The organism is Streptomyces sp. NPDC002577, assembly GCF_053594815.1.
In genome coordinates this window covers 1-57,671 of sequence record NZ_JBSFWK010000050.1, presented here as the reverse complement: position 1 = coordinate 57,671, position 57,671 = coordinate 1, and the positions used below count along the sequence as shown (strand labels likewise).

The following is a 57,671-nucleotide window of genomic DNA, read 5'->3' as shown; positions in this document are numbered from 1 at the left end:
CGTACGGCAGGTCGTCACGCCCGTACGGATGGCGGCGGGGATCGCCGAGCGGCTGTCCGCGGGGCGTCTGCAGGAGCGTATGAAGGTCACCGGAGAGGACGACATCGCGCGCCTCGGTGAGGCCTTCAACAAGATGGCGCAGAACCTCCAGCTCAAGATCCAGCAGCTGGAGGACCTTTCCCGGATGCAGCGGCGCTTCGTGTCGGACGTCTCGCACGAACTGCGCACGCCGCTGACGACCGTCCGGATGGCCGCCGACGTCATCCATGAGGCGCGCGAGGACTTCGATCCGGTGACGGCGCGCTCCGCGGAGCTGCTCGCCGACCAGCTGGACCGCTTCGAGTCGCTCCTCGCGGATCTGCTGGAGATCAGCCGCTTCGACGCGGGCGCGGCGGCGCTGGAGGCGGAGCCGATAGACCTGCGCGAGGTCGTACGCCGCGTGGTCGGCGGGGCCGAGCCGCTCGCGGAGCGCAAGGGCACCCACATCCGGATCGTGGGCGACGATCAGCCGGTGGTGGCGGAGGCCGATGCCCGGCGCCTGGAGCGTGTGCTGCGCAATCTGGTGGTCAACGCCGTAGAGCACGGCGAGGGCAGGGACGTCGTGGTGCGGCTCGCCGTGGCGGGCGGCGCGGTCGCCGTGGCCGTCCGGGACTACGGCGTGGGCCTGAAGCCCGGCGAGGCGACCCGGGTCTTCAGCCGCTTCTGGCGCGCGGACCCGGCACGCGCGCGTACCACCGGCGGAACGGGACTCGGACTGTCCATCGCCCTCGAGGATGCGCGGCTGCACGGCGGCTGGCTGCAGGCGTGGGGCGAGCCGGGCGGTGGCTCGCAGTTCCGGCTGACGCTGCCGCGTACCGCGGACGAGCCGTTGCGGGGCTCCCCGATTCCGCTGGAGCCCGACGACTCGCGACGCAACCGCGGTCTGCACGGCGCCGGGCTGCCCCTCGGGAGCAGCAGCAAGCTGGCGACGGTGCCGGCCCAGCATTCACCCCTGGACCGGGACGGGGGCTGGAGGAGCGCGCCTTCTCCCATGGCTACGCGCGCGCCGATCCCGCCGGGGCTGGCCGGCGGGCCCTCGTCCGCTCCGGCCGCGGATCCGACAGCGCTTCCCGGGAGTGGCGCGCGGGTCGTGCCGCGGCCCTCGGGGGACGTCGGCGGTGCGGCGGCTGCGCGGCGGGAACCGCCTGGTCGGGACGGAGAGGGCGAACCGTCCGAAGAGGCCGGGAGCGGGGAAGTGGTGCCGGGTGCATGAGAGCCGGATCGATTCCGCCGCCGACGCGGCGGGCGTGGTGGGCGAAGGGGAGGCCTTCGGTGGGCGCTGAGCGCGTCATGCGTGGCCGTCGGCGGCGTCCGCTGAGTGCCGGGCTGGTCCTGGCCTGCAGTGGTGTCCTGCTGGCGGGTTGCGCGTCCATGCCGGACAGCGGCGATGTGCGGGCGGTCCAGGCCACGCAGGGACCGGACTCGCAGGTCCGGGTGTTCCCCATGCCGCCGCGGGACAACGCCAACCCCGGGGAGATCGTTCAGGGCTTCCTTGAGGCGCTGACCAGCGACGACCCGCAGTTCGAGGTGGCCCGCAAGTATCTGACGGCGAAGGCGTCCAAGGAGTGGCGCCCGAACAGTTCGACCGTGGTGCTCGCCGACGGCCCGAACACGGACGCGGACCACGGCGGCAACGACGCCGCGGGCGGTCTCACGTACACGCTGACCGGCCAGAAGGTCGCGACAGTGGACTCCCAGCACGCTTACAAGCCCGATGACGGCTCGTACCGCCGGCCGCTGCACCTCACCCAGGTGGACGGTTCCGAGGGCCGGGAGTGGCGCATCGACATGCCGCCGGAGGGTGTCGTCCTCGGCGACTCCGACTTTCAGCGGATCTACCAGCCGGTCGACAAGTACTACTTCGCGTCGGACTCGTCGTCCGACAGCGACGCACAGCGGCAGCTCGTCGCGGATCCGGTCTACGTACGCGGGCAGATCGACCCGCTGACGCAGACCGTGAAGGCGCTCCTCGCAGGGCCCACGCGCTGGCTGGCACCGGTGGTTCGGTCGCGCTTCCCCAGCCATACGCAGCTGAGGAAGGGCACCAAATCGCTGTCGCCCGACGACCAGAACAGGCTGAAGGTCCCGTTGAACCACACGGCCGACCACGTCGGGCAGGTGCAGTGCACGGAGATGGCCGCGCAGCTTCTGTTCACCATCGACGATCTGACCGCGTCAGGCGTCGACGAGGTCGAGCTGCAGCGTTCGGACGGGTCACAGCTGTGCGTGCTGGACGAGGACCAGGCGGAGAGCATCGCGCCGCAGCCCACCGCCGGCCACCCCGACTACCACCAGTACTTCCTCGATGAGAAGCACCGACTGGTACGGATGCTCGGCAGTGGCAGCGGCAAGGGAGCGGGATCCAAGCCGGAGCCAGTGCCGGGCCCGCTGGGCAACGGCGATCAGACGCTGCGATCAGTGGCCGTGTCGCGGGACGAGGAGCGGGCGGCCGGTGTGTCACTGGACGGGCGTTCGCTGTTCGTCGGATCGCTTGCCTCGGGCGCCTCGCTCGGGGATCCGGTGGTGACGAGCAGGGCCAAGTCGGAGAACGACCGGCTGACGACGCCGAGCTGGGACGGCCGGGGCGACCTGTGGGTGGCCGACCGCAATCCGAAGGACCCGAGACTGCTTCTGCTGGAGAAGGGCGCAGGGGACCCGATCGAGGTGCGCACACGAGGGCTCGACGGCGGGCGGATCGAGGCGGTGCGGGTGGCAGCCGACGGCGTACGGGTCGCGCTGCTCGTGAAGGAGGACGGCAGGACGTCCCTGCGGATCGGGCGGGTCGAGCGCCGCGCCGGGTCCGGTGGGCGACCCGAGGTGTCGGTCGTGGGAATGCGCCCGGCAGCACCGCAGATGGAGGTCACGGCCATGTCGTGGGCGGGCGGCAGCCGCCTCGTCGTGGTCGGGCGTGAGTCCGGCGGCGTGCAGCAGATCCGGTACGTCAAGTGCGATGGTCTGACGCCTTCGGGTGGAGTGCTTCCCGGCCTGAACGGCGTGAAGGAGATCGCCGCCTCGGAGGACGACCGGCTGCCGCTGGTGGCGCACTCGGACGACGGGATCGTCCGGCTGCCGGCGGGGGCGGCCTGGCAGACCGTGGTCGAGGACGGGACGGCGCCGGTTTATCCGGGGTAGCCCGGAGCGTTGTCCGGTTCGGCCGGGCGCGGGCGACACGCCCGGCCGCGAAGAGCTGGTGCCAGGCGGAGAGGCCGATCGGGGCGTCCCTGGCGCTGGCGGCGCCCCGGTTGCCCACAGGGGTTACCCGGGGTTTTCCACAGGGGTGGCAGCCCCGTCTCCGCAGGGGCACAGTGGACTGCATGCGGGGGTGGTGGCAGGACCTCGGCGACCTGGTGCTGCCGGCCGAGTGCGGAGGCTGTGGGCGGCCGCGTACGGCGCTCTGCACGCAGTGCCATGGGGCGTTGTGCGGTCGTGCTCCGTGCCGGGTGCGGCCGGTGCCGGAGCCGGAGGGCCTGCCCATGGTGCACGCGGCGGCTCCGTACGGGGACGCGGTGCGGGCTGTGCTGCTCGCGCACAAGGAGCGGGGCGCGCTGGGCCTCGCACGGCCGCTGGGCGAGGCGCTGGCGGGCGCGGTGAACGCCGGAGTAAGGGAAGCGCAGAGGGCTGCGGGATGCGTGCACGGAGGGGGCGAAGAAAATGTGACGTGTGGGTGGGCCGGGCGTGAGCGGGCCGGTGCGGAGGTCGCCGGGTGGGCCGGTGGCAGGGAGTGCGGGCCGTTGCTACTGGTGCCCGTGCCGTCGGCGCGGCGGGCTGTGCGAGCGCGGGGGCACGATCCCGCGCGGCGGATCGCGCTCGCCGCGGCCGGCGAGCTGCGCCGCGCGGGGATTCCCGCCAGGGTGCTGGCCGTACTGCGCCAACGGCGCCCGGTGGCTGATCAGTCGGGGCTGAACTCCCGGCAGCGGCTCGCCAATCTCACGGGAGCCCTGGAAGTGGCTGCCGGGGGCGGACGGCTGCTGCGGGCAGGCGGCCGGATCGTCCTGGTGGACGACCTCATGACGACCGGCGCATCGCTGACGGAGGCTGCGCGGGCCGTCCGCGCCGCCTGGGTGGATGGCCTGGGCAGGGCAGGGGTGACGCGTGGACCGGACCGGGCGGCGAGAGACGGCGGTAGCGGAAGAAACGGAGGAGTATCGACGGGAGTGGCCGGGGTAATGCTCCGGAGGAGCGCACCGGTGAACGTGATCAGCGCCGCCGTTGTCGCTGCCACCCCCGATTCCTTCGAATAATCCGGAACCGACCGACAACATGCGTCGTTGCAGGAAGTAACCGGGTTAATTCACCTGAATGGAGGTACGTCGCGGTAGAGGGTGACGACATCCGTCCGGGCGAGATATGTTCGGGTGTGAGGAATGGCAGGCGCCGTCCCTCGCATATCCATATGCCGTGCCTTGGGGTTTTTCTGTAATCACCCGGCCGGCGGGGTGGAGATCTTGCCCATGGGGGAGGAGGAGGTGGAAGTCACCGAGTCCGAGGCTCCCGGGGCATCCCGGAGCCTGGTGCAAAAGGGAGATGCTCCGCGCCGACGCGGAGCGATCCGGGAACGGAGTTCTGCGTGGACATCGTCGTCAAGGGCCGCAAGACAGAGGTGCCCGAGCGGTTCCGGAAGCACGTGGCCGAAAAGCTGAAGCTGGAGAAGATCCAGAAGCTCGACGGCAAGGTGATCAGCCTCGACGTCGAGGTGTCCAAGGAGCCCAACCCCCGACAGGCCGACCGCAGCGACAGGGTGGAGATCACTCTCCGTACCCGCGGTCCGGTGATCCGAGCGGAGGCCGCGGCCAGTGACCCGTACGCAGCACTGGACATGGCGGCCGACAAGCTGGAGGCGCGGCTGCGCAAGCAGCACGACAAGCGGCACACGCGGCGCGGTACCGGCAGGCTCTCGGCAGCCGAGGTGGCGGACCGCGTCCCCGGTGCGGCGACGCTCAACGGGGACGGCACGCTCGTCAGGGAAGAAGAAGAGTCGGACGGCGTGCCGACGACGAAGATGGGCTCCCTTGAGGTCAAGGGTGAAGGCCCGCTCGTCGTCCGCGAGAAGACCCACGTTGCGGCCCCGATGACGCTCGACCAGGCTCTCTACGAGATGGAGCTGGTCGGGCACGACTTCTATCTGTTCGTCGACTCCGAGACGAAAGAACCGAGCGTCGTCTACCGCAGGCACGCCTACGACTACGGCGTCATCCACCTCTCGACGGATCCCATGGTGGCCCAGCCGCCGTCGGCCGAAGCGGGCGGTGCGCTCGGCGGCTGATGCTCCCCGGTGACCGCAGGACCGGTGCCCCTGGTGTGCGCGTGCGCCCCCAGGGGCATCCGTGTGCGCCCCCTCGGTACAGCGCTGTCGCCCCGTTGTCGTCCGGGCATGAAATCATGGCGGTCACGCCAACCGGTGGGCCATTGCCATGGGTTGGCAAAGGACCCACCTGGCAGCACAGACCGGGCACCTCAGGAACACAGGCCACGGCCTTCAGGGGGAGGAACGATGGCGGACAGCTTCGGACCGATGCATGACGAGGACGCCGACGACGGCGCTGTCGCCATGGGACCGGACGGGGGCTCCCCCCGCAAGGAGCCCATCAGGGTCCTTGTGGTGGACGATCACGCCCTCTTCCGCCGTGGCCTCGAGATCGTGCTCGCCGCCGAGGAGGACATCCAGGTCGTGGGAGAGGCCGGCGACGGTGCGGAGGCCGTCGACAAGGCCGCCGACCTGCTGCCCGACATCGTGCTCATGGACGTCCGGATGCCCAAGCGCGGCGGCATCGAGGCGTGCACCTCCATCAAGGAGGTGGCCCCCAGCGCCAAGATCATCATGTTGACGATCAGCGACGAGGAGGCCGACCTCTACGACGCGATCAAGGCGGGCGCCACGGGTTACCTCCTCAAGGAGATCTCCACCGACGAGGTCGCCACCGCGATCCGTGCCGTGGCCGACGGGCAGTCGCAGATCAGCCCGTCGATGGCCTCGAAGCTGCTCACCGAGTTCAAGTCGATGATCCAGCGCACCGACGAGCGGCGGCTCGTGCCCGCCCCGCGGCTCACCGACCGTGAGCTCGAGGTACTGAAGCTCGTGGCGACCGGGATGAACAACCGCGACATCGCCAAGGAGCTGTTCATCAGCGAGAACACCGTCAAGAACCATGTGCGCAACATCCTGGAGAAACTGCAGCTGCACTCCAGGATGGAAGCGGTGGTGTATGCGATGCGGGAGAAGATCCTCGAGATCCGCTGACCGAGGTCGGGTCAGGCGAGCCCGCGCGCGAGTTCGGCCGACAGCGGCTCACGGAGCTCCTCCGGATCCAGCCGCTCCACGCGCACATCCGTGCAGCCCACCCAGCTCGCGGCCTCGAGCAGTGCCTCCGCCACCGCACGGACGGCCTTGCGGCCCTCGAGCGACACCTGCCTGGCGATCAGCGTCCGGCCCTGGCGCGCCGGGTCCACCCGGCCGACCAGCCGCCCCCCGGCCAGGACCGGCATCGCGAAGTAGCCGTGGACCCGCTTCGGCTTCGGCACATACGCCTCCAGGCGGTGCGTGAAACCGAAAATCCGCTCGGTGCGCGCCCGCTCCCAGATCAGCGAGTCGAACGGGGACAGCAGCGTCGTACGATGCCGGCCGCGCGGCGCCGTCTCCAATGCCGCAGGGTCGGCCCAGGCGGGCTTGGACCAGCCCTCCACGGCCACCGGCACCAGGCCCGAGTCCGCGATCACCGCGTCGACCTGCTCGCCCTTGAGGCGGTGGTAGTCCGCGATGTCCGCGCGCGTGCCGACGCCGAGCGACTCGCCGGCCAGGCGCACCAGGCGGCGCAGGCACTCGGTGTCGTCCAGCTCGTCATGGAGCAGGTCGTCGGGGATCGCGCGCTCCGCGAGGTCGTACACCCGCTTCCAGCCGCGACGCTCCGTGCACACCACCTCGCCGTACATCAGCGCGCGCTCCACGGCGACCTTGGAACCGGACCAGTCCCACCACTCACCGCCGTTCTTCGCGCCGCCGAGCTCCGTGGCGGTCAACGGCCCCTCGGCGCGCAACTGCTTGACGACCTGGTCGTACGCACCGTCCGGCAGGTCGTGGTACCAGTGCGGGCGGGCGCGGTAGGCGCGGCGGCGGAACGCGAAGTGCGGCCACTCCTCGACGGGGAGGATGCACGCCGCGTGCGACCAGTACTCGAATGCGTGCGGGGCGCCGCCGGCGCCCGGTGTCCAGTAGGCGTCCTCCACCGTCTGACGGCCCACGGCGCCCAGGCGGGCGTACGGAATGAGCTCGTGCGAGCGGGCCAGGACCGAGATCGTGTCGAGCTGGACCGCGCCGAGGTGCCGCAGCACACCTCGCACACCCGCCCTGCGGTCGGGAGCGCCCAGGAACCCCTGTGCGCGCAGCGCTATACGGCGGGCCTCGTCGGCGGAGAGTTCGGCGATGGGACGCGGCGGAGTCGTCATGCCCGCACGATAGGGCGTGCCACTGACAACCGGCCCCGGACCGCCGGGTTCATGCTTCCCGGGCCGGTAGGTACGGCTCCCGGGCCGGTAGATACGGCGCCGTCGACGGCAGGCCCAGGTCCGAGGGCAGCAGCGAGCCCACCCAGCAGTCGCGGCGCACACCCTTGTTGTTGATCCCTGAGCGCAGCGTGCCCTCCATCGTGAAGCCGGCCCGCCGGGCCACCGCACGGGAGGGCTCGTTGCCGACCTCCGCCCGCCACTCCACGCGGTCCATCCCCATGCTCGTGAACGCCCACCGGGACACGGCGAGCACCGCCTCGGTCACATAGCCTCTGCCACGGTGCTCCTCGGCCGCCCAGAAGCCGATCTCACCGGTGCCCAGGGAGCGCATCGTGATGCCCACCATCGCGACCAGATCCCCGCCCTGCTGAGCGCCGTCCCGCGGAGTGTCGTCCCGCAGGAAGACGCCCAGCGTGAACATCGAGCCGTCCCGCCAGCCGTCGGGCACCAGCTGTCCCACGAAACCGTCCGCGTGCTCCCGCAGATACGGCGACGGGATGGTGGTCCACCGCTGGATGCCGGGGTCCTGGCAGGCCGCATACACGGCATCGGCGTCGCCGGGGCCGACGGTGCGCAGGAGGAGGCGGTCGGTGGTGAGCGTGACGGGTTCCATCGGCCGATTCTGCTCGGGCGTCCTTCAGGACGCCACCACATTCCCCAGGGCGGCCGTGTGCGGACAGTCGATATCCGGAAGCGCCGAGTGAGGCATACCGGAGGCCGGGTGATGCGGCCGTCACAATTCGCAGTGGGATCGCGGCACCTTCGACGAGCCCCGCCCGTTGTCCTAGTGGCTGTCGTCACGGCAGACCTCCCGGCGCGGCGGGGTCCTCGCATACGATGGCCGTTGCTCAAGCAGTCAAATGGAACCCGACCATGCCAGGCCCGACCGGCAAGGAGACCAACCCCCGTGTCCGTCCTCTCGAAGATCATGCGTGCAGGCGAAGGCAAGATCCTGCGCAAGCTGCACCGCATCGCGGACCAGGTCAACTCCATCGAAGAGGACTTCGTGAGCCTCTCCGACGCCGAGCTGCGCGCACTCACCGAGGAGTACAAGGAGCGCTACCAGGAGTGGGTGGACAGCGACGGCAAGAGCGGGGACAGCCTCGACGACCTGCTCCCCGAAGCCTTCGCCACGGTCCGTGAGGCCGCCAAGCGCGTCCTCGGCCAGCGCCACTACGACGTGCAGATGATGGGCGGCGCCGCGCTCCACCTCGGCTATGTCGCCGAGATGAAGACCGGTGAGGGCAAGACCCTGGTCGGCACGCTGCCCGCGTATCTCAACGCGCTGTCCGGCAAGGGCGTGCACCTGATCACGGTCAACGACTACCTGGCCGAGCGCGACTCCGAGATGATGGGCCGCGTCCACAAGTTCCTGGGCCTCACGGTCGGCTGCATCCTGGCGAACATGACTCCGGCGCAGCGCCGCGAGCAGTACGCGTGCGACATCACGTACGGCACGAACAACGAGTTCGGCTTCGACTACCTCCGCGACAACATGGCGTGGTCGAAGGACGAACTGGTCCAGCGCGGGCACAACTTCGCGATCGTCGACGAGGTCGACTCCATCCTCGTCGACGAGGCCCGTACGCCGCTGATCATCTCCGGCCCCGCCGACCAGGCCACCAAGTGGTACGGCGACTTCGCCAAGCTGGTCACCCGCCTGAAGAAGGGCGAGCCGGGCAACCAGCTCAAGGGCATCGAGGAGACCGGGGACTACGAGGTCGACGAGAAGAAGCGCACCGTCGCCATCCACGAGTCCGGCGTCACCAAGGTCGAGGACTGGCTGGGCATCGACAACCTCTACGAGTCGGTGAACACCCCGCTCGTGGGCTACCTGAACAACGCCATCAAGGCCAAGGAGCTCTTCAAGAAGGACAAGGACTACGTCGTCATCGACGGCGAAGTCATGATCGTCGACGAGCACACCGGCCGTATCCTCGCCGGCCGCCGCTACAACGAGGGCATGCACCAGGCGATCGAGGCGAAGGAAGGGGTGGACATCAAGGACGAGAACCAGACCCTCGCCACGATCACCCTGCAGAACTTCTTCCGCCTCTACGGCAAGCTCTCCGGCATGACCGGTACGGCGATGACCGAGGCCGCCGAGTTCCACCAGATCTACAAGCTGGGCGTCGTGCCGATCCCGACGAACAAGCCCATGGTCCGCATGGACCAGTCGGACCTGATCTACCGCACTGAGGTCGCCAAGTTCGAGGCGGTCGTCGACGACATCGTGGAGAAGCACGAGAAGGGCCAGCCGATCCTCGTCGGCACCACCTCGGTCGAGAAGTCCGAGTACCTCTCGCAGCAGCTGTCCAAGCGCGGTGTCCAGCACGAGGTGCTCAACGCCAAGCACCACGAGCGCGAAGCCGCGATCGTCGCGCAGGCCGGCCGCAAGGGCGCGGTCACGGTCGCCACGAACATGGCCGGCCGTGGTACGGACATCAAGCTCGGCGGCAACCCCGAGGACCTCGCCGAGGCGGAGCTGCGCCAGCGCGGCCTCGACCCCGACGAGCACATCGAGGAGTGGGCCGGGGCCCTCCCCGCCGCCCTGGAGAAGGCCGAGCAGGCCGTCAAGGCGGAGTTCGAGGAGGTCAAGGACCTTGGCGGGCTGTATGTGCTGGGCACCGAGCGCCACGAGTCGCGGCGCATCGACAACCAGCTGCGCGGCCGTTCCGGCCGTCAGGGCGACCCGGGCGAGTCCCGTTTCTACCTGTCGCTGGGCGACGACCTGATGCGTCTGTTCAAGGCCCAGATGGTCGAGCGCGTGATGGCCATGGCGAACGTTCCGGACGACGTGCCGATCGAGAACAAGATGGTCACGCGTGCGATCGCCTCCGCGCAGGGGCAGGTCGAGCAGCAGAACTTCGAGACCCGGAAGAACGTCCTCAAGTACGACGAGGTCCTCAACCGGCAGCGTGAGGTCATCTACGGCGAGCGGCGCCGCGTCCTGGAGGGCGAGGACCTGCAGGAGCAGATCCAGCACTTCATGGACGACACCATCGACGCGTACATCGAGGCGGAGACCGCCGAGGGGTTCGCGGAGGAGTGGGACCTCGACCGGCTGTGGGGTGCCTTCAAGCAGCTCTACCCGGCCCGGGTCACGATCGAGGAGCTGGAGGAGGCGGCGGGCGACCGCGCGGGCCTCACCGCGGAGTTCATCTCCGAGTCCGTCAAGGACGACATCCGCGAGCAGTACGAGGCGCGGGAGGAGCAGCTCGGCTCCGAGATCATGCGTGAGCTGGAGCGTCGCGTGGTGCTGTCGGTCCTGGACCGCAAGTGGCGCGAGCACCTCTACGAGATGGACTACCTCCAGGAGGGCATCGGCCTGCGCGCCATGGCGCAGAAGGACCCGCTGGTCGAGTACCAGCGCGAGGGCTTCGACATGTTCACCGCCATGATGGACGGCATCAAGGAGGAGTCCGTCGGCTACCTGTTCAACCTGGAGGTCCAGGTCGAGCAGCAGGTCGAGGAGGTCCCGGTGGAGGACGCGGCGACGTCTCCGTCCCTGGAGAAGAGCGGCGTGCAGGACGCCGTGCCTGCGGGCGCGGCCTCCTCGGGCGGCGGCGCCCGGCCCGAGATCCGGGCCAAGGGGCTCGACACGCCGCAGCGGCCGGACCGGCTGCACTTCTCCGCGCCCACGGTGGACGGGGAGGGCGGCATCGTCGAGGGCGACTTCACGAACGGGGATGCGCCGGCGCGGTCTGAGACGGATGGGCTTACGCGGGCGGAGCGGCGTAAGCAGCAGAAGGGTGGGCGGCGTCGCAAGAAGTGACGGTGTCTGCGACGCGTTAGCTGTTGAGGGGTCGGGCGCTTGGGCGCCCGGCCCCTCTTTGTTGTGCGGGCTGTTGCCCGCGCCCTGCGGCCCGCTCCTGGCGTCTGGGTGCGGGTGAGGCGTCATGGCACCCGCCGTCGTGGGGCTGCGCCCACCCGTTCCGCCCTGCGGAACGCCTGCCCACAGGGGGGAGAGTACGGCTGGGGTGCCCGCGCCCGTGCAGGGTGCCCCAGAGGGCCGTGGCGGGCTATCTGTGGTGCCCCAGAGGGCCGTGGCGGGCTATCTGTCGTCGGGGCGGGGCATGCCCGGGATGCCCAGGTCGATTGCTGTGCAGCGCCAGCGTTGGTCGGGGCCGCGTTCCAGGCGGAAGGCCATGGCGCGTAGCTGTTCGCCGGTGCCGATGCGGGCGAAGGCCTCGATGGCTCCCGGGCGCGGCTCCTCGTAGCCGATGTCGCGGACGACGGGCCGGTAACTGCCCGTGCGCAGCGGGGAGTGCTCGGCCAGCCAGACCAGTTCGTCGTAGGCCCTGCCTGCGGTGTGTCCAAGCATCGAGTGGACCGGGCGCTGCCCGCTGAGCACGGCCAGGAGGAGGTCGGCGAAGAGATCGTGGGGCCGGGGTGGCCGTCCCGGCGGGGTCACCCTCGGCGGGGCTCCGGCCGGACGCCGTGTATCGCGACGGCCGGGCGGGCGTGTGGCGGCGCCGGGCCTGTGGCGTGTCGACCTCGTCATCACCTTGTTCACGGTGGATCGCCCCCGTCCGTTCCGGCCCGGTGGATACCGGGCAGTAGCTTCCTGTGGGGATCTTGTACGAGGCGGTGGGAGCGGCCCGCAAGGAGCGGGAGGGGGCCGCGGAGGGGGCGCGGAAGTTCACCTATCTGGGTGACGGGTGAGGTGGTGCGGCCGGAAACCGCCTGGTCGGAGGCGGGTTTGCGGGGTGTGCCGGAACCTGTCGCGTCGGCCCACGGCCGGTTCTTCCCCTCACCACGAAGGGGGACTCCAGGCACGTATCCTGAAGGTCTTCCCGCGGCCCCGGCGGCATGAATTCCGACTACGAAAGCGGCTCGTATGCGCGTCTACGTCCCCCTGACCCTTCACGGTCTCGCCGAGGCGCACAAGACGGGCGAGCTGGGCCCGGGACCGCTGACGGCCTATGCCGTGACGCCCGCGCTGCGTGAGTGGTACCTCTCGGACGACATCGAGGAGCTCGAGTACGCGGCGCTGAACCGCGCGGCACTCGCCTCGCTGCGGCTGATCGCCACCGACCCGGGGGCCCCGCGGCGCCGGGTCGTCGTCGCGGCCGACGTACCGGACGGTGCCGCGGTCGCGGATCCCGACCGCGGGCTCGACCCCGCCGCACTCGGCGAGGTCCGGATCGCGGCCGCGGTGCCGCTGGCGAAGGCCGCGGCGGTGCACGTGGACGCGGACGACGCCGAGGCGGACGTGACCGCGGCGGCGGACGCCCTGGGCGCGGCGGACCAGGGGGACGACGACGCGCAGTTCGTCGTGGACGGCGCGGAGGACCACGAGCTGCTGTGGTACGCGACGCAGGAGATTCCGAACCTCATCGGCTGAACCGCCGCCGGCTGTCCCTGGACCGGGTGCGAAGGGTTGTCAGTGGGGGCGGGTACGTTCATGAGCATGGGGAAGCACGCAGCGCACATCGTGTGGGACTGGAACGGCACGCTGTTCCACGACAACGACGCGGTCATCGGCGCGACGAACGCCGCCTTCGCGGAGATCGGCCTGGAGCCGATCACGCTGGAGCGCTATCGCGAGCTGTACTGCGTGCCGATCCCCAGGTTCTACGAACGGCTGATGGGCCGGCTGCCGACGAACGCGGAGTGGGAGGCCATGGACGAGGTCTTCCACCGGCACTACACCGAGTGCCGCCCGGCGTGCAGGCTCGCCGACGGTGCGGAGGTGCTGCTCGCCGACTGGCGGTCGGCCGGCCACAGCCAGTCGATCCTCAGCATGTACGGGCATGACGACCTGGTGCCGCTGGTCAGGGGGTTCGGCATCGAGCCGCACTTCATACGGGTCGACGGGCGGACCGGGCCCTCCGGGGGCAGCAAGGCGGAACACATGGTGCGGCATGTGGCCGCGCTCGCCGGAGTGGAGCCGGGGCGCACGGTGGTCATCGGGGACGCGGCCGACGATGCGACAGCCGCCCTGCGGGTGGGGGCGCGGGCCGTTCTGTACACCGGCGGTTCCCACAGCCGGGCCAGCCTGGAGGCGGTGGGGGTGCCCGTGGTGGACAGTCTCGCGGAGGCGGTGGCGGAGGCCGAGCGGCTGGCCGCCGGTGGGTCCCCGGCGGCCTGAGGCCTCATGCCACCGGCGCCTTCGCCCTCAGTACCGTCAGGAACTCCCGCATCCAGCCCGAGTGGTCCGGCCAGGCGCGTGAGGAGACCAGGGTGCCGTCGACGACGGCCTCGGCGTCCTTGAAGGTGGCGCCTGCCGCCTGCATGTCGGGTTCCAGGGCCGGGTACGCCGTGACGCGGCGGCCGCGCAGGCCGTCCACGGCCGCCGTGAGCAGCGGGCCGTGGCAGATCTGGGCCACCGGCTTGTCGGAGTCGAAGAACGACTTCAGGATCTTGCGGAGTTCGGGGTCGTTGCGGAGGTACTCCGGGGCCCGGCCGCCCGGGATGACCACGGCCACGTACTGACCGGGGTCGACCTCCGAGAAGGCCAGGTCGGCGGGCCATGTGTAGCCCGGCTTCTCCGTGTACGTGTCGAAGCCCGGCTCGAAGTCATGGACCACGAACTGCAGCTTCTTGCGGGTCGGGGCCGCGATGTGGACCTCGTACCCCTCCTCGCGCAGGCGCTGGTAGGGGTAGAGGACCTCCAGTGACTCCGCTGCGTCGCCGGTCACGATAAGGATCTTGGCTGCCATTGCGCTGCGCTCCCCTCGCTCGACCTTCTCTGCTGAGCTGGACCTACCGCTCGGGCGTTCCGCTCACGCGTATCGCTCTCGTCGACAGCACATGTCGCTCACGCCTATCGCCCGCATGTATCGCTCGGGCGTTTCGCTCAAAATGCCTGCGGTGCCAGTCTTTGCCAAGAGGCCGTGCGTCGTTTCGGGTACCTCCATCGTGCGCTGTGCGCACCCCGTCCGCACGACCGGTACCCATATCCCGTACGGCTCTGTCCCTGTGCAGAACGTCAAACTTCCCCCGCTGGTTTTGTACACATACGGCTCATGACGGGGCACCCGTACAGAGCGATAGCCTTGGTGCCGTGATCAGCGCGATATCCCGCGGGGGCGTCGTCGCCCCTGCCCTGCGCCCGGAACACACGGAGGACATCCGTGCCCGGGCGGTCGCTGGTCCGCACGGAGGGGGTGGGCCGGCGAGGCCGGCGAAACCATCGGGCCCCCTGGCACACCCGGGGTCGCCGAGGTCGCCGGGATGCTCAAGATTGGCTCATAACGCCCCTCTCATCTCTCATCGCGGCATAACGTCGACATCGACCGGAGACCCCGCGTCGTGGCGTTGCGTCGCATCACTTCCTTCTACGTCACGCAACGGCGCGCGACAGGAGCCAGAGGACAATGCAGACCAAGCTGGACGAAGCCAAGGCCGAGCTGCTCGCACGGGCCGCCCGGGTAGCTGAGAACAGTCCGGTCGGGGGGTACCTACCGACTGGGGAAACGGACAACGGCACACCTGACCAGGAGACAGTGCTCGCGTTCCTCCAGCGCTACTACCTGCACACCGCACCGGAGGACCTTGCCGGCCGGGACCCGGTCGATGTCTTCGGAGCCGCTTTCTCCCACTACCGACTGGCCGAGAACCGCCCGCAGGGCACGGCGAACGTACGGGTCCACACGCCGACCGTCGAGGAGAACGGCTGGACCTGCAGCCACTCCGTCGTCGAGGTCGTCACGGACGACATGCCGTTCCTCGTCGACTCGGTCACCAACGAGCTGTCGCGCCAGGGCCGCGGCATCCACGTCGTCATCCATCCCCAGGTGGTCGTCCGCCGCGACATCACCGGCAAGCTCCTCGAGCTCCTGCCCGCGGGAACCCCCGGGCACCCCGGCCTCGCCGTACTCGCAGCGGCGTCCGAAGCCGCCCGCGAGGCCGACCTCGACGTCCCGTCGAAGGCCCCCGCGGGCGCGGGTCCGCTGCCGCACGACGCCGTCACCGAGTCCTGGATCCACGTCGAGTTCGACCGCGAGACCGACCGTGCCGATCTGAAGCAGATCACCTCCGACCTGCTGCGCGTCCTCTCCGACGCCCGGGAGGCCGTCGAGGACTGGGAGAAGATGCGCGACGCCGCGCTGCGCATCGCCGACGAGCTGCCCGCCGAACCCACCGCAGGCGACCTGCGCGACCAGGAGGTCGAGGAGGCCCGGGAGCTGCTGCGCTGGCTCTCGGACGACCACTTCACCTTCCTCGGCTTCCGCGAGTACGAGCTCCGCGGCGACGACTCGCTCACGGCCGTCCCCGGCACCGGTCTCGGCATACTGCGATCGGACCCGCACCACGCGGTCGAGGACCACCACCCGGTGAGTCCGTCCTTCAGCCGTCTGCCTGCCGACGTCCGGGCCAAGGCGCGCGAACACAGGCTGCTGGTGCTGACCAAGGCGAACAGCCGGGCCACCGTGCACCGGCCGTCGTACCTCGACTACGTCGGCGTGAAGAAGTTCGACGAGCACGGCAATGTCGTCGGCGAGCGCCGCTTCCTCGGGCTGTTCTCCTCGGCCGCGTACACCGAGTCCGTACGGCGCGTGCCGGTCGTCCGGCGCAAGGTCGAGGAGGTGCTGCGCGGCGCGGGCTTCTCGCCCAACAGCCACGACGGCCGCGACCTGCTCCAGATCATGGAGACCTACCCGCGCGACGAGCTCTTCCAGACCCCGGTCGACGAGCTGCGCTCGATCGTGACGAGCGTCCTCTACCTTCAGGAACGCCGCCGGCTGCGGCTGTACCTGCGCAAGGACGAGTACGGGCGCTACTACTCCGCCCTCGTCTACCTGCCCCGTGACCGCTACACCACGGGCGTCCGGCTGCGGATCATCGACATCCTCAAGGAGGAGCTCAACGGCACCAGCGTCGACTTCACGGCCTGGAACACCGAGTCGATCCTCTCGCGCCTCCACTTCGTCGTCCGTGTGGCGCCCGGCACCGAGCTGCCGAAGCTGAGCGACGCCGACAGGGAGCGCATCGAGGCCCGGCTCGTCGAGGCCGCCCGGTCCTGGGCCGACGGTTTCGCGGAGGCGCTGAACGCCGAGGTCGGCGAGGAGCGCGCCGCCGCGCTGCTGCGCCGGTACGGCAGCGCCTTCGCCGAGGGCTACAAGGCCGACCACTCCCCGCGCGCCGCCGTCGCGGACATCCTCCACCTCGAGGGACTCGCCCAGGAGGACAAGGACTTCGGGCTCTCCCTGTACGAGCCGGTGGGCGCCGCCCCCGGCGAGCGGCGCTTCAAGATCTACCGCCTGGGCGGCCAGATCTCCCTGTCCGCCGTGCTCCCCGTACTGAACCGCCTCGGCGTCGAGGTCACCGACGAGCGCCCGTACGAACTGCGCTGCTCGGACCGTACGACCGCGTGGATCTACGACTTCGGGCTCCGCATGCCCAAGGCGGCGGGCGCCACCAACGGCGACTACCTCGGCGAGGACGGCCGCGAGCAGTTCCAGCAGGCCTTCGCCGCCGTCTGGACCGGGCAGGCCGAGAACGACGGCTTCAACTCGCTCGTGCTGCGCGCCGGAATCACCTGGCGGCAGGCGATGGTGCTGCGCGCCTACGCCAAGTACCTGCGCCAGGCCGGGTCGAAGTTCAGCCAGGACTACATGGAGGACACCCTCTGCACCAACGTCCACACCACCCGGCTGCTGGTCTCCCTGTTCGAGGCCCGGATGTCGCCGGACCGCCAGCGCATGGGCACCGAGCTGACGGACGCCCTCCTCGAGGAGCTGGACGGCGCACTCGACCAGGTCGCCTCGCTGGACGAGGACCGGATCCTGCGCTCCTTCCTCACCGTCATCAAGGCGACGCTGCGCACGAACTTCTTCCAGGAGGCCGGGGCGGGCAAGCCGCACGGGTACGTCTCCATGAAGTTCGACCCGCAGGCCATCCCGGATCTTCCGGCGCCGCGTCCGGCGTACGAGATCTGGGTGTACTCGCCGCGCGTCGAAGGCGTGCACCTGCGGTTCGGCAAGGTCGCGCGAGGCGGCCTGCGCTGGTCCGACCGGCGTGAGGACTTCCGTACGGAGATCCTCGGCCTGGTGAAGGCGCAGATGGTGAAGAACACCGTCATCGTGCCGGTCGGCGCCAAGGGCGGATTCGTCGCCAAGCAGCTGCCGGACCCGTCCGTGGACCGCGACGCGTGGCTGGCCGAGGGCATCGCCAGCTACAAGACGTTCATCTCGGCGCTGCTCGACATCACCGACAACCTGGTGGCGGGCGAGGTCGTGCCGCCGCACGACGTGGTGCGTCACGACGGGGACGACACCTACCTGGTCGTCGCCGCCGACAAGGGCACCGCGACCTTCTCCGACATTGCCAACGGGGTCGCCGAGAACTACAACTTCTGGCTCGGCGACGCCTTCGCCTCCGGCGGCTCGGCGGGCTACGACCACAAGGCCATGGGCATCACGGCCCGCGGCGCCTGGGAATCCGTCAAGCGGCACTTCCGGGAGCTGGGCGTGGACACCCAGGCCGAGGACTTCACCGTCGTCGGCATCGGCGACATGTCCGGTGACGTGTTCGGCAACGGAATGCTGCTCAGCGAGCACATCCGCCTGGTCGCCGCCTTCGACCATCGGCACATCTTCATCGACCCGACCCCGGACGCGGCCGTCTCGTACGCAGAGCGGCGCCGCCTGTTCGACCTGCCGCGCAGCTCCTGGGCCGACTACAACACGGAGCTGCTGTCGGCGGGCGGCGGGGTCTTCCCCCGCTCGGCGAAGTCCGTGCAGCTCAACTCGCACATCCGCCAGGCGCTGGGCATCGAGGGCCGGGTCGCCCGGATGACGCCGGCAGAGCTGATGCAGCGGATCCTCAAGGCGCCGGTCGACCTGCTGTGGAACGGCGGCATCGGCACGTACGTCAAGTCGTCCGCCGAGTCGCACGCCGACGTCGGCGACAAGGGGAACGACGCGATCCGTGTCGACGGCGCCGACCTGCGGGTGAAGGTCGTCGGCGAGGGCGGCAACCTGGGCCTGACCCAGCTCGGCCGTATCGAGTTCGCCCGCCAGGGCGGCAGGATCAACACCGACGCGATCGACAACAGCGCGGGCGTGGACACCTCCGACCACGAGGTGAACATCAAGATCCTGCTGAACGCGGTCGTCGCCGACGGCGACATGACCGTCAAGCAGCGCAACGCGCTGCTTGCCGAGATGACCGACGAGGTCGGCAGCCTCGTGCTGCGCAACAACTACGCGCAGAACGTGGCCCTGGCGAACGCCGTCGCCCAGGCGCCGGACCTGCTCCACGTCCACCAGCGGTTCATGCGCCGGCTGAGCCGGGAGGGCCGCCTGGACCGGGCCATCGAGTTCCTGCCGACCGACCGGCAGATCCGTGAGCTGCTCAACACCGGGCGCGGACTGACCCAGCCGGAGCTGGCCGTCCTCCTCGCCTACAACAAGATCACCGCGGCCGATGAGCTCATCGGTACGCCGCTGCCGGACGACGCCTATCTGCGGCGGCTGCTGTTCGCGTACTTCCCGCAGGCGCTGCGCGACAAGTTCCCCGGTCAGATCGAGGCGCACGCCCTGCACCGGGAGATCGTCACGACCCTGCTGGTCAACGACACGGTCAACACGGGCGGTACGACCTTCCTGCACCGGCTGCGGGAGGAGACGGGCGCGTCCACGGAGGAGATCGTGCGGGCACACATGTCCGCGCGTGAGATCTTCGGCCTGGCCGAGGTGTGGGACGGGGTCGAGGGCCTCGACAACATCGTCGCCGCGGACGTGCAGACCCGTATCCGGCTGCACTCGCGCCGCCTGGTCGAGCGGGGCACGCGCTGGCTGCTCAACAACCGGCCGCAGCCGCTGCAGCTCGCCGAGACCGTCGGCTTCTTCAGCGAGGGCGTGGCCCAGGTCTGGTCCGAGCTGCCGAAGCTGCTGCGCGGTGCGGACGCCGAGTGGTACCAGCGCATCTTCGACGAGCTGACCGGCGCGGACGTCCCGGAGGAGCTCGCCCAGCGGGTCGCCGGATTCTCTTCCGTCTTCCCGGCGCTCGACATCGTCGCGGTGGCCGACCGCACGGGCAAGGACCCGATGTCCGTCGCCGAGGTCTACTACGACCTCGCCGACCGGCTCGGCATCACCGAGCTCATGGACCGCATCATCGAGCTGCCGCGGGCCGACCGGTGGCAGTCCATGGCGCGCGTGTCGATCCGCGAGGACCTGTACGCGGCGCATGCGTCGCTCACCGCGGACGTCCTCGCCGTGGGCAACGGGTCCTCCACGCCGGAGCAGCGGTTCAAGGCGTGGGAGGAGAGGAACGCGGCGCTGCTGGGGCGGGCGCGGGCGACGCTGGAGGAGATCCGGAGCTCGGAGAGCTTCGATCTGGCGGTGTTGTCGGTGGCTATGCGGACTATGCGGACGATGTTGCGTACGCATAACTGAGTTCTGACGGGGGGTGCCCTGGGCCTGGCGGCCCGGGCACCCGCCCGCAACCACGCGACCACGCGGCGATGACGCCTGCGCACAACCACGCGGCGCTATCGTCTGGTTCGTGGTGATCCGTAGAGGCGTGCAGGGTGTCGTCCTGCTCGTGATCGTGCTCATGCTTGCCGTGGTCGTCCGGCTTCCCTGGGTCGGGGACCTCGGGATTCATGCGGCCACCATGGAGCGGCTGCGGCACAGTCTGCTCGATCCGGGCAATCCCCTCGTCGCCGCGGACACCCCGAGCCCGTACTACTCGCCGTGGACCCTGCTGCTCGGCTGTCTCGCCAAGGTCACCGGGCTCTCGACCTTCGTCGTCCTGCGGATCGGCGCGCTGATCAGTCTGGTGCTGCTGGTGACGGGAGTGCGGCACTTCGTCCGGACGTTCAGCAGGCGCCGGGCCGCCGTGCCGCTCGCCATCCTCTGCCTGCTGTTCCTGTGGGGCACGCAGCTGTTCGAGTGGAGCGGCTTCCTCGGGCTCAACTCACTCGCCCTGACGGTCTCCTATCCCAGTACGTTCGCGCTGGCCCTGGCCTTCCACTTCTGGGCACTGCTGCGGAAGGCACTGCCGGGACCGGCGACCTGGTGGACCTTCGCCGGGCTGGGGCTGATGTGGGCGGTCATTCTGCTCAGCCACCAGTTCTCGGGCGTGGTGGCTTCGTTCGGGGCGCTCGCCATGGTGCTGGGAGCGCGGCCCTGGCCCGGCCGGGGCGCCTGGGTGCGGCTCGGTGCGGGGCTCGCGCTGGGGGTCGTGGTCCTCGCGCTCTGGCCGTACTACGACTTCTTCGCGCTCTTCGGCACCCAGAACCTCGACGCCATCCACAGGTCCCTCTACCGCGACGTACTGCCCCGCTTCTGGCTCGTACTGGTCGGCGTCGCCGCCCTGGCACTGCGGTGGCGCCGTGATCGCCGCGATCCGCTGGTGATCTTCTTTCTGCTGGGTGCGCTGGTGTTCGCCGCGGGCTGGCTGACCGGCCACTACTCGTGGGGGCGCGTCCTGCCTGCCGCGCTGATCCCGGCGCAGCTGGCCGCCGCGCTGGAGGTCGCGGAGTGGGGCGGCCGACGTGCGGGGGCTCCTGCCACGCGGCCGGCGACGCTCCTTGCGGCCGTCCTTGCCGCCGCACTCCTCGCCGGCGCCTGGACCCAGGCCGGGACGCTCGGCTACGCGATCCGCCCCGGCCTGCTGCCCACGCCCGTGGCGGAGAAGTACCGCAAGCCCTGGAACGGCTACCACTGGATCACCCCGTGGGTGTCGTACGGGGACGTGGTCATGGCCAAGACCTTCCCGGCCCGGCAGATCCCCGCGTACGGCCCCTACACCGTGGCGCCGGGCTACCCGGACTTCTTCCTCCCGGACCAGCAGCAGCGCCTGACCGCGGTCGAGCGCTACTTCGCCGCGGGCACGCCGCGCGCCGAGCGCCTCGGCATACTGCACCGCTACGCCGTCCGCTGGGTCGTGCAGCGCCCGCACGACGGCGGCCTGCCCGCCGGCGACCCGGACCTGCGGCGGGTGGCGTCGGGGCCGGGCGGACAGATCCTTTACCAAGTCGTCGGCTGAGCCGGTTCAGCTGAGCAAGGGTGTGCGGCGCCCCCTCAGCCCAGCGCGCTCACGACGGCCCGCGCCGTCCGGCCCACCCGCGTCCTCGCGGCCCGCCGTGCCAGCGGACGTGCGACGTACGCGGTGACGCCGAGGGGCGCCCAGCGGATCTGCAGCCGTCCGGCGGCCCGGTCCTCGGGTTCCACCGTCACCCGGTGCGGGGCGGCTGCGTGCCGGTAGTCGACGCGTGTGGTGAGCGTCGGGAAGGACAGCGGGGCGAGCAGCAGTCCTGTGTTGCGCTGCCGCTGCTGCTCGAGCTGCAGCACGGGGTGGCGTGCGCCGTCGAAGCCGTGCAGGGGCAGTGCGGCGGCGGCCAGGTCCAGGCGTACGCCGCCCTCGAAGACGCCCGGCCGCACCGGGTCCAGCCGGAACGGTGTGGTCAGCCGGTGGCGCCCGGGGGTGACGACGAGCGTCGCGATGTGCGGCCCGACGGGAAGCCGCAGCCCGGGATCGTAGGTGCGGATCCGCAGGTCGACGCAGGCCCCCGGCCCGCCCCGTACCGGCGTGACGTCCGTGATCTCGTGCCGGAACCGCGCGCTCTGGAAGGACCGCGCCTCAAGACCCTGGTCGGTGAGGTCGAGTTCGCGTCGCCCCGGCTCTGTGTCCGGCACCCGGTCACCCCAGTAGAGCCGCCCCGCGTCATCCGCGGTGACCGCCCGCGGCGCCACCGCGTGGCCGAGGGCCCGCGCGGCGATCCGGGCGTCGGCGAGGCGTCCGTCGCGTACGAGCTGGAGCACGACCCGCTCGTCGCGCGGCAGCCGCTCGTACGCGCCCGGCGCGAGCGTCGCCAGATACGGGTTGACGATCTCCGCGAAGCCGGCCAGCCACTCCTCGTCGCGGTACGGCAGGTCGCCCGCGTACATACGGAAGTCGTGCTTGAGGAACTTGTGGTCCTTGTCCACCCGGACGGCCTCGTGCCCGCTCCCGGCGAGGAAGTCGTCGATCAGCGTCTGGACGTGGATGCGGTCCCGGACGTTGCCGAGCATGTGCCGCTGGTTGGAGATCGAGGCGGCTTCGGCGTCGGCGTACGGATCTATGTACCAGCGGTAGACCGGCTCCGGGACGATCGTGAAGGACCTGGCGAGGCAGTACGCCTGTGCCGAGAACAGCTGGTCCTCGTAGTGGATGCCCTCGGGGAAACGCAGCCCGTTCCGGTCCAGGAACTCGCGCGCGTACATCTTGCTCGTCGACAAGTGCTCGAAGAACAGCCGGGGTTCGGCCTCGATGCCGGGCACCGTCCGCCGCTGGGCGACCAGACGGGGCATCCAGGTGGACTTGGCGCCGGTGTCGACGCGCATTCGCTCGACCGCGCCCATCGCGAAGTCGATGTCCCGCTCGCGGTGCGCGGAGAGCAGCAACTCGACGGCGTCGTCGGTGAGTTCGTCGTCGCTGTCGAGGAACATCACATAGGGGGCGCCGGCGATGTCGAGCGCACGGTTGCGCGGCGCGCTGCAGCCGCCGCTGTTCTCGGCAAGCCGCAGGCTGATGATGCGGTCGTCCTCGGCGGCGAGCGCCCGCGCGACCTCGGGGGTGCGGTCCGTCGAGTGGTCGTCGCTGATGACGATCTCGATGTCCGCGTGCGTCTGGCGGCGCACCGATGCGACGGCGCGGGGCAGTCGCTCGGCGTCGTTGTAGACGATGACGACGACCGTCACGTCGGGCGTCGTCGTCGACGGGGTGGTGGGGCGGGGGTTCATCGGCGTGCGGCCTCCTCGGGCGTGGGCGCCGGCGTGCGCTCGTCGACGGGCACGACGGGCGGCAGGGACTCCTCGCTCGCGCCGAGGAAGACCCGGCGTACGACCCGCTCGGCGGCGTGCCCGTCGTCGAACTCGCAGAACCGGCGGCGGAACGCGGCCCGCGCCTTCGCGGCGGTCTCGTCGCGCCAGGCGCCGGTGGTGAAGATGTCCGCCAGCTCGTCCTGGGTGCGGGCGATCCGGCCCGGGGCCTCCTCCATCAGGTCGAAGTAGACGCCGCGGGTCCTCGCGTAGATCTCCCAGTCGTCGGCGTACACGACGATCGGGCGGTCCAGGTTGGCGTAGTCGAACATGATCGACGAGTAGTCCGTGACCAGTGCGTCGGCGGCGAGCGCCAGTTCCTCCACCGGGTCGTACGACGATACGTCGATGATCCGGCCGGTTCTGCGCAGCCAGGCGGGCGGGGCCGCGGAGCCGTCGTAGAAGTAGTGGCCGCGCACCAGGAGCACGGTGTCCTCGCCGAGCCGTTCGGCGAGCGAGGCGAGGTCGAGGCGCGGGGTCCAGGTCGCCTCGTAGTCGCGGTGCGTGGGCGCGTACAGGATCGCCGTCCTGCCGGGCGCGATGCCCAGCTTCTCGCGGGTCGCGAGGACGTCGTCGGCGCCGGCGCGGTAGAAGACGTCGTTGCGCGGATAGCCGTGGTCGAGGGTGGTGTAGTGCGCGGGATAGGCGTGCTGCCACACCTCCGTGGAGTGGCTGTTCGCGGAGACGCTGTAGTCCCACTTGTCGACACGGGACAGCAGACCGCGGAAGTTGAAACCCCTGGAGACCACCGGGAACTCCCGCTGGTCCAGGCCCATCCGCTTGAGCGGGGTGCCGTGATGGGTCATGACATGGACGGCTTCGGGACGCTTCACCACGGCGCCCGGGAAATTGACGTTGTTGACGAAGTACCTGGCGCGGGCCATGACCTCCCAGTAGCGCCGAGTGCCGGGCACGACATGGGCGGTGCCGGGCGGCAGCAGCGGCTCTCGCGCGGCTGACACCACCCACACCGGGCGGATGTGCGGGGCGAGCCTGGCGAGCTCGGCGGCGATCGCCGCGGGGTTGCAGGCCACGCCGCGGTCCCAGTACGCGGAGAAGACAGCGAGGTGCGGGTCGACGGGCCGGCGGAGGGCCTGCTGGTAGCGGACGTCGCGGACCTTGGCGCCGATCTTGGATCTGACCTTCCGCTTCCGGGTCGCGAACGCGGATCTGGCCTTGCGCTGCCTCCGGTTGACGGCCTGCAGCAGGCGGTATTCGGCATACGCGTCCTGTTCGAGGAGCGAGCGCTGGAGGCCGCCCAGTCCCGGGGGCCGGGCATGGCCCTGCGGGCGCCAGGCGACCGCGGCCCGTGACGCGCGGTGGAAGAACTCCCGCATGAGCGGCTCGGGCAGCCCGCCCCGCGCGACGACCCGCAGCCACTCGGAGACCATCAGGTCGTAGACGGTGGAGCGCAGTGCGGTGGGCGCTCCGCCGTCGGCCATGAGCCGCAGCACGGCCTCGTACTGGTCGATCTGCGCGGTCGACTCCTCGGAGGTGGGCGGCGGCAGACTCCCCGGCCTCAGCCGGCGGTGGTCCAGGCATACGTGGTCGAGGCAGGCGACGTTCGTGGCGCGGAGCAGCGTGGCGTACGCGGCGAAGAGCTCGTCGTCGGCGGAGGATTCCGGGCCGATCCCGTGGCGCCCGGCCCGGTCCGGCACGCGGAAGCCGGCCGCGTGCGTGCGCCAGAACTCGGCGCGCAGCGCCCGGTTGCCCAGCAGCGGAGCGACCCGCAGCAGGCCGGGGAAGTCCGCGAGGGCGAAGGGGACCGGGCCCGCCTTCGCCAGCACCCGGTTGTCCCGCCCGGTCGCTCCCCGGCTGTTCCAGGTCGAGCGGACGTGGTCGAAGAGCAGGACGTCCACCGAGTGGGGAAGGCCGTCTGTGTGTTCGGCGACGGCACGCTGAGCGCCCGGACGCAGGGCGTCCTGGCTGCGCACGAACTGCAGCCAGCGGCCCGTGGCCTGCCCTGCGCCCGCCGCCCGCGCATCGGCGTCGGCCGTGTCCTGGGGGAGGGCGACGGGGAGGATACGGGGGTCTCGGGCGGCATGGACCTCGGCGACCCGCTGGGCGGAGGCGCCGACCGCGGCGACGATCACCTCGACGTCGGGGCCGGGGTCGTCCCGGCTGATCCCGTCCAGACAGTCGTCGAGATGACCTTGGACATTGCGTCCGTACACGATGACGCTCAGGCGTGGCTGCACACGGACTCCTTGCGTCGAGCGGTGCCCCCTCAGCTCTTCATAGCCTAATAAGTCATCGCTTCATGCGACAAAAGGGATACGTGCGGTTGGGTCTATGGACTGCTACGAGGACTTCTTCTTGCCGTCGGACTTGCCGTCGGCCTTCTTGCTGTCGGCGCCGCCCGTGAAGGCCTCGTACTCCTCGAGCACCTCCTCCGTCGGCCCGTCCATGCGCAGCTCGCCGCGCTCCAGCCACAGCACGCGGTCGCAGGTGTCGCGGATCGACTTGTTGTTGTGGCTGACGAGGAACACCGTGCCGGCGTGCTTGCGCAGCTCGCGGATGCGGGCCTCGGAGCGCTTCTGGAAGGACCGGTCGCCGGTGGCCAGCGCCTCGTCGATCAGCAGCACGTCGTGGTCCTTGGCGGCCGCGATGGAGAAGCGGAGCCGGGCCGCCATGCCGGAGGAATACGTACGCATCGGAAGGGTGATGAAGTCGCCCTTCTCGTTGATCCCCGAGAAGTCGACGATCTCCTGGTAGCGCTCGCGGACCTGCTCGCGCGACATGCCCATGGCCAGCCCGCCGAGGTACACGTTGCGCTCGCCGGTCAGGTCGTTCATCAGTGCGGCGTTGACGCCGAGGAGCGAGGGCTGGCCGTGGGTGAAGATCCGCCCGTTCTCCACGGGCAGCAGTCCGGCGATGGCCTTGAGCAGGGTGGACTTGCCCGAGCCGTTGGTGCCGATCAGGCCGATGGCCTCGCCCTTGTACGCGGTGAAGGAGACGCTCTTGACCGCGTGCACCTTGCGGACGCCCGCGGCCTTCTCCGCCCGGCCGGGCCGCAGGATCCGGTTCAGTGCCGCGGTGGCGCTGCCGCGGCCGGTGCTCACGCCGTTGACGCGGTAGACGATGTCGACCCGGTCGACGACGACGGTGGGGGCCAGAGGCTCGACGGGGCCGGTGGCGTCGGCTGCTTCGACGGCGTCGGCTGCTTCGGCGGTGCGCGTGGCGCCGGATGCGGTGTCGGATGCGGTGTGGAGTGCGGTGTCGGGGTTCTCAGCCACGGCCGTACTGCTCCTCTGCCTGCCAGAAGTAGATGAACCCGCCGACGCCGGCGAGCACTGCCCAGCCCAGGGCCCACGCCCATACGTGGTGCGGGAGCTGGCCCGCGTGGAAGCTGTCGATGAGCGAGAACCGCATCAGGTCGATGTAGATGGCCGCCGGGTTCGCCTCGAGGAGGACGCGCACGACATGGGGCAGGTGCGAGTGGCCGATCACCCTGTCGATGCTCCACATCACACCGGACATGTACATCCAGGTGCGCAGCACGAACGGCATCAGCTGGGCGATGTCCGGGGTCTTGCTGCCCATCCGGGCCATGATCAGCGCAAGACCGGTGTTGAAGGTGAACTGCAGCAGCAGCGTGGGGATCACCAGCAGCCAGGACGGGCCCGGCGGCACTCCGAAGGCGAGCAGGATCACGACCAGCGCGCACATCGAGAACAGCAGCTGCTGGAGCTGCTGCAGGCAGTACGAGATCGGCAGCGCCGCCCGCGGGAAGTGCAGGGCGCGTACGAGACCGAGGCTGCCGGAGATCGCCCGGGTGCCGGCCATCACCGAGCTCTGCGTGAAGGTGAACACGAAGACGCCGGTGACCAGGAACGGGAGGAAGTCCGGGACGCCGCGCTTGGTGTTCATCAGCACGCCGAAGATGAAGTAGTAGACCGCCGCGTTCAGCAGGGGCGTCATGACCTGCCAGACCTGGCCGAGTTTCGCCTGGCTGTACTGGGAGGTGAGCTTGGCGGTGGCGAACGCGGTGATGAAGTGCCGCCGGCCCCACAGCTGGCGGACGTAGACGGGCAGCGAGGGGCGCGCGCCGCTGACCGTCAGGCCGTACCGGGCGGCGAGGACGGCGGGATCTTCGGCCGGCTGCGCCGCGGAAGGCGCGTTCCGGGCCGGCTGGGGGGTGGCATCGAGGACCTGACTCACGTCCGCTGCTTTCACTCGGGTGTCAGGGAGGGGTGAGGCGCGTACGACCGATCGAAACGGTCGCGTCGATACGGGCGCGCCCCGGGACGGGAGCGCACGTCGGAACGGGACCGTTTCGTCGTAACGCCGAGAGTAAGCGGCGTGGACGTCGGGACGCAACCGTTTCGTCGTAACGTCCTATGCTTGTGTGCATGACGACGAACGACGCCCAGCAGCGCCGCAGAGCCCCCGCCGGAGCGGCCGTGCTCCGTGAGGACGTGACGGAGGCCATCCGTGCCGCCGTCTTCGAGGAGCTGGCAGCGGTGGGTTTCGCCCGTATGTCGATCGAGGGCATCGCGCGCCGCGCGGGGGTCGGCAAGACCGCCGTCTACCGGCGCTGGCGCTCCAAGCTGGCCCTCGTCCTCGACCTGGTCTCGGCGGTGGCGGTACAGGGCCTGCCGATGCCGGACACGGGATCGCTCGAAGGCGACCTGCGCCTGCTGTACGAGGTGACGTCCCGCGCCCTGCGCCACCCCGTGGCCTCGCAGATCATCCCGGATCTCCAGGCCGAGGCGGCCCGCAACCCGGACATCGAGCAGGCCATGCAGAAGGCGCTCCGGGAAGGGCAGCACGGCGTCGCGAGCGGCATCCTCAACTCGGCCGTCGCCCGCGGCGAGCTGCGCGAGGGCGTCGACGAGGACCTCGCCCTCGACCTGATCTCCGGTCCGCTGTACTGGCGGTCGGTGGTGGCCAGGGGTGATCTGTCCAAGGGCTATCTGGCCGCCTTGACGACTGCGACGGCGGCGGCGCTGCGCGCGTTGTGACGCGCCACGACGGCCGCAGCACGCACCCCGCCTAGCTGCGGCCCGCCTCCGGGTGCAGCCGTACCCATCCCTCCCACGCCGACGTGATCATGTCCCGGACGTCGTGCTTCGCCTTCCAGCCCAGTTCCGCTGCGATGCGGTCGGCGGAGGCGACGACACTGGCCGGGTCGCCGGGGCGGCGGGCGGTCACGGTCGGCGGGGTGTCGTACCCCGTCACCTCGTTGATCCGGTCGATCATCTCGCGGACCGAAACGCCCTCACCCCGGCCGATGTTGAGCGTCAGATCTGTGCCGGGCGAGGCGGCCAGGCGGTGGGCCGTGGCCACGTGCGCCTCGGCCAGGTCCATCACGTGGATGTAGTCCCGTACGCACGTGCCGTCCGGCGTCGCGTAGTCCGCGCCGAAGATGCGCGGCGGTGCGCCTTCCGTCAGCTTCTCGAAGACCATCGGGACGATGTTGAAGACGCCCACGTCGGCCAGTTCGGGAGCCGCGGCGCCCGCCACGTTGAAGTAGCGCAGCGACGCCGTCGCCAGACCGTGGGCGCGGCCCACCGCGCGCACCAGCCACTCGCCCGCCAGTTTGGTCTCGCCGTACGGGCTCATCGGCCGGCACGGCGTCTCCTCGGTGACCAGGTCGACGTCCGGCATGCCGTACACCGCGGCGGACGAGGAGAACACGAACGACGCGACGTCCGCCGCCACCACGGCCTCCAGCAGGACCCGCAGGCCCTCCACGTTCTCGCGGTAGTAGCGCAGCGGCTCGTCCACCGACTCGCCGACCTGCTTCTTCGCCGCCAGGTGCACGACGCCGGTGACACCGTGCTCGGCCAGTGCCCGGTCCAGCAGGCCGCGGTCCAGGGTCGAGCCGGTCACGAGGGGTACGCCGGCGGGGACGCGCTCGGCGATTCCGGTGGACAGGTCGTCGTAGACCACGGCCCGCTCACCGGCCTCGGTCATCGCGCGGACGACGTGCGCTCCGATGTAGCCGGCACCGCCTGTGATCAGCCAGGTCATGGTCGATGGTCACCTGTCCCGTCGTGTCGTTCGCAGCCGTCGTGTCGTGTGCTGTCGTCGTATCGTGCGCTGCCGTGTCGTGCGCTGTCGTGCCGTTTGTGCGTATCAGTGAACCAGTCTCGCCGCTCTCCGACGCGCGACTTCCGCCATGCCCCGCAGTCCGGGCGCCAGGCGCAGCGCGAGGGATCCGGAATGGGTGGCGTAGGGCTGCACGAGCAGGACGCCGTGGCGGCGGCTGGGGAGGGCCGAGCGGCGCAGCAGGCCGGGGCCCGTGGTCGCGTGGGCCGTCGTCTCGCGCTGCGTGCCGTCGTGGAAACGGAGCCGCAGACGCAGGTCCCAGACGCCGGCTCCCAGCGCCGGCAGATCCACCAGCGCCTCGGCCGACCAGGAGTCCTCGTCATCCGGATCGCGGACGAACGAGGCCGTCCGGCGCAGACCGGCCTTTCCGGACTGCCGGTCCAGGAACTCGACGTCGACCGACTCCGGGCCCGCCTCCGCCACCCGGCCGTACAGGTCGTGCAGGCGGAGCCGGAGCCGAGTGGCACGCGCGCGTGGCCGCAGTTCCGCGTCGACGGCCACCGGGAGTACGCGCATCGGCCGGATCAGCAGATGGTCCAGGCTCACCTGGGGCAGGTCGGGCGACCACACCGGAGTGCCGTCCGCGGCACGTGCGTAGGGCGGCAGCAGGCGCGCCGGGCGGGACGCCAGCTCCCTCAGCCGGGGCAGGTCGCGCGGCTCGTCGGAGGCGAGGACGACGCGCGCGACGACGCGGCCGGGGGCGGGTGCCGGTTCGAAGTCGGCCGCGTCGAAGGTCGCCAGGTACGCGCGCGTGAGGGCCCACCAGGCGCGCCGGTATCCGGGTCCGCGCAGCTCCAGTTCGCGTGCGTACATCCGCAGCGGGTGGTCGAGGGAGTGGGCGCGTGCGGCCCGCGCGAGCCTCTTCTCGCCCGCGGCCAGCAGGATCTCGACCGCCTGGCGGTGGGCCGCCGTCCGGGCGCGCCAGTTGTCGGCGCCCGAGCGGTCGAGGGAGATCGACAGCTGTGCGGCCGCCCGGCGGACGTGCCATACGTAGACGGCGTCGGGGACCAGCGCGATGCGCGGGGCGGCCGCGAGCACGCGGGCGCTGAAGACGACGTCCTCGTACGGGAAGCGGCCGTCGGGGAAGCGGATCGCGTGCTCGCGCAGGAAGGTGGCGCGGTACAGCTTGCCGACGCAGAGGGCGTCGCGGACCAGCGCCGGGCGCCGCTCGGGGCGGGCGACGACCGCGGGCCTCTCGTGGAGCTCGGGCAGCCAGGGCGTCTCGCGGTAGGGGCGCTTTTCGCGTGACGGGCTACCGGAGGTTCCGTCGGCCGGCGAGGGCTTCTCGCCGCAACCGGGCGGCAGTTCGCGGCGCACGCAGAGGCCGGACGCGACATCGGCGCTGTGCGCGACGGCGGCGTTCAGCAGGGCGGTCACCGCGCCGGACGGCAGTACGTCGTCGCTGTCGAGGAACATCACGTACGGGGACGTACAGGCGTCGACACCGTCGTTGCGGGGCGTACCGCAGCCGCCGCTGTTGGCGGCGCGGCGGATCACCCTCAGACGTGGGTCCTCGGCCGCGAGCCGCTGAAGGATCTCACCGCTGCCGTCCGTCGAACAGTCGTCGACCGCGATCACCTCGCGGACGGCGGGCCCTTGGCCGAGCGCCGAGCGCACCGCGTCCGTCACGTGGGCCGCGTCGTCGTAGCCGATCACGACGACGCAGACCTGTGGCGGGTGAGGAGGCGCCTGTTCCATAGGGCGAAATATTAGATCGTCAATGCATTTGTCCGGTATGAGGGGCGACTGGATCGCCACAGCCGCCGGAAGGACACCACCGCCGCGGCGGTCAGCAGCCCGTTGCGCCCGAGCATCACCAGGCAGCCGGTCCAGGTGCAGGCCGTGACCTGTGCGTACAGCACGGGATAGGCCAGCGCGCTCACCGCCGTCGCGACCGCGAGCAGCGCCGCCACCGGGCGCTGTGTGGTCTGCCGCGAGGTGAGGCAGACCGCGGCCAGGCCGAGCAGCCACACCATGTACTGCGGGCTGATCACGCGGCTCGTGACGGTGAAGAGCAGGACGGCGCAGAGCGCGGCGTCGTACGGCGTGGCCTCCGTCCATCGGCGGGCGCGCAGCCGCCACACCAGGAGCAGGGCGAAGGCCGTCGCGGTGAGCACCAGGGACAGGGCGGCCACCGCGGACACGTACGGGCCCGTGAACTCCATCGCCCCGAACTGGTACCGCACCTTGCCGGGCCACCCGGCATGCCGCGCGAAGGCGAGCGCCGTGCCGCCCAGCGACTCGATCTGCACGCCGCGCGCGCCCTGTTGCCGCAGGAAGGAGAAGGGATGCTCGAAGAGGAGGGCCAGGACCAGCAGGAGCGCTCCCGCCGAGACGGCCGCCGCCGTCCAGGCCTCCCGCGTGGTGCGTCCGCGCGGCGTGCCCAGCAGTGTCAGTGCGGGCCACACCTTCACGAGCGCCCCCGCCGCGGCGAACGCACCGCACGCGCGCGTGGAGCGCTCAAGAGCCAGGAGTGCGAACACGCCGAGGGCGGTGACCTGTACGTCGTACCGCACGAGCGGGATGTGCAGCAGCAGCGGGAGGCCGGCGGTCCACAGGACGGCGCCGCGCAGGCTGCGGCCCGGCCGCTTCCCGGCGCGCACCAGCGCGATCGTCACCAGCGCGTCGGCGGCCAGCGTGAGCGCGACGAAGGCATCGAAATAGGCGGCCGGCGGCAGCGGGGACGACAGCGGAGAGGACGACAGCAGCGCGGGTGAAAGCAGTACGGGCCCGGCGCCCGGCGGGTACTGCCACATCGGGTCGCCCGTCGGAAATCCGCCGTGCGACAGGGTGACGTACCAGTGGAAGTACAGTCGGCGGACCTCGCGGGACACGCTTCCCCGGCCCAGCAGGCCGATCTCGTCGTGCTGGAGCAGCCACACCATCAGCGCACGCGTCGCGAGCCAGGCGACGGCCAGGTGGACGAATGACAGCGGACGCCTGGCGTGGACGGGGATCGGCTCAAGTGGGGACAACGTCCGGCCGTGGGGCGTGGTGTGGGGCCGGGGGAGGGGCTTCGGGTGCGTCATTGCGGGAAGAGTAAGACGTTCACCTACACACCGCCTGATGTGCCGTCAATACCGAAAAAAGGTGGGCTAATAGCACAAAATCTGGATCATGTCTGCACAAGCGACCACGTCTCGCAAGGAGCTCCCCGACGCGAGACCCTTCCCCGACACGAGGCCCTTCCCGGTCCCGCTTCCTGTGCGGCTGGAGCGGCGGTGGTGGGTCCGCCGGCCGTCCGTGCAGTCGGAAGGGTGCCCGGAGGTCCCGGAGGAGCGGCTCGCGGGCGGGAGGCCGCCCGGTGGGCGGTCTCGGCGCAAGTCCAGGCGCAAGGCCTGCGGGGACGCGACGGTCGAGACGCGCAGCGGAGGGGGTTCGTCGCCGCAACCGAGGGAGCAGGCAGCCGCCGCGCCGCACGCTGTGACGCCGCGGGTCGCCGCGCCGCTGCAAGCCGCCGCGCGCCAAGCCGCGCCGCCGCAAGCCGCCACCCCGCGGGGCACCGCCCCACAGGGCGCCGAAAGCGGTGCCTCGCAAGCGGCAGCAGGGCGGACAGGGCAGCGGACCACGGCCCCACGAGTCTCTGCCGGGCAAGTCGCCTCCTCGCGAGCTGGCTCCTCACGAGATGCCTCCTCACGCGCTGCCACCTCACGAGCCGCCACCTCAGGAGTCACCGCAAAGGGCGCCGGCCCCCGGCGTCGTACCGCTCCGCGAGCGGCCCGCCCGGGGGGCGGTACGACGAGCCGCGCCGCAGTCCTGAGCAGCGACACGCTCCGGCGCCTCGGCCTCGTGCTGCTCCCGGCCCTCGCCATGTTCGGCGTGGGCCTGTGGGGGCTCGAGCGCGGCACGATGTGGCGCGACGAAGAGGTCACGTTCGAGGTCGCCCAGCGTTCCCTGCCGCAGATCTGGCAACTGCTGCACAACGCGGACGCGGTGCACGGCCTCTACTACCTGCTCATGCACTTCCTCCTCGGCGGCGCCCCCGGCGAGTTCGCCCTGCGGCTGCCCTCCGTCTGCGCGGCCGCCGTCACGGCTGGTCTCGTCGCCGCCATCGGTGCCCGTCTGGCACGCCCGCGTGTCGGCCTGTGGGCGGGCCTGCTCTACGCGGCCACGCCGATGGCCGGCTACTACGCGCAGGAGGGCCGCTCGTACGCCATGGTCTCCGCCGGAGCCGCCCTGGCGACGCTGATCCTGGTGCGCGCGGTACAGGACGCCGCCCACGCGCGCGTGGGCCGGTGGTGCGCCTACGGCGCCGTCGTCGCGGTCACCGCCCTGCTGCACGAACTGTCGATCCTGCTGCTCCTCGCGCACGCCGTGACGCTGCTCGTCTCCCGGGTGCCGCGACGCGTGTGGTACGGCTGGGCGTGTGCCGCGGCGGCCGCCGTACTGGCGCTGCTGCCGCTGGTGCTGGTCTCGGTCGGCCAGTCCGGTCAGGTCGCGTGGCTCACGGCGCCCGACGGGGCCGACGCGGAGCACCTGCTGCGCGCCTTCGCGGGCCCCGACCAACTCGTCCTCGCCATCCACCTCCTGCTCGCCGCAGTCGCCCTGCGGGCGCCGCTGCCGCGGGCCGGTGGAGGACACGCGGCCAGGGGCGCGGCACCGGCCCGCAGGGGCGGCGCGGCCTCGCCTGTGCCGCCGGGCCGCGCGGGCGAGGCCGCGACAGCTTCGCGTGTGCAGCCGGCCCACGAGGGCGTGGCGGCCCCACGCGTACCGTCCGCTCGCGCAGGTGGCACGGCCGCCCGTAGGTCTCCGGCTCGCTGCGGCGGCCTGTCGCTGAACGCGGTGGCCCTGCCCCTGGTCCTGCTGCCGCCCGTCGTCCTGTTCGCCGTCTCCCAGTACTGGCCGCTGTACGACTCGCGGTACGTCCTGTTCGCGCTGGCGGGCGCGCCCCTGCTTGCCGCCGCCGGTGCGGAGCGGGTCGTGTCGTATGCGGGCCACGTGATGAGGACGCGCTCCCGAGCGCACGACAGGACCGCCACATGGCGGGGCGGAGCGACCACAAGGAACGGCAAGACGACCCGGAACGGGAAGACGACCCGGAACGGCTACAGGACCACGACCGCTCGCACAGCCACCCGAGGCAGAACAGCCACCCGAGGCGGAGCACCCACCCGAGTCACGGACCGCGCCGGCGCAGGCGCCGTCGTCGGTGTCCTTGCCGTGGTCGCCTGCTTCTGCTGGCAGCTGCCGCAGCACCGGCAGGACCGGGCCACCGGACACCGGCCGGACGACCCGGCGGCCATGGCGGCGGTCGTGGCGCGGCTGCTGAGGCCCGGCGACCCGGTGCTGTTCGTGCCGTCGGCGGGCCGACGCACCGCCGAGGCGTACCCGCAAGGCTTCCGAGGGATCTACGACGTGGCCCTGAAGACACGCGGACGGGACTCGGGCACCCTCTACGGGGTGGAGGAGGGCCCGGAGCAGGTCTGGCACAGGCTGACCTTGCTGGACCACGTGTGGGTGCTCGCCGAGTCCACCGCGATGCGGCCCGGGTGGCACCCGAAGAGCCTCACGGAGCAGGCCAAAGTCGTCGCTCTGCAACAGGGATTCATGCCGCAGGCTCAGTTCAAGCGGCCGGGTGGCGTGCTGCTGCTGTACGTCAGGCGGCCGGCGGCCCCGGCAGGCCCCGTCTATCCGCAGCCGTCGGCGCAGCAGCCGATGGCCCCGTAGGACCAGGCGCCCCTGTCGCCGTCACCAGGCCGTCGACGTCAATCGCAGAACGGAACGCCCTCCAGCGCCGCCGCGTCCAGCGCCAGCGTGAGGCGGTCCAGGCGGGCCCGGAGGTCGCGGATCTCGCCGAGGTCGAAACCCGTGGCCGCGGCGATCCGGCGCGGCACCACCAGGGCCTGTTCGCGCAGGTCGGCGCCTGCCTCGGTGAGGTCCACACGGACGGACCGCTCGTCCTCGGCGCTGCGCTCACGCCGTACGAGACCGGCCGCCTCGAGCCGCTTCAGCAGCGGCGACAGAGTCCCGGAGTCGAGTCGCAGATACTCGCCCAGCCGCTTCACGGGCAGCTCGCCGTGCTCCCACAGCACCAGCATCACCAGGTACTGCGGATAGGTGAGGCCCAACTCCTTGAGCACCACGCGGTAGACGCTGTTGAAGGCCCGCGAGGCGGCGTTCAGGGAGAAGCAGATCTGCCGGTCCAGACGGAGGAGATCCTCGTCGGGCACGTCGGACAGGTCTCCCAGGGTCTCGGCCCTGGCGGGCAGCCCCTGCAGAACCCCCTTGGAAGCGGAGATCGGCGTCTTGGTCATGCACCCAGGATAGTCCAAGGCGAGCCATTCAGTTGTGCACAACTGAATTGTGTGCTGTAGTTGTCGTCGTAAGGCGGCCTGCCGAGGCCGCCGGGACACCGCACACCGGACAGACCCCGGACAGACAGAGGGATGGTTCTGATGGACGCGCTGTACACCGCCGTCGCCACCGCCAACGGCCGAGAGGGCCGTGCCGTCAGCTCCGACGGCCAGCTGGACCTGCCGCTCGCCATGCCGCCGGCCCTCGGCGGCAGCGGCCAGGGCACCAACCCCGAGCAGCTCTTCGCCGCGGGCTACGCCGCGTGCTTCGCCAGCGCCCTCGGCCTGGTCGGCCGTCAGGCGAAGGTCGACACGAGCGACGTGTCGGTGACGGCCGAGGTCGGCATCGGCAAGGACGAGACGAGTTTCGGGCTCGCCGTCACTCTGCGCGTCGAGCTCCCCGACGCCCTCGCCGGCGAGACGGGCGAGCTGCTCGTCAAGCAGGCCCACCAGGTCTGCCCCTACTCCAAGGCGACCCGCGGCAACATCCCCGTCGAGCTCGTCGTCGAGTAGGCGGGGTAGTACAGCCGGCTCACCTGATCAGCCCACCGCGCCGCCTCGGTCCGGCCCGGGCACACACGCGCCGACCCGCGCCAGGACCTCCCCCGTCCGCGGATTCCGCGCGACGACCACCACCACCGCATCGCCCGGCACCCGCTGCCCCTCCGTGAGCAGCAGCCACCGCACGTGGTACCGGCGCACGATGGCGGCGCGCTCCGCGCGGGTCGACGCGGGTGCCAGATAGGTGCGGACGGCAGCCCTGCGCCTGGCTCTCTCCCGCTCGTCCAGGGCGGGATCGGGCCAGGCCGGGGCGACGAGATTCGGTCCGTAGGCCGGGAGCGAGCGCACCGCCCGGTAACCGTCCGTCAGGACGACATCTCCCGGCAGGATGTGCCGCGCCGCCCACTCGTACGTGGGCCAGGACGGCGGGCGGTCGAAGCCCACCGGGTCGAACCGGCGCGGTACGACCGCCCCGGCCTGGGCCGAGAGGAATCCGACGCAGGCGCCGACGCCCGCCACGGTGGCGAGGGCCCGCCGCCAGCGCGGCCACGGCCGCGGCGCGGACACCTCCACGGCCAGCGCGAACTGCAGCGGCACCAGCGTCAGGCCGAGGATGCGGCCGTACGTGTAGTGGCCGCTGACCCAGCCGTACGCGACGACCCCGCACTCGAGGGCGAACATCATCACCAGCGGGTCCCGGCGGTTGCGGCGCCACCGGAGCCAGAGGGCCGGCAGGCCGATGCCGGCCAGCCAGAACTTCTGCGGCATCTGCGTGTACAGGCGATGGTGGATCGAGTCCACGCTGTGGTCCCCGATCAGGGAGAAGACGCCGAAGTACGGCCAGCTCGCCGCCACAGCGGCGGCCGTCGCCACGGTGACCGCCCACTCCCAGGGCACCCGGCGCCCATGACCCCCGCGATGCTCCCGGGAAGACGACGCGAACGCGAACGCCACCACCCCCGTCACCGCGCCCACCGACGTGATCGGATGGATCAGCAGGATCAGCCCGCACAGGGCGCCGAGTCCCGCATACCGCCAGAAAGAGCCGGAGCGCTCGGCGAGTGAACCCGCCCATGCCCAGGCCAGGAAAGCGAGCCCGATGGCGAACGTGGACGGGTACGCGAGGTTGCCCGTCATCGACAGCAGGCCGAGGTAGCCGCTCCACCAGGCCCGGTGAGTGCCCCACAGGAGAACCATCGCGCCCAGCGCCGCCACGGGCGCCCACGGGCGGGGCGTCAGAACGCGCACGAACCGCCCGATGCCCCCGAGCAGGACGAGCAGGTTCACCGGACCCGTCAGCTTCACGACATCCCGGCCCGCGAGGCCGGTCGCCTTCGCGAACACCGCTTGCAGGACGGCGTACGGGGAGTAGTAGGGGCTGCCCGCGCCCGGCAGGTCCGCCATGGGGTGCGCCGGATGCAGCAGGTTCGCCTTGAGGCGTTCCACGACGGCCGCGTGCTGCCCGAAGTCGCAGCACATCGGGACCCGCCAGTACGCCACCGACATGACCAGCCAGAACAGCCCGCCGACGACGAGGTACGGGCTCGGCCGCCGCGTGCGGCCGTCGCTGCGCCGTGGGGCGGTGGCGCCGCGAGCGGCACGCCGTTCGGCCGTTGCCGTGGTCACCGCGAAAGCCGGGCGACTACGCGGCGCCGCCTCAGCGGACCGTCTTCGGACGGACCAGCGCCCGCGACACCACCGGGGGCAGCAGGTCGAGTGCGAGGCGGCGGGCCCCGCTCGGTCCGGGAAGCGTGTTGAGCACGCGGAGCACCGGGTCCCCGTCGATCTTCTCGTCGACCACCACCCGGTCCACCCGGTCCGCGGCCCAGGCGCGCAGGGCGTGCTGGAACGGCTCCGGTTCGCCCCATGTCGCGTACAACTTGGCCGCCGACAGGCACACCGGCCGGAGCCCCTTGGTGAAGACCGCCTCCCAGACGGCGGCGGCCACCCCGGGCACATGTTCGGTGCGGTAGTCGTCGATCGCGACGACGCCGTCCCTGCGCAGGGCGCCTCGGGCCATGTTGATGTCGCCGCTCATGTCCTCGTATGTGCGTGAGGCGTCGACGTGCACGAAACGGCAGCTTCCCGGCCCGATCCGGGACGCGAGCGCGGTCGTCCTGCCGTGCACGATGGCCGGCAGATTCTCGTGGAAGGCGAGGTAGTTGGCCTCGAAGGCGTCACGCGTCAGGGTCTGCCGGTAGAAGGCCAGGGTGTCCCGGCGGCTGTACAGGCCGTGCGTCTCGACGCCGAACAGGTCGCACACCGTGAACGTCTCGCCCTCGCGCAGATGCTCTCCCAGCAGGATCGCGCTCTTTCCGAGGTAGCAGCCCATCTCGAGGAGGTCGCCCGGCGTGGATTCGGTTGCCTCCAGCAGAACGCGGAACAGATCCTGGTCGATCGCGCGGAACCAGCCGGGCACCTCGCTGAGGCTGCGGGGTGTTCTCTGTGCGGTCTGCGTGGTCATGAAGGTCAACTCACTTTCGCCGGTCCGAGGTTCCTTCAGGCCCGCCAGGTCGTACGTCCTTCAGGCCGTACGTTCTTCCGGTCGCTCGTGAGACAGAAAAGCGGGCAGTCAGCCGGAGAACGACGGCGGGGCAACCGGATTACGGGGTCTGTGCGCCTTCCGGGTGATTCCGAAAGTTATTTGCCTACCGCAATGCGGCGGATGCGCCAGCCGGGTCGCACTTCAGTGAACTCGCAGGCGGTTTAAGTGTGTTTATCGGTAGAGCGTCGGGGCGCTTTCATTACGGCATCCGATGCTACGTTCCTCGTCCATGGGCGTGATTGTGCGAGAGGTATCGGATTTCACCGGTCTGCGGAGAGCGCGATTGGTCGTCGGCGGGGCGGTGGTGACGGGGCTGGTCCTCAGGCTGTATCTCCTCATCGCAACGCCGGGGACGGCCGACGTCCGAATCTTCCACGGATTCTCCAAGGCCGTCGCTGAATTCGGCCCCGTTCGCATCTATGAGCAGCCGCTGCCGGGGCTTCCGCTCTACAACCATCCACCGCTGACCGGCTGGATGCTGCTCGGCATGCACAGACTCGAAGCGCTGGGCATTCCCTTCCCCGAACTTGTTCGCCTGCCGGCGACCCTGGCCGACGCGGTCGCCACTGTGCTCGTGTTCGAGATCGTCCGACGGCGCGCCCGGGTACAGACTGCGACGGCCTGTGCGTGTGTGGTGGCGTTGAGCCCGCTACTGATCGCCATCTCGGGCCACCACGGAAACAACGACCCGGTGGCGGTGATGTTCGCGCTCGCCGCGGCCCATCTGCTGGCGGACAGGAAGCGGCCCGTGGCGGCGGGGCTGGCCGCAGCGGTCGCCGTAGGCATCAAGTTCGTTCCGGTCGTGGCGATTCCGGTGCTGCTCGTCGTGGCCGCTCGCGCCGGACGGCCCGTGTTCGTGCGCTTCTGTGCCGGGCTCACCGGGCTCACGGCGCTTGTCTGGGGACCTTCCGTGCTGACGGTTCCAGGAGCGCTCAAGGAGCACGTCATCGACTACAACGGGGGCCGCTGGCACCTCTGGGGCATCGTCAGGTTCGCCGACTGGCTGGACATGCCGGGCGCCATCGCCTTCGCCCGGGGCCCGGGACACGTGCTCTTCGTGCTGCTCTGCGTGGCGGTCGGGGTCTGGCTCGCCTGGCGGCGGCCGGCGGAGGCTCCCGCAGTGGTGGGGCTGACCCTGGCGCTCCTCCTGCTGCTCTCCACGGGCTCCGCCATCCAGTACCTGTCCTGGCCCGCGGCAGCCCTGTGCGCGGTCGGCCTGTGGGAAGGGCTGGCGTACAACGCGGTCCTCGGAGCCGTGGCCTACCTCGTGTACACGGGACCGTTCGCGACGAGATGGACCGAAACGACTCTGCTGGTCGCCGCTTTCGGCTGGGCCGTCCTGGCGGTGGGGATCGCCAGCGGCATGTACAAGCTCTTCGCCCGGCCATGGGTCGTGGACGCCGGCCATCTCCGCGTGCTGCCGAGGGGCGCCGCACCCCGTTCTCCAAGAGCCTCCAAATACGCCGATTACTTGGCCAAATGAAACTAACCGAAGTGAAGATGGGGAATCACCCGTGACGCAAAACCCGACTCCCAGGATCGGCATCCTGGTCGTCGCGTACAACGCCGAGTCGACCCTGGAGAAGACTCTCGACCGCATTCCGGCCGACTTCAGGTCGCGGATCGCCGAGATCCTCATTCTCGACGACGCCAGCCAAGATCAGACCTTCACTGCCGGTTGCCGCTGGTCGCAGCTCGAGGGCAGACCCAGGAGTGTCGTCATGCGGCACACCAAGAACCTCGGATACGGCGGAAACCAGAAGGCCGGCTACGCACTGGCCATGGAGCGAGGCCTGGACATCGTCGTGCTGCTGCACGGCGACGGCCAGTACGCCCCCGAGCTGCTGCCTGAGATGGTCGCGCCCATTGAACGCGGCGAATGCGAGGCCGTGTTCGGGTCGCGGATGATGAACTCCAAGGCGGCCCTCAAGGGCGGTATGCCGATGTACAAGTGGCTCGGCAACCGCATCCTGACCCGCTGTGAGAACCGGCTGCTCGGGTCGGACCTCACCGAGTTCCACTCCGGTTACCGCGCCTACAGCGTCGACGCGCTGCGCAGGCTGCCCGTCGACCGGAACACCGACGACTTCGACTTCGACACCCAGATCATCGTCCAGCTGCTCCACGCGGGAATGCGGATCAAGGAGATCCCCATCCCCACCTACTACGGCGACGAGATCTGCTACGTCAACGGGATGCGCTACGCCAAGGACGTCATGAAGGACGTCCTCGAGTACCGGCTCGCGCTGAAAGGTTTCGGCACCTGCCCGTGGATTCCGAAGCCCGCCGAGTACGCCTTCAAGGAGGGCGACGGCTCCTCGCACTCGGTCATCCTCGAGAAGATGCGGGAGCTGCCGCCGGGCCGGGTCCTCGACCTCGGCTGCTCCGGCGGGCTGTTCGCGGAGCGCCTCGCAGCGCTCGGGCACGCGGTGACGGGCGTCGACTACATCGAGGTCCCGGGCGTACGCCAACGGTGCTCACGGTTCGTACTGGCCGATCTGGAAGAGGGGCTGCCGGAGGACATCGGCGAGGGCTACGACTACGTCGTCGCCGGTGACGTCATCGAGCATCTCTCCCGGCCCGAGCAACTGCTCTGCCAGGTCAGGGACGTACTGCGGCCCGGCGGACAGGTGCTGGTGTCCGTGCCCAACTTCGGCCACTGGTACTCCCGGCTGCGCGTCGCGCTCGGACTTTTCGACTACGACCGCCGCGGCATCCTTGATGAAACGCATCTGCGCTTCTTCACTCGCGGCAGCCTGCGCCGGACGGTCAGGGCGGCGGGGTACGACGTCCTCGACGTCTCCGCGACGGGCGCACCCTTCTGGTCCGTTCTCGGCAAAGGGCCCGTCGCCTGGACACTCGGCGCGGTGTCCCGGCTGCTGACCCGCGTCAGGCCGACCGTCTTCGGCTATCAGTACGTCGCATCGCTCACCCCGCATGCGGCCCAGACGATCATCGCGGGGGAGCACATCGATGTCCAAGACCTCCTCAACCGCCAGTTCTCCCCTGCCGACACGCACCAGCAGGCCGGGGTCTGAGGCGGCGTCCGCATCCGTTTCCGTACCCGAGGCCCGGACCCGGCTTCGGACGGGATCCGGCTCCGGAGCCGGGACCGAACCACCGATCAGGAGAAAGCTCTTGACCCTTCCGAGCCTGGCGCTGCTGCTCTTCGCCGTCTTCTCGTCGGCGGCCGGGCAGATCCTGCTCAAGCACGGCATGCGGGCGGCGGCGTCCGGCGCCGCGAACAGGGGCGGATCCGTCGCCGTGCACGCCGCGACCAGCCTGTGGGTGGTGCTCGGCCTGACGGTGTTCGCCGTTTCGGCGGTGGCCTGGATGTCGACCCTGGCCCGGGTGCCGCTCTCCATCGCCTATCCGTTCAACGCCCTGGGATATCTGCTGATCGTGCTGGTGAGCTCCACCGTGCTGCACGAGCGGACGTCTCTGTGGACCTGGGCGGGATCCGTCATGGTCGTACTGGGCCTCATCACGGTCATGGCGGGGCAGCCGGGCTGAGGTGGCACAGCAGGGCTGAGGCGGGGCGGCAGAGCTGAGGAGAAACGTTCTGTCCGGGCGTCGGCCGCCCCGCAACCTCTCGCGGTCTCAGTAGTTGTACATAGTGACCAATATGTCGAAATGAGAGGTTCGCTCCGATGCGTCCACTGACGATCGAGGGTGCGTGGGCGTGGGAGCCCCGGGTGTTCCCGGACGAGCGCGGCGCCTTCCACGAGTGGTTCAAGGAAGGCCCCTTCCGTGCGGGCGCGGGGCGGGCCCTGAGCCTCGCCCAGGCCAACTGCTCGGTCTCGCGCAGGGGCGTGCTGCGCGGCATCCACTACGCCGATGTCCCGCCCAGCCAGGCCAAGTACGTCAAGTGCGTGCGCGGGGCGGTGCTCGACGTGGTCGTCGACATCCGCGTCGGCTCCCCCACGTACGGGCGGTGGGAGGCGGTACGCCTCGACGACGTGGACCATCGCAGCCTGTTCATCGCCGAGGGCCTCGGCCACGCCTTCATGGCGCTGAGCGACGAGGCGACGGTGGTGTACCTCTGCTCGACCCCGTACACGCCGAGTCGCGAGCACGGCGTCCACCCGCTCGACGAGCAGCTCGGCATCGCCTGGCCCAAGGAGTTCGAACCCCTTCTCTCCGACAAGGACGCCGACGCGCCCACCCTCGCCGAGGCGGAGCGGGACGGGCTGCTGCCGCGCTACGAGGACTGCCTGGCGATGTATGCGGGCCACAGCCCCGCACTGGTCGGGGAGTGAGGCCGCACCATGACGGTCAAGGTCAGCGTCGTCGTCCCGGTCTACAACCCCGGCCCGTACATCGAGGACTGCATCGCCTCGCTGTTACGGCAGAGCCTCCCGGACGACGAGTACGAAGCGATCTTCGTGGACGACGGCTCGACGGACGAGACGCCGGACCGCCTCGACGAACTCGCCGCACAGCACCCGCACATGCTCGTCGTCCACCAGGAGAACTCCGGATGGTCGGGCAAGCCGCGCAACCTGGGCATCGAGGCCGCGCGCGGCGAGTTCGTCATGTTCGTCGACAACGACGACTGGCTGGGGGACGAGGCGCTCGAGCGGATGTACGCGTACGGCGTCGAGCACGAAGCGGACGTCGTCATCGGGAAGATGGCCGGCAAGGGCCGTCCCGTACCGCTCGAACTGTTCCGCGTGAACCGGCCCCGGGCCGACGTCATGAACGCGCCGCTGATCGACAGCCTGACCCCGCACAAGATGTTCCGCCGGTCGTTCCTGGACGAGCGCGGGCTGCGTTTCCCGGAGGGGCGGCGGCGGCTCGAGGACCACGTCTTCGTCACCGAGGCCTATCTCACCGCGGGCAGCGTCGCCGTCCTGAGCGACTACGTCTGCTACTACCACGTCAAGCGCGAGGACGCCTCCAACGCCGGTTTCCAGCGCATCGACCCGGTGGGCTACTTCCGCAATCTGCGCGAAGCCCTCGACATCGTCGAGAAGTACACCGAACCCGGGCCGCTGCGCGACAAGTTGTACCGCCGCTGGTTCCGCAACGAGATGATCGAGCGGATGCGCGGCGGGCGGCTGCTCGCCTGGCCGGAGGAGTACCGGCACGAGATGTTCCGCGAGATCCACGAGGTGGCCGTGGAGCGCTTCGGACCCGGCGTCATGACCGGGATGCTGCCAACGCAGCAGGTCGTCGGCGCGCTGATCAAGGCGGACCGCTACCCGGACATCGAGGCGCTCGCGCGGTGGGAGAAGGACATCGGGCCGGGCGCCGAGCTGACCGGCCTCGAGTGGGAGGGCGGCACGCTGCGCCTCGGCCTGACCGGCGAGATGCACGTCGGCAGGCAGCCGATGACCTTCCTCGGCACGGGCGAAAGAGGGAGTGAGGAAGGGCTGCTCGACATCCCGATCGAGACCGCGGGCAGGGACGTCGCGGCGCTGCAGGACGCCGACATGTCGGCCCGTACCGGCAAGGCGAAGATCGATCTGGTGGTACGGGAACGCTCCACGGCCGCCGAATTCTACCAGCCGGTCGAGTTCACCAGGGAGCGCCTGGACGTCCCGGAGACGGACCGGTTCCGGCTGGTGCTGCGCGCGACAGTCACGATCGACCCCCAGTCCGCGGCAGGCGGGGCACCCCTGGCGCGCGGCATCTGGGACGTCTTCGTGCGCGTCCACGTCAGCGGCTGGACCAAGGAGACGCGTCTGGGCGCTGTGCGCAGCGAGGCCGCCGGGGCCGGCCGCCGCGCCGCCTTCCTCGGCGAGCCCGCGCGGCTCGTCCTGCCGTACTGGACCGAACCCCACGGCAATCTGTCGCTGGACGTCGGCCAGGCGACCTCGCGCTTCGGGTACGACCTCGCGGACCTCGGCGTCCGGGAGGTGCGCGTGGACGGCTCGGACCTGATGGCGCAACTGCCGGTCCACGTCACCGATGAGACCGAGGCACTGCTCCATCTGTCCGAGAACGGGGGCGCGGAGCGCACGGTGAGCGCCCGCGCGGTGGTGGCCGCCGCCGAAGGCGGCCCCGGTTCGGTGCTGCGCGCCGGGCTCTCGGACCTGGAACTGACCGAGGGGACCTGGCGCCTGGAGCTGAGCCCGTGTGCCGAACCGGAGAGCCGCACCAGGCTTCCCCTCGTCCTGACCGTCGGCCCCGCGGGTGCGCTGTCCCTGCGCCGCCCCCACGAAGGTGCCGCCCAGCATCCCGTACCGCCTCCCCGGAAGCCGCGGCCCGGTCTGCTCCGGCGGGCGATGCGCAAGGCGCAGCGGCTCACCGCCCGCTGAATGCCGCAATTCGCTGCCGCATATCGCGGGGCCGTTCCACCACACCATCCACCACGAGGTCTCCCCATGCTCAAAGTCAGCGTCGTCGTGCCCGTCTACAACGCCGGCCCCTTTGTCGAGAAGTGTGCGGAAACGCTTCTTCGGCAGAGCATCGGGCAGGACGCCTACGAGGTCGTCTACGTCGACGACGGCTCCACCGACGACTCGGCTGAACGCCTCGACCGGCTCGCGGCCCGACACCCCCATGTGCGCGTCCACCACCAGGAGAACTCCGGCTGGCCGGGCAAGCCGAGGAACGTCGGTGTGCGGATGAGCCGCGGCGAGTACGTGCAGTTCGTCGACCAGGACGACGAACTGGGCCTCGAGGCGCTGGAACGGCTCCACGCACTCGGCAAGCGCAACGGATCCGACATCGTCCTCGGCAAGACGGCGGGCACCATGGCGGGACCCAGCAACGTCTTCGCCCGCACCATCGACAAGTGCACCGTCGAGGACCACGAGCTGTTCGAGAGCCTGACCCCCCACAAGATGTTCCGGCGCGCGTTCCTCCTCGAGAACGAGATCAGGTTCCCCGAGGGCCGCTGCCGGCTCGAGGACCAGCTCTTCATGGCCCACGCCTATTCCGTGGCGAAATGCGTCTCGGTCGTGGGCGACTACCCCTGCTACTACTGGATGCGGCGCGAGGACGGCAGGAACACGAGCAGCAGAGAGCTCGTCGTCGACGAGTACTTCGGCTGTCTGCGGAAGGTCGTCCAGACCGTCAAGGCCCACACGCCGCCCGGACCCGTGCAGGACAAGATGCTCCGCCGTACGTACCGGGTGGAGGTCCTCCGCCAGGTGAGCGAGCCCTTCGTACTGAGCGGCCACCGTCAGATCGAGGAGCGCTACGAGGCCGTGCGCAAGCTCGTGCTCGAGGAGTTCCCCCCGTCCGTCCGTGACGGGCTTCCCGCGGTGGCGCGGCTCAGGGCGCACCTGCTGGAGCAGGGGCGTCTCGACGCGCTGCGCCTCCTGGCCGGCCGCACCAAGCAGGTGGCGCCGCGCGCCGAGCTCGGCAGGCCCCGCTGGCACCAAGGGGCCCTCATGGCCCCCGTGCGGCTGCACCTCGTCCATGCCGACGGCACACCGCTGACCCTCCTGGAGCGCCAGGGACGCCTGCTGCTCGATCCGGTGCTGACCGAGGGAATCCCCGGCGCGCAGGAGTGGGAGGTCGGCGACCTCCTGAACGCCGCGTACGGGGAGATCCGGCTCTCCCACCGCGGGCAGCACATCGGCTGGTATCCCGACTCCGGCTTCGACGTCCGGCTCGAGAACGCGGGACGCGGCCGGAAGAAGGCCGTGGTGTCCGGGACGATGTGGATCGATCCGCTCACCGCCGCCGGCGGCGGCCCCCTCGACCGGGGCGTGCACGACGTCTCAGCGTTCTTCCAGGTCCTCGGGCTCGGACGCAGTGCGGCGCTGCGCGGCGACGGGAAGAGCGAGCCGCTGGCCGGACGGGCGGTGCAGCTGGGCACGCCGTCCCGCGCGGTCATCCCGTACTGGACGGCGGCCCGCCAACTCGCCATCGATGTCGGTGAGTTCTACCACCAGCTGAGTGCTGTTCCGGGACGGGTCCCGCTGAGGCGGCGTGTTCCGGCACCCGTCCGGCGGCCGCTCGGGAAGGCACTGCGTTACGTTCGGCGGTGAACGGACGGCGATGACACCGGGGGCGGCCCTGCCCGGAGGACGGGCAGGGCCGACTCAGGCTGCCGGGCGCAGCAGGGGGAGCGCGCGGCTGAGCGCCGCCCGCCAGTCGCGCGGCGGCTCGAGCCCTGCTTCCGCCCAGCGCCCGTGCCCCAGCACGCTGAAGGCCGGGCGCGGCGCCGGGCGGACGTAGGCGGTGCTGTCGGTGGGGCGGACGCGTGACGGATCGGCACCGGCGAGGCGGAAGACCTCGCGTGCGAGGTCGTACCAGGTGGCCTCTCCCGAGCTGGTGCCGTGGAAGACGCCGGCCGCTTCGGGGCGCGTGCCCAGCCAGACGAGCCGTTCGGCGACATCGCGCGCCCACGTCGGCTGCCCCACCTGGTCGTCGACGACGTCGACCGTGTCGCGCTCGCGCTCCAGGCGGAGCATCGTGCGGACGAAGCTGGGGCCGTGGGCGCCGTACAGCCAGGCGGTGCGCACCACGGCCGCACGCTCGGGCAGCACGCCCAGCACGGCCTCCTCGCCCGCCAGCTTGGTACGGCCGTAGGCGGTGCGCGGGCCCGTAGGGGCGTTTTCCGCGTATGGGACGGTCGCGTCACCGGGGAACACGTAGTCCGTCGAGACATGGAGCAGGCGCGCGCCGTACTCCCGGCATGTCTCGGCGAGCAGCTGCGGGCCGTCGGCGTTGACCCGGTGGGCCTCCGCCTCCCGGGACTCGGCGTCGTCGACCGCCGTCCAGGCCGCGCAGTTGACGACGATGTCCGGCGCCAGGGCCTTGACCGCGTGGCGGACCTGCACGGGGTCGGTGATGTCCAGGTCGCGCCGGGTGCGGGCGGCCAGCAGCGCGCCCTCCGCTGCCAGCAGCGCGGCGACCTCGCGGCCCAGCATGCCGCCGGCGCCCGTCACCAGCCACTTCATCGCTGAGCCCCGACAAACGCGCGCGCCTTGAGGGGCTCCCACCAGGCGCGGTTGTCGCGGTACCAGGCGACCGTCTCGGCCAGGCCCTGGGCGAAGTCCTTCCGCGGCCGGTACCCGAGCTCCGTACGGATCTTGGTGCAGTCGACCGAGTAGCGGCGGTCGTGGCCCTTGCGGTCCTCGACGTACTCGACCATGTCCCAGCCGGCGCCGCACGCGGCGAGCAGGCGATCGGTGAGCTCGCGGTTGCAGAGCTCCGTCCCGCCGCCGATGTTGTAGACCTCGCCGGGGCGGCCGCCGGTGCGGACGAGCTCGATGCCCTGGACGTGGTCGTCGATGTGCAGCCAGTCGCGGACGTTGAGCCCGTCCCCGTAGAGGGGGACCTTCCGCCCGTCCAGGAGGTTGGTGATGAAGAGAGGGATGACCTTCTCGGGGAACTGGTGGTGCCCGTAGTTGTTCGAGCAGCGGGTGACGCGGACGTCGAGCCCGTGCGTGCGGTGGTACGCCAGGGCCAGCAGATCGCTCGACGCCTTGGAGGCCGAGTACGGGGAGTTCGGCGCGAGCGGCTCCTCCTCCGTCCAGGAGCCGGACTCCAGCGACCCGTACACCTCGTCCGTGGAGACGTGCACGAAGCGCCGCAGGGCGCCCTGCAGGGCGGCGTCCAGGAGGATCTGGGTGCCGAGGACGTTCGTACGGACGAATGCGCCGCCGCTGAGGATCGACCGGTCGACATGCGATTCGGCGGCGAAGTGCACGATCTCGTCGTGCTCGCCGACCAGCTTCCGTACGAGATCGGCGTCGCAGATGTCGCCGTGCACGAACGTGAAGCCGGGGTGGCCCCGGACCGGGTCGAGATTGGCCGGGTTGCCCGCGTAGGTGAGGGCGTCCAGGACCGTGATCCTGACGTCCGCGGGGCCGCCGGGGCCGAGGAGGGCGCGGACGTAGTGCGAGCCGATGAAGCCGGCACCGCCTGTCACCAGGATCTTCGTGGGCGTCGGGGTCGTCGAGGTCGTCATGAGCAAATCTGCACCTTGCTGTGGTCGCCGAGCACGAATCGGTGGGCGGCGGGCACGCGCGGGGCGGGGGTCACGTCGACCTGGCGGCCGATGAGCGACGCCTCGATGCGGCGGACGCCGCGCACGGACGCACCGGTCAGGACGATCGAGTACTCGATCTCGCTGTCGTCGACGGAGCAGCCGGCGGCGATGGAGGTGAAAGGGCCGACATACGACTCCGTGACGGTGGCGTCCGCGCCGATGACGGCGGGACCGACAATGCGGGAGCGCCGCACCTGGGCCCCTTTCTCGATACGCACCCGGCCGATGATCTCACTTTCGGCGTCGACGTCCCCGGCCAGCTCCGGCTGGAGGACTTCCAGCACCGAGCGGTTCACCTCGAGCATGTCCGTGACATTCCCGGTGTCTTTCCAATAACCGGTGATGGTGGTCGAGCGGACGTTCTTCCCGTTCTCGATGAGCCACTGAATGGCATGTGTGATCTCCAACTCGCCGCGCGACGACGGCTGAATGGAGCGCACTGCCTCGTGGACCAGCGGCGTGAAAAGGTAGACGCCGACGAGCGCCAGATCGCTTTTGGGGTGAAGAGGTTTCTCCTCCAGGGCGACGACATTGCCGGAGATGTCGAGCTCGGCGACGCCGAAGGCCGACGGATCGCTGACGGGCGTCAGCATGATCTGGGCGTCGGGCCGCTCCTTTCGGAATTCGTCGACGATGTGCGTGATGCCGCCCACGATGAAGTTGTCACCGAGATACATGACGAAGTCGTCGTCGCCGAGGAAGTCCCGGGAGATCAGCACGGCGTGGGCCAGGCCGAGCGGGCGTACCTGGTGGATGTAGGTCACCCGGATCCCGAACCGCGAGCCGTCACCGACCGCCTCGCGAATCTCGCCGGACGTCTCGCCGACGACGATGCCCACATCGGTGATGCCGGCCTCGGCGAGGGATTCGAGCCCGTAGAAGAGGACGGGCTTGTTCGCTACCGGCACCAGCTGTTTGGCCGAGGTGTGGGTGATCGGACGGAGCCGGGTTCCCGAACCTCCGGCCAGGACAAGTGCTTTCATGGCGTGGCGCATAACTGGTCAACGGCTCCGTGAATTGGTTGCGCTGGACGTGGTCTTTGCGGGTTCCTCGGCGGGCGGTTGCTGCGGTACGACCGTCGCCACCGGTGCCTCGATGGAATCCGCCGCGTGGACGAGACGCCGTACCGCCCTGTTGAAACGCGTCATCGAATCCGGCTCGTCGGGACCGAGCAGATAATTCTTGAGATCCGCACGGGTCTCCCGCATCGTGTCGTGTTCCTTGCCTGCCGCGATCAGCAGCACGTCGTGCAGGCCTGCCGCGTCCGGGGTGAGGACGAACGCGCCCAGAGCCGCCGTGTACCGGCGGCGGAACTCCTGCTCGCCCAGCTCGGCTCCGTCGACGATGGCGTACGGCTTTCCGCTCGCGACGAAGTCGGAGACGACGCTGGAGATGTCGGAGACGAGCAGGTCGCACTGGTTGAAGCAGGAGTACAGATGCGGGCCTTTCGCGTCGATCACCACGTGCCGGCTCGGCGGGTGAGCGGCCCAGAACAGCGACTCCCGGCGGGCCGCGAGCCGGTCGAGGGCACCAGCCACGGCCGGCGTCAGCAGGGCGTCACGGGCACGTTCCGCCTCGTCCGCCCGCGGCCGGCCCTGTGCCAGGGCCGCCCGCCACCGTGCCTCGACCCGGGCGCGCTCGGCGGTCAGAGCAGGATCGACGGGGTCGGCGCCCCGGGCGGCGTTGGCCGCCTCGAGCAGGGCCACGATGCGTTCGTGCGCCCGCTTCGCTCGCGGATCCCGGACGCCGGTGTAGGGGTGCGGCTTGTACAGCACACGCACCTCGACCGGCGCGGAGAGCAGGGCCTTGACGATCAGCTCGCCCGACTCGGTGATCGAGGTGACTCCCGGCACGGGCTCCCAGCTCTCCCAGGTCGGCGCGTACAGCACCGTCAGCGGCGAGACCGGGCTCTCCTCCGCTCTTCGGACCGGGGCCAGTTGGGGCCGTCCGACCTCGACGACCGCCTCGTCCCGTACGCCGACGTCCGCCGCCGCCCAGCGGTCGCGCCCCGCGCGGCCGGCCGTCCACACCTCGTCGTAGACCTTGGCGAACGGGTTGACCGACGCCTGCTTGTCGCTGTCACCGTGGCCGATGAACACGTGCTTGGCGGTCGGGATGCGGAGCATATGGATGTTCGGCCCGACGTTGGCCGCGTAGAGCACCACGCGCACGGAGGAGAAGTCGAAGTTCATCACGTGGTTGGCGTTGGACACGCACATCACCGGGACCGTGGTGGGAGCGAGATCGGCGAGCATGTGCCGTTCCCGCAGGAGCACCAACGGGCGGGCGTCCAGCGCCTCCAGCGTCTTCAGCCACATGTCGATCTGGTAGGCGGAGGACTTCATGCCGGAGAAGTACAGGACCACCGTGGGCCGGTGGTCCCTGAGCCAGCGGTCCGCGTGCTGCAGGACCAGCCCCTCACCGGATGTCCTGCCGGCCTCCAGACAGACCGGGAACAGCGCGACGACGTAGGTGAGGACCAGCGTGAGCGTCGCGGCACAGCCCACCGTCGCCGCCGTCATGTTCTGCGTCGCGATCCATACGAGGATTCCCGCGACGGCCGGTACGTCCGCGTGCATGATCTTCTCGTAGCCGCGGACCGTGAGCAGCGGCGAGGGAGTGTCCGGGATGTGCAGGGCGCCGAGGTCGATGTTCCGGGTCAGCACGGGGAGCCGGCGAGCGCGTTTGATCCGCGCCAGGAGCAGGCTCTGCGGTACCTGCAGGAAGTAGAAGAGGGCGAAGGTGGTGGCCGCCAGCAGGACGGGGGCCTCCACGCGCGCGAGGAGCACCAGCAGCAGCAGCTGGCGGACGACGAAGCGCATCGTCACGCCGAGGCGGCCGGCGCGCGCCACTCGGAAGAGCCAGGTGTCGGCATTGCCGAGGCGCACATCGGCGGCATAACCGGCCGCCGCGGCACACCCGAAGAGCCACGGGTTGCCGAGCGCGGCGGCCACGGCGAGCGTGGGCCAGCACAGCAGGAAGGCGACAGCGGAAACGGGGCGATCGGAGAGGACCTTCGAGATCATCTGGCGGCGCTCCTCACGGGCGACTCGAGGCGGACGTCGACGACCTGGCCGGTGCGCGCGGACAGCAGCACGTCGATCGACGTACGCGCGACCGCCTCCGACGTCAGAAGCGAGTCGGCCGGCTCGTTCCCGAAGGCCCGCACCCTCATCGGTGTGCGGGTCCGCTCCGGGTTGACGCAGTTGACGCGGACGCCGTCGGCCGCCCACTCGTCGGCCAGCGCCTGGGCGAGGTTGACCATGGCCGCCTTGGAGGACGAGTAGAGGCTGTACTCGGCGCGCCCGCGCGTGTAGCTGCTGGAGGTGTAGAGCAGCAGCTGGCCGCGGCTGGCGGCGAGATACCGGTGCGCGGCCTTGGCGATCTGCACCGGCGCCAGGTAGTTGACCTCGAGAGCCTCGCGGATGCGGTCCTCCGGGCACTCGCTGAGCCGGCCGACGCGCAGAACGGCGGCCGTGACGACGACGTAGTCGATCCGGCCGGCCACCGCGTGCGCCTCCGCCAGCGCCTTCCCGACCTGTTCGGTGTTCTCGACATGCACACCGGTGGTGCTCCGCCCGTGCGCGAACACCGTGGCCCCGTACCGCTCAGCGAGCGCGGCGATGTCCGCGCCGATTCCGTACGAACCCCCGAAGACGACCAGCGACTTGCCCGCGAGGAGCCGGCGGTAGTCGTCTTCCCCGCTCTGGGGCGGCACGGTGTGCGAGGAGAGCTGGAAGAGCTTGTCGGCGAGGTGGATGTCGACGGGTTCGGTCACCTTCATGTTGTGCGCATCGCCGGGCACCACGTGAACGGGCACGTGGGGCAGGTAGTTGAGGACGACGGAGCAGTCGTCGGTGGCGCGGAAGGACGGGTCGGCGGAGGCGATCTCGTACGCCCTGCGGATCGTCGACAGCCTGAAGGCCTGGGGCGTCTGGCCGCGCCGCAGCCGGCTGCGGTCGGGGATGTCGGTGATGTACTCGCCGTCCGCGCCGTGCGTGCGCGTGACGATGATGGTGTCGGCGGTGGGGATGGCCACGTCGACGGCGTCGTGGGAGTCGAGGGCCGCGATGCAGTCGGCGATGATGCGCTGCGAGAGCAGCGGACGTACGGCGTCGTGGAAGAGGACCTTCTGGTCCTGCCCCCCGTGCAGTCGGGCCGTCAAAAAGCCGATGGCGCGTTCGGTGGTCTCGTTGCGTGTGCCGCCGCCGTCCAGAACGCAACTGACCTTGGTGAATCGTTTCTTCACGACGATTTCCTCGGCACGTCCCACGTATCCGGGCGCCATCATCAGCAGGACGTCGTCCACGCCCGGAGCCTCCTCGAAGATGCCGAGGGTGTGCTCGAGGATGGATCGCCCCGCGATCTTGAGGAACTGTTTGGGGACGGCGAGGCCCACGCGCTGGCCTGTGCCTCCGGCGAGGACGACGGCGGTGGTACGGATGCGTGGCATGCGGGGTACGTGATCCTTCCGTGGGTAAGTGGCCGACCCGGGCTGCCGGCTCACGGCTCATGGCTCACGGCTCGAGGAGTGGCGAGTGGCGAGCGACGGACCGCGGTGCCGCGCCCGGCGCCGGGCGCGGAGATGTCGATGACCGACTCTTCGGGCGTACGTGACCGACCTAAAGAAACGTTTCTTCTGGGCCTGTCGGGGATGATCGCGCTGAACCGAGGCAAGGTGCATCCATAGGTTGTAAGCGGCATATGGCACTGAAACGACCGATAGGGTGAGGGGGTTACGCCGGATGAGCCATTCGGGGGGAAGCCCGGCGCCCCGGCGGCGCCGTGATCTTCGGCGCGGACCCCGGACCCTCCACGGCGCGACTTCTCCTGCGCCGCCGGGACAGGCCGACAGGACCTAGCACTGGGACAGGAACGGGAAATCCAGCAGGTGATCGCGGAGGACGGCCGTGTCCGGGCGGAGGTTCTCCCGTTGTGCGCGCCGAGCCATGGCCGAGAGCGCCGGCGCGCGGGTTCCCGGACGCACGAGCACGTCCTGCCACTGCCGCTCGGTGAACCGGAGCTTTCCGGCCGACACGAAGCCCGTGGCGTAGGCGCGCTGGAGCAGGGGCCGAGAGGTCGGGGTGGTGAAACGGAAGCCCTTCGGGTCGTTCGGGGTGCCGAGCGCCACCACCAACTGCACGCGCTTCATGAGGCGGGCCGGCAGGGCGGTGCGGCGAAGGTAGGGGTCGGCAAGGCCGAGCAGGTCGTAGACGTCGCGTGAGCGGCCGAGGCAGAACGGGGTGATCCCGGCGTCCCCGATGGCCACTGTGCCCCGGAGATCCGGATCGTCGGCCATCGCGCGGCCGAGCGCTTCGTGGGCGTACGAGAGGCGATGGCGGTACGCGGCGATGGCTGCCAGCTGGCGCGGTGGGGTGTCCGAGACCAGCAGGACCGCCACCGCGGCCATGGCGACCCCGACCACGGTGTACGCCGCCGCGCGTCGCCTCCGTACCGCCGTGTACACCGCGCACAGGGCGACCGCGCCCGCCGTGACGGCGAGCCAGGGCTGCCACTCGAAGGTGAGCTCAGTGCCCGCGGCCACGGCCGTGGCGGTCAGTGACCAGGGTGCGGCAGCAGAGTCCAGCGGCCGTGCGAGCGCTACCAGCGCGACCGGGAACAGGATCTGGAACGAGAACCGGTCGGCATAGTTCATGGCCAGGACGGAATGCTGGTACAGGCCGATGTGGATCACGGCGGCGCATACCGCGAGCACCAGGGGAGTGGCGTCGCGCAGTCGCCCGGCAGCGGTGCGGCGGAGCAGGGCCACGGCGAGCACGGCGGCGGCGAGGCAGGCCGCACCGCCGAGCAGCAGCGCCCACAGGGCAGCGCCCCCGGTCAGGGCGCCGTCGATCCAGCTTCCGTGGCCCACGGACTTCTCGTAGAACGGATTCGGGAAGAATCGCCCGAAGTACCAGGCGCGCGCCGCCCAGTAACCGGCCAGCGCGACACCGAGCGCCGACGCGGCGTACAGATCGCGCCGGGTCGGACGCACCGCGAGATTCCACAGCTGCGCCGCCGCCGCCAGTGCCATGCCCTCGGGCCGGGTCAGTGCGAGCGCCAGGCAGGTGAGATGGCCCCATCGCCCGAGTGATCCCCGTACGTACACGAGGCCGAACGCCAGGGCGGTCAGCAGCGCGAAGGAGACGGTCTCCAGGCCGCTGAAGAGATGGACGAAGAAGACAGGGTTGAGAAGCGCGAACGCCCACAGCGCAAGGCGCTGGGGATACGGCACGTCCAGCCGGCGCACCACCAGAACATGGCCCGCGAGCAGTGCCAGGCCCACCACCTTGAAGAAGAGCTCCACCGGGATGCGCAGCAGCGCGGGCACGACGGACAGCGCCGTGTAGAGCGGGTTGGTGTAGGCCTCGACCCGCACGTGATCCGTGGGGTTCCAGTTCCACACCCCCGCCTCGACGAGGTTCTGCCCGTAGCGCCAGGAGATGAAGGCGTCGTCGACGGTGTACCGGACGAACACGAAGGCGAGGGCGGCGGCCACGGTGGCCAGCAGGGCCGGCGCGGCCACGCGGGTGATTCTCAACGCAGCGTCATCTTCCTTGCTACGGACCGTCGGTTGACTCCGGCTCAACCTGCCCGGCGGGCATGCGGTCACTTTGTTGTGCCTCGAACGGGCGGGGCGTCAGCGGAGGGCGACGCCGGGCGTTCATCGCACCGGTCATCCATGGGGATGGAGGTTGATTCCGGCCGAAAACTCTCCTGGGTCAACGGAGTTCTTCAGTCATCGGAGTCAGGGGCAAGGCGACTTGTCCGTTCCCTGAAGGAGAGTGTCCATGGGTGCCCTGGCCGGTGAACTCATCCCGACCGCTCGTCCGGTGATCGGATCACCTGAGATCGAGGCCGCCGTCCGGGTCCTGCGCAGCGGGCATGTGGTCCAGGGCCCCGAAGTGGCCGCCTTCGAGCGGGAGTTCGCGCGCCTGGTCGCCGGCCGTGAGTGCGTCGCGGTGAACTCCGGCACCTCCGCGCTCCAGCTCAGTCTCATGGCTCTGGGGATCGGGCCCGGCGACGAGGTCGTGGTGCCCTCGTTCTCGTTCGCCGCCACCGCGAACGCCGTACGCCTGGTCGGTGCGACGCCGGTGTTCGCGGACATCGACCCCGCCACCTACTGCCTCGCCCCCGATGCGGCTGCCGCCGCGGTCGGACCGAGGACCGCGGCCCTGATGCCCGTGCACCTCTACGGGCACCCGGCCGCCATGGACCGGCTGCTGGCCCTCGCCGAGCGGCACGGACTCGCCGTCCTGGAGGACGCCTGCCAGGCCCACGGCGCCCAATTGCACGGCCGGCCCGTCGGCGGTTTCGGCACCGCGGGATGCTTCAGCTTCTATCCGACCAAGAACATGCACACCCTCGAGGGCGGTCTCGTCGCGACATCCGATCCCGAACTCGCCCGCAGACTCCGGCTGTTGCGCAACCAGGGCATGGAGGAGCGGTACGCGAACGAGATCGTCGGCGCAAACATGCGGATGACCGACGTGGCCGCCGCCGTCGGCCGTGTCCAGCTGGCGCAGCTGCCCGAGTGGACCGAGCGGCGGCGGGCCAACGCCGAGCTGCTGGACTCCGGGATCTCCGCCCTGCCCGTGCCGTACGTCGCCGACGGGGCCCGGCACGTCTACCACCAGTACACCGTGCGCGTCTCCCACGAGGCGCGGGACGCCGTCCAGCGGGAGCTGGCCGTGCGCGGGGTGGGCAGCGCCGTCTACTACCCGACGCCCATCCACCGGCTCAAGCCGTACGCGCTGTATGCGGGCCCCGACGCGCCCGACCTGCCGGAGACGGACCGGGCCAGTTCCGAAGTCCTGTCACTCCCCGTCCATCCGCTGCTCACCCCGAGCGAACTCGACCGGATCGTGAACGCCGTGAACTCCCTGGCGGCGCTGCGATGACCCACGGGAAGCCGCTGCGGGCCGGGCTCATCGGACTGGGCGCGATGGGGCGCCACCATGCGCGTGTGCTGTCGCAGCTCGACGGTGTGGAACTGGTCGGGGTGATGGACCCCGCGGGCGACCCCGCGGGCGCGGCACGGGGCATCCCGGTCGTCGCGACCCTGCCCGAGCTGCTTGCCCTCGGCCTCGACTACGGAGTGGTCGCCTGCCCCACGGTGCTGCACGACGAGGTGGGTCTGCTCTTGGCCGAGTACGGTGTGTGCGCGCTGATCGAGAAGCCGCTCGCGCACTCCGTGACCGCGGCCCGGCGGCTCGTCGAAGCCTTCGACCGGGCCGGTCTGGTCGCCGGTGTCGGGCACATCGAGCGCTTCAACCCCGCGCTGCAGAACATGCGCTCGCGTCTGGAGGCGGGCGAACTCGGCGAGGTCTTCCAGGTCGTCACGCGGCGGCAGGGACCCTTCCCGGAGCGCATCGCCGATGTGGGCGTGGTGCAGGACCTGGCGACCCACGACATCGATCTCACCAGGTGGGTGACGGGCTCCGACTACGCGTCGGTGGCGGCCCGCACCGTCTCCAAGAGCCGCCATCCGCACGAGGACATGGTCGCGGTCATCGGTGAACTCGCCGACGGCACCATGGTCAGCCATCTCGTCAACTGGCTCAGCCCGCTGAAGGAGCGGTTCGTCGCCGTCACGGGAGACCGCGGCTGCTTCGTCGCTGACACCCTCACCGCCGACCTCACGCTCTACGCCAACGGTGCCGTGGCCACGGAGTGGGAAGCGCTGCGCGCCTTCCGCGGGGTGTCCGAGGGCGACATGATCCGCTGGTCCATCCCCAAGCGGGAGCCGCTGCTCATCGAGCACGAACGGTTCCGCGACGCCGTGGACGGCAAGACCACGGACATCGTCACGCTCGGCCAGGGGCTCAGGACCGTCGAGATCGCGGAGGAGGTTCTCGCCGCCGCGCGACAGCGGGTGTGCGTGCCCATGCAGAGCACGCAACCCGCCATGCTGAGGAACTGAGGAGTACTAGGGCGCGTATCGAGTCGTGATCAATCTGCGCGATCCGCCCTCGCGGAGGGGCCTGGGCCGGTAGATCTTCTTGCGTGACGCGAGTGCAACT

Annotated in this window: 41 protein-coding genes (1 of these 41 running past the window's edge); 21 read left to right on the top strand and 20 right to left on the bottom strand. The window is 70.5% G+C overall.

Features of this window, described 5'->3' with window-relative positions:
• The 5 genes from mtrB to ACWD4J_RS37355 form a co-directional block, all read left to right on the top strand.
• Positions 1 to 1,252 carry the 3' portion of an MtrAB system histidine kinase MtrB gene (gene mtrB / locus ACWD4J_RS37375; protein ID WP_451399981.1) on the top strand. 845 nt of this gene lie to the left of the window's left edge, so 1,252 of the gene's 2,097 nt are visible here — the last part of the coding sequence; the start codon falls outside the window, past its left edge; the stop codon is at positions 1,250 to 1,252.
• 59 nt (positions 1,253 to 1,311) lie between these two features.
• Positions 1,312 to 3,171 (top strand): LpqB family beta-propeller domain-containing protein, encoded by a 1,860-nt coding sequence (locus tag ACWD4J_RS37370; RefSeq protein ID WP_451399980.1) that lies wholly within the window; start codon positions 1,312 to 1,314, stop codon positions 3,169 to 3,171.
• A 182-nt stretch (positions 3,172 to 3,353) separates the two neighbouring features.
• Positions 3,354 to 4,280, top strand: a complete 927-nt coding sequence (locus ACWD4J_RS37365) for a ComF family protein (RefSeq protein WP_451399979.1) — start codon at positions 3,354 to 3,356, stop codon at positions 4,278 to 4,280.
• 326 nt (positions 4,281 to 4,606) lie between these two features.
• Positions 4,607 to 5,302 carry a ribosome hibernation-promoting factor, HPF/YfiA family gene (gene hpf, locus ACWD4J_RS37360; RefSeq protein ID WP_451399978.1) on the top strand — a complete coding sequence of 232 codons (696 nt, stop codon included), beginning with the start codon at positions 4,607 to 4,609 and terminating at the stop codon, positions 5,300 to 5,302.
• A 228-nt stretch (positions 5,303 to 5,530) separates the two neighbouring features.
• On the top strand, positions 5,531 to 6,277 hold the full coding sequence (locus ACWD4J_RS37355; RefSeq protein WP_181660482.1) for a response regulator: 747 nt from the start codon (positions 5,531 to 5,533) through the stop codon (positions 6,275 to 6,277).
• An 11-nt stretch (positions 6,278 to 6,288) separates the two neighbouring features.
• On the opposite strand, the gene ACWD4J_RS37350 is transcribed toward ACWD4J_RS37355, so the two are convergent.
• Entirely contained in the window at positions 6,289 to 7,479 is a 1,191-nt protein-coding gene (locus ACWD4J_RS37350) for a winged helix-turn-helix domain-containing protein (RefSeq protein WP_451399977.1), read from the bottom strand.
• 49 nt (positions 7,480 to 7,528) lie between these two features.
• Positions 7,529 to 8,152, bottom strand: a complete 624-nt coding sequence (locus ACWD4J_RS37345; RefSeq protein WP_451399976.1) for a GNAT family N-acetyltransferase — start codon at positions 8,150 to 8,152, stop codon at positions 7,529 to 7,531.
• Between the two features lie 294 nt (positions 8,153 to 8,446).
• Between ACWD4J_RS37345 and secA the strand changes: the two genes are divergently transcribed.
• Positions 8,447 to 11,314, top strand: coding sequence for a preprotein translocase subunit SecA (gene secA / locus ACWD4J_RS37340; protein WP_451399975.1), 2,868 nt, complete (start codon positions 8,447 to 8,449; stop codon positions 11,312 to 11,314).
• A 279-nt stretch (positions 11,315 to 11,593) separates the two neighbouring features.
• On the opposite strand, the gene ACWD4J_RS37335 is transcribed toward secA, so the two are convergent.
• A complete protein-coding gene (locus ACWD4J_RS37335; protein ID WP_451399974.1) occupies positions 11,594 to 12,055 on the bottom strand; it encodes an Rv3235 family protein in 462 nt (153 codons plus the stop codon).
• A 324-nt stretch (positions 12,056 to 12,379) separates the two neighbouring features.
• Between ACWD4J_RS37335 and ACWD4J_RS37330 the strand changes: the two genes are divergently transcribed.
• Positions 12,380 to 12,886, top strand: a complete 507-nt coding sequence (locus ACWD4J_RS37330) for a DUF6912 family protein (protein WP_451399973.1) — start codon at positions 12,380 to 12,382, stop codon at positions 12,884 to 12,886.
• A 66-nt stretch (positions 12,887 to 12,952) separates the two neighbouring features.
• The gene (locus tag ACWD4J_RS37325; protein WP_451399972.1) at positions 12,953 to 13,633 is read left to right on the top strand and encodes an HAD family hydrolase; all 681 of its coding nucleotides are present in this window, start codon (positions 12,953 to 12,955) and stop codon (positions 13,631 to 13,633) included.
• Between the two features lie 4 nt (positions 13,634 to 13,637).
• On the opposite strand, the gene ACWD4J_RS37320 is transcribed toward ACWD4J_RS37325, so the two are convergent.
• Entirely contained in the window at positions 13,638 to 14,204 is a 567-nt protein-coding gene (locus ACWD4J_RS37320) for a DJ-1/PfpI family protein (RefSeq protein ID WP_451399971.1), read from the bottom strand.
• Positions 14,205 to 14,861: 657 nt separating this feature from the next.
• Here ACWD4J_RS37320 and ACWD4J_RS37315 point away from each other — a divergent pair.
• Positions 14,862 to 19,889 carry an NAD-glutamate dehydrogenase gene (locus ACWD4J_RS37315; RefSeq protein WP_451399970.1) on the top strand — a complete coding sequence of 1,676 codons (5,028 nt, stop codon included), beginning with the start codon at positions 14,862 to 14,864 and terminating at the stop codon, positions 19,887 to 19,889.
• A 160-nt stretch (positions 19,890 to 20,049) separates the two neighbouring features.
• Positions 20,050 to 21,486 (top strand): hypothetical protein, encoded by a 1,437-nt coding sequence (locus tag ACWD4J_RS37310; protein ID WP_451399990.1) that lies wholly within the window; start codon positions 20,050 to 20,052, stop codon positions 21,484 to 21,486.
• A 35-nt stretch (positions 21,487 to 21,521) separates the two neighbouring features.
• Here ACWD4J_RS37310 and ACWD4J_RS37305 read toward each other — a convergent pair whose 3' ends face one another.
• The 4 genes from ACWD4J_RS37305 to ACWD4J_RS37290 all read right to left on the bottom strand — a co-directional run bounded on the left by ACWD4J_RS37305 (position 21,522) and on the right by ACWD4J_RS37290 (position 27,461).
• Complete coding sequence (locus tag ACWD4J_RS37305; RefSeq protein ID WP_451399969.1) at positions 21,522 to 23,222, bottom strand: glycosyltransferase family 2 protein; 1,701 nt, start codon at positions 23,220 to 23,222, stop codon at positions 21,522 to 21,524.
• Positions 23,219 to 25,498, bottom strand: a complete 2,280-nt coding sequence (locus ACWD4J_RS37300) for a CDP-glycerol glycerophosphotransferase family protein (RefSeq protein ID WP_451399968.1) — start codon at positions 25,496 to 25,498, stop codon at positions 23,219 to 23,221. The genes ACWD4J_RS37305 and ACWD4J_RS37300 overlap by 4 nt, the downstream gene beginning before the upstream one ends.
• A 102-nt stretch (positions 25,499 to 25,600) precedes the next feature.
• Positions 25,601 to 26,416 (bottom strand): ABC transporter ATP-binding protein, encoded by an 816-nt coding sequence (locus tag ACWD4J_RS37295; protein ID WP_451399989.1) that lies wholly within the window; start codon positions 26,414 to 26,416, stop codon positions 25,601 to 25,603.
• Between the two features lie 112 nt (positions 26,417 to 26,528).
• Positions 26,529 to 27,461 (bottom strand): ABC transporter permease, encoded by a 933-nt coding sequence (locus ACWD4J_RS37290; protein WP_451399967.1) that lies wholly within the window; start codon positions 27,459 to 27,461, stop codon positions 26,529 to 26,531.
• 191 nt (positions 27,462 to 27,652) lie between these two features.
• Here ACWD4J_RS37290 and ACWD4J_RS37285 point away from each other — a divergent pair, with 191 nt between their 5' ends.
• Complete coding sequence (locus tag ACWD4J_RS37285) at positions 27,653 to 28,264, top strand: TetR/AcrR family transcriptional regulator (RefSeq protein WP_451399966.1); 612 nt, start codon at positions 27,653 to 27,655, stop codon at positions 28,262 to 28,264.
• A gap of 31 nt (positions 28,265 to 28,295) precedes the next feature.
• Here ACWD4J_RS37285 and galE read toward each other — a convergent pair whose 3' ends face one another.
• The 3 genes from galE to ACWD4J_RS37270 form a co-directional block, all read right to left on the bottom strand.
• Complete coding sequence (gene galE / locus ACWD4J_RS37280) at positions 28,296 to 29,276, bottom strand: UDP-glucose 4-epimerase GalE (RefSeq protein WP_451399965.1); 981 nt, start codon at positions 29,274 to 29,276, stop codon at positions 28,296 to 28,298.
• A gap of 105 nt (positions 29,277 to 29,381) precedes the next feature.
• Positions 29,382 to 31,052, bottom strand: coding sequence for a glycosyltransferase family 2 protein (locus tag ACWD4J_RS37275; protein ID WP_451399964.1), 1,671 nt, complete (start codon positions 31,050 to 31,052; stop codon positions 29,382 to 29,384).
• Between the two features lie 11 nt (positions 31,053 to 31,063).
• The gene (locus ACWD4J_RS37270) at positions 31,064 to 32,239 is read right to left on the bottom strand and encodes a glycosyltransferase 87 family protein (RefSeq protein ID WP_451399988.1); all 1,176 of its coding nucleotides are present in this window, start codon (positions 32,237 to 32,239) and stop codon (positions 31,064 to 31,066) included.
• Between the two features lie 925 nt (positions 32,240 to 33,164).
• Between ACWD4J_RS37270 and ACWD4J_RS37265 the strand changes: the two genes are divergently transcribed.
• A complete protein-coding gene (locus tag ACWD4J_RS37265; protein WP_451399987.1) occupies positions 33,165 to 35,021 on the top strand; it encodes a glycosyltransferase family 39 protein in 1,857 nt (618 codons plus the stop codon).
• A 38-nt stretch (positions 35,022 to 35,059) separates the two neighbouring features.
• Here ACWD4J_RS37265 and ACWD4J_RS37260 read toward each other — a convergent pair whose 3' ends face one another.
• Entirely contained in the window at positions 35,060 to 35,608 is a 549-nt protein-coding gene (locus ACWD4J_RS37260; RefSeq protein ID WP_451399963.1) for a MarR family winged helix-turn-helix transcriptional regulator, read from the bottom strand.
• Positions 35,609 to 35,749: 141 nt separating this feature from the next.
• Here ACWD4J_RS37260 and ACWD4J_RS37255 point away from each other — a divergent pair, with 141 nt between their 5' ends.
• Positions 35,750 to 36,160 carry an organic hydroperoxide resistance protein gene (locus ACWD4J_RS37255; protein ID WP_451399962.1) on the top strand — a complete coding sequence of 137 codons (411 nt, stop codon included), beginning with the start codon at positions 35,750 to 35,752 and terminating at the stop codon, positions 36,158 to 36,160.
• 27 nt (positions 36,161 to 36,187) lie between these two features.
• Here ACWD4J_RS37255 and ACWD4J_RS37250 read toward each other — a convergent pair whose 3' ends face one another.
• Together ACWD4J_RS37250 and ACWD4J_RS37245 are read right to left on the bottom strand one after the other, a co-directional pair.
• Positions 36,188 to 37,774, bottom strand: a complete 1,587-nt coding sequence (locus ACWD4J_RS37250; RefSeq protein WP_451399961.1) for a hypothetical protein — start codon at positions 37,772 to 37,774, stop codon at positions 36,188 to 36,190.
• Positions 37,775 to 37,805: 31 nt separating this feature from the next.
• The gene (locus ACWD4J_RS37245) at positions 37,806 to 38,612 is read right to left on the bottom strand and encodes a class I SAM-dependent methyltransferase (protein WP_451399960.1); all 807 of its coding nucleotides are present in this window, start codon (positions 38,610 to 38,612) and stop codon (positions 37,806 to 37,808) included.
• A gap of 310 nt (positions 38,613 to 38,922) precedes the next feature.
• Between ACWD4J_RS37245 and ACWD4J_RS37240 the strand changes: the two genes are divergently transcribed.
• The 6 genes from ACWD4J_RS37240 to ACWD4J_RS37215 all read left to right on the top strand — a co-directional run bounded on the left by ACWD4J_RS37240 (position 38,923) and on the right by ACWD4J_RS37215 (position 46,639).
• The gene (locus ACWD4J_RS37240; RefSeq protein WP_451399959.1) at positions 38,923 to 40,176 is read left to right on the top strand and encodes a glycosyltransferase 87 family protein; all 1,254 of its coding nucleotides are present in this window, start codon (positions 38,923 to 38,925) and stop codon (positions 40,174 to 40,176) included.
• Between the two features lie 31 nt (positions 40,177 to 40,207).
• The gene (locus ACWD4J_RS37235; protein ID WP_451399958.1) at positions 40,208 to 41,731 is read left to right on the top strand and encodes a methyltransferase domain-containing protein; all 1,524 of its coding nucleotides are present in this window, start codon (positions 40,208 to 40,210) and stop codon (positions 41,729 to 41,731) included.
• A gap of 100 nt (positions 41,732 to 41,831) precedes the next feature.
• Positions 41,832 to 42,206, top strand: coding sequence for a hypothetical protein (locus ACWD4J_RS37230; protein ID WP_451399957.1), 375 nt, complete (start codon positions 41,832 to 41,834; stop codon positions 42,204 to 42,206).
• A 137-nt stretch (positions 42,207 to 42,343) separates the two neighbouring features.
• Positions 42,344 to 42,952: a dTDP-4-dehydrorhamnose 3,5-epimerase gene (gene rfbC / locus ACWD4J_RS37225; RefSeq protein WP_451399956.1), complete on the top strand. Its 609-nt coding sequence runs from the start codon at positions 42,344 to 42,346 to the stop codon at positions 42,950 to 42,952.
• A gap of 9 nt (positions 42,953 to 42,961) precedes the next feature.
• Positions 42,962 to 44,956, top strand: a complete 1,995-nt coding sequence (locus ACWD4J_RS37220; RefSeq protein ID WP_451399955.1) for a glycosyltransferase family 2 protein — start codon at positions 42,962 to 42,964, stop codon at positions 44,954 to 44,956.
• A 66-nt stretch (positions 44,957 to 45,022) separates the two neighbouring features.
• Entirely contained in the window at positions 45,023 to 46,639 is a 1,617-nt protein-coding gene (locus ACWD4J_RS37215; RefSeq protein ID WP_451399954.1) for a glycosyltransferase, read from the top strand.
• Between the two features lie 54 nt (positions 46,640 to 46,693).
• Here ACWD4J_RS37215 and rfbD read toward each other — a convergent pair whose 3' ends face one another.
• From rfbD to ACWD4J_RS37185, 6 genes are all read right to left on the bottom strand, one after another.
• The gene (rfbD, locus tag ACWD4J_RS37210) at positions 46,694 to 47,554 is read right to left on the bottom strand and encodes a dTDP-4-dehydrorhamnose reductase (protein WP_451399953.1); all 861 of its coding nucleotides are present in this window, start codon (positions 47,552 to 47,554) and stop codon (positions 46,694 to 46,696) included.
• Entirely contained in the window at positions 47,551 to 48,567 is a 1,017-nt protein-coding gene (rfbB, locus tag ACWD4J_RS37205; RefSeq protein WP_451399952.1) for a dTDP-glucose 4,6-dehydratase, read from the bottom strand. Before rfbB ends, rfbD begins: the two co-directional genes overlap by 4 nt.
• A complete protein-coding gene (locus ACWD4J_RS37200) occupies positions 48,564 to 49,631 on the bottom strand; it encodes a glucose-1-phosphate thymidylyltransferase (RefSeq protein ID WP_451399951.1) in 1,068 nt (355 codons plus the stop codon). The genes rfbB and ACWD4J_RS37200 overlap by 4 nt, the downstream gene beginning before the upstream one ends.
• Positions 49,632 to 49,649: 18 nt before the next feature.
• Complete coding sequence (locus tag ACWD4J_RS37195) at positions 49,650 to 51,674, bottom strand: hypothetical protein (RefSeq protein WP_451399950.1); 2,025 nt, start codon at positions 51,672 to 51,674, stop codon at positions 49,650 to 49,652.
• Positions 51,671 to 53,101 carry an SDR family NAD(P)-dependent oxidoreductase gene (locus tag ACWD4J_RS37190; protein ID WP_451399949.1) on the bottom strand — a complete coding sequence of 477 codons (1,431 nt, stop codon included), beginning with the start codon at positions 53,099 to 53,101 and terminating at the stop codon, positions 51,671 to 51,673. The genes ACWD4J_RS37195 and ACWD4J_RS37190 overlap by 4 nt, the downstream gene beginning before the upstream one ends.
• 405 nt (positions 53,102 to 53,506) lie before the next feature.
• A complete protein-coding gene (locus ACWD4J_RS37185) occupies positions 53,507 to 55,174 on the bottom strand; it encodes a hypothetical protein (protein ID WP_451399948.1) in 1,668 nt (555 codons plus the stop codon).
• A gap of 265 nt (positions 55,175 to 55,439) precedes the next feature.
• Between ACWD4J_RS37185 and ACWD4J_RS37180 the strand changes: the two genes are divergently transcribed.
• Positions 55,440 to 56,549 carry a DegT/DnrJ/EryC1/StrS family aminotransferase gene (locus tag ACWD4J_RS37180; RefSeq protein ID WP_451399947.1) on the top strand — a complete coding sequence of 370 codons (1,110 nt, stop codon included), beginning with the start codon at positions 55,440 to 55,442 and terminating at the stop codon, positions 56,547 to 56,549.
• On the top strand, positions 56,546 to 57,571 hold the full coding sequence (locus ACWD4J_RS37175) for a Gfo/Idh/MocA family oxidoreductase (protein ID WP_451399946.1): 1,026 nt from the start codon (positions 56,546 to 56,548) through the stop codon (positions 57,569 to 57,571). The genes ACWD4J_RS37180 and ACWD4J_RS37175 overlap by 4 nt, the downstream gene beginning before the upstream one ends.
• Positions 57,572 to 57,671 lie beyond the last annotated feature (100 nt).

Coding starts and splice junctions, on each gene's coding strand:
- ACWD4J_RS37365 (WP_451399979.1), top strand. CDS start 3,354: ATGCGGGGGTGGTGGCAGGACCTCGGCGACCTGGTGCTGCCGGCCGAG.
- ACWD4J_RS37355 (WP_181660482.1), top strand. CDS start 5,531: ATGGCGGACAGCTTCGGACCGATGCATGACGAGGACGCCGACGACGGC.
- ACWD4J_RS37350 (WP_451399977.1), bottom strand. CDS start 7,479: ATGACGACTCCGCCGCGTCCCATCGCCGAACTCTCCGCCGACGAGGCC.
- ACWD4J_RS37345 (WP_451399976.1), bottom strand. CDS start 8,152: ATGGAACCCGTCACGCTCACCACCGACCGCCTCCTCCTGCGCACCGTC.
- ACWD4J_RS37330 (WP_451399973.1), top strand. CDS start 12,380: ATGCGCGTCTACGTCCCCCTGACCCTTCACGGTCTCGCCGAGGCGCAC.
- ACWD4J_RS37325 (WP_451399972.1), top strand. CDS start 12,953: ATGGGGAAGCACGCAGCGCACATCGTGTGGGACTGGAACGGCACGCTG.
- ACWD4J_RS37320 (WP_451399971.1), bottom strand. CDS start 14,204: ATGGCAGCCAAGATCCTTATCGTGACCGGCGACGCAGCGGAGTCACTG.
- ACWD4J_RS37315 (WP_451399970.1), top strand. CDS start 14,862: ATGCAGACCAAGCTGGACGAAGCCAAGGCCGAGCTGCTCGCACGGGCC.
- ACWD4J_RS37310 (WP_451399990.1), top strand. CDS start 20,050: ATGCTTGCCGTGGTCGTCCGGCTTCCCTGGGTCGGGGACCTCGGGATT.
- ACWD4J_RS37305 (WP_451399969.1), bottom strand. CDS start 23,222: ATGAACCCCCGCCCCACCACCCCGTCGACGACGACGCCCGACGTGACG.
- ACWD4J_RS37285 (WP_451399966.1), top strand. CDS start 27,653: ATGACGACGAACGACGCCCAGCAGCGCCGCAGAGCCCCCGCCGGAGCG.
- galE (WP_451399965.1), bottom strand. CDS start 29,276: ATGACCTGGCTGATCACAGGCGGTGCCGGCTACATCGGAGCGCACGTC.
- ACWD4J_RS37275 (WP_451399964.1), bottom strand. CDS start 31,052: ATGGAACAGGCGCCTCCTCACCCGCCACAGGTCTGCGTCGTCGTGATC.
- ACWD4J_RS37270 (WP_451399988.1), bottom strand. CDS start 32,239: ATGGTGTGGCTGCTCCAGCACGACGAGATCGGCCTGCTGGGCCGGGGA.
- ACWD4J_RS37265 (WP_451399987.1), top strand. CDS start 33,165: ATGTTCGGCGTGGGCCTGTGGGGGCTCGAGCGCGGCACGATGTGGCGC.
- ACWD4J_RS37260 (WP_451399963.1), bottom strand. CDS start 35,608: ATGACCAAGACGCCGATCTCCGCTTCCAAGGGGGTTCTGCAGGGGCTG.
- ACWD4J_RS37255 (WP_451399962.1), top strand. CDS start 35,750: ATGGACGCGCTGTACACCGCCGTCGCCACCGCCAACGGCCGAGAGGGC.
- ACWD4J_RS37245 (WP_451399960.1), bottom strand. CDS start 38,612: ATGACCACGCAGACCGCACAGAGAACACCCCGCAGCCTCAGCGAGGTG.
- ACWD4J_RS37240 (WP_451399959.1), top strand. CDS start 38,923: ATGGGCGTGATTGTGCGAGAGGTATCGGATTTCACCGGTCTGCGGAGA.
- rfbC (WP_451399956.1), top strand. CDS start 42,344: ATGCGTCCACTGACGATCGAGGGTGCGTGGGCGTGGGAGCCCCGGGTG.
- ACWD4J_RS37220 (WP_451399955.1), top strand. CDS start 42,962: ATGACGGTCAAGGTCAGCGTCGTCGTCCCGGTCTACAACCCCGGCCCG.
- ACWD4J_RS37215 (WP_451399954.1), top strand. CDS start 45,023: ATGCTCAAAGTCAGCGTCGTCGTGCCCGTCTACAACGCCGGCCCCTTT.
- rfbD (WP_451399953.1), bottom strand. CDS start 47,554: ATGAAGTGGCTGGTGACGGGCGCCGGCGGCATGCTGGGCCGCGAGGTC.
- rfbB (WP_451399952.1), bottom strand. CDS start 48,567: ATGACGACCTCGACGACCCCGACGCCCACGAAGATCCTGGTGACAGGC.
- ACWD4J_RS37200 (WP_451399951.1), bottom strand. CDS start 49,631: ATGAAAGCACTTGTCCTGGCCGGAGGTTCGGGAACCCGGCTCCGTCCG.
- ACWD4J_RS37195 (WP_451399950.1), bottom strand. CDS start 51,674: ATGATCTCGAAGGTCCTCTCCGATCGCCCCGTTTCCGCTGTCGCCTTC.
- ACWD4J_RS37190 (WP_451399949.1), bottom strand. CDS start 53,101: ATGCCACGCATCCGTACCACCGCCGTCGTCCTCGCCGGAGGCACAGGC.
- ACWD4J_RS37180 (WP_451399947.1), top strand. CDS start 55,440: ATGGGTGCCCTGGCCGGTGAACTCATCCCGACCGCTCGTCCGGTGATC.
- ACWD4J_RS37175 (WP_451399946.1), top strand. CDS start 56,546: ATGACCCACGGGAAGCCGCTGCGGGCCGGGCTCATCGGACTGGGCGCG.